This is a genomic window from Chelatococcus sp. KU-N122, assembly GCF_055391085.1.
Genome location: NZ_AP043981.1, coordinates 5,904,432 through 5,959,640, shown reverse-complemented (window position 1 = coordinate 5,959,640; position 55,209 = coordinate 5,904,432). Strand labels below are relative to the sequence as shown.

At 67.9% G+C, this 55,209-nt stretch carries 61 protein-coding genes (2 of these 61 running past the window's edge); 41 read left to right on the top strand and 20 right to left on the bottom strand.

Going from position 1 to position 55,209, the window contains the following annotated elements; translation table 11 throughout:
* From ACZ5PO_RS26895 to ACZ5PO_RS26765, 27 genes are all read left to right on the top strand, one after another.
* Positions 1 to 312 carry the 3' portion of a hypothetical protein gene (locus ACZ5PO_RS26895; RefSeq protein WP_464185160.1) on the top strand. It extends 252 nt beyond the left edge of the window, so the window shows 312 of its 564 coding nt (coding positions 253-564); the start codon falls outside the window, past its left edge; the stop codon is at positions 310 to 312.
* The gene (locus tag ACZ5PO_RS26890; protein WP_464185158.1) at positions 312 to 572 is read left to right on the top strand and encodes a hypothetical protein; all 261 of its coding nucleotides are present in this window, start codon (positions 312 to 314) and stop codon (positions 570 to 572) included. Before ACZ5PO_RS26895 ends, ACZ5PO_RS26890 begins: the two co-directional genes overlap by 1 nt.
* Positions 565 to 834, top strand: coding sequence for a hypothetical protein (locus ACZ5PO_RS26885; protein ID WP_464185157.1), 270 nt, complete (start codon positions 565 to 567; stop codon positions 832 to 834). The genes ACZ5PO_RS26890 and ACZ5PO_RS26885 overlap by 8 nt, the downstream gene beginning before the upstream one ends.
* A complete protein-coding gene (locus ACZ5PO_RS26880; protein WP_464185155.1) occupies positions 821 to 1,246 on the top strand; it encodes a hypothetical protein in 426 nt (141 codons plus the stop codon). The genes ACZ5PO_RS26885 and ACZ5PO_RS26880 overlap by 14 nt, the downstream gene beginning before the upstream one ends.
* On the top strand, positions 1,243 to 1,446 hold the full coding sequence (locus tag ACZ5PO_RS26875; protein ID WP_464185153.1) for a hypothetical protein: 204 nt from the start codon (positions 1,243 to 1,245) through the stop codon (positions 1,444 to 1,446). The genes ACZ5PO_RS26880 and ACZ5PO_RS26875 overlap by 4 nt, the downstream gene beginning before the upstream one ends.
* A gap of 6 nt (positions 1,447 to 1,452) precedes the next feature.
* On the top strand, positions 1,453 to 2,382 hold the full coding sequence (locus ACZ5PO_RS26870; RefSeq protein ID WP_464185152.1) for a hypothetical protein: 930 nt from the start codon (positions 1,453 to 1,455) through the stop codon (positions 2,380 to 2,382).
* An 11-nt stretch (positions 2,383 to 2,393) separates the two neighbouring features.
* A complete protein-coding gene (locus ACZ5PO_RS26865) occupies positions 2,394 to 3,974 on the top strand; it encodes a recombinase RecT (RefSeq protein WP_464185150.1) in 1,581 nt (526 codons plus the stop codon).
* Positions 3,975 to 3,977: 3 nt separating this feature from the next.
* A complete protein-coding gene (locus ACZ5PO_RS26860) occupies positions 3,978 to 4,421 on the top strand; it encodes a hypothetical protein (protein WP_464185148.1) in 444 nt (147 codons plus the stop codon).
* Positions 4,418 to 4,834, top strand: coding sequence for a hypothetical protein (locus tag ACZ5PO_RS26855; protein WP_464185146.1), 417 nt, complete (start codon positions 4,418 to 4,420; stop codon positions 4,832 to 4,834). Before ACZ5PO_RS26860 ends, ACZ5PO_RS26855 begins: the two co-directional genes overlap by 4 nt.
* A 5-nt stretch (positions 4,835 to 4,839) precedes the next feature.
* Positions 4,840 to 5,220, top strand: a complete 381-nt coding sequence (locus ACZ5PO_RS26850) for a hypothetical protein (protein WP_464185144.1) — start codon at positions 4,840 to 4,842, stop codon at positions 5,218 to 5,220.
* A 2-nt stretch (positions 5,221 to 5,222) separates the two neighbouring features.
* Positions 5,223 to 5,789 carry a J domain-containing protein gene (locus ACZ5PO_RS26845; RefSeq protein WP_464185142.1) on the top strand — a complete coding sequence of 189 codons (567 nt, stop codon included), beginning with the start codon at positions 5,223 to 5,225 and terminating at the stop codon, positions 5,787 to 5,789.
* Between the two features lie 197 nt (positions 5,790 to 5,986).
* Complete coding sequence (locus tag ACZ5PO_RS26840; RefSeq protein WP_464185141.1) at positions 5,987 to 6,499, top strand: hypothetical protein; 513 nt, start codon at positions 5,987 to 5,989, stop codon at positions 6,497 to 6,499.
* A gap of 2 nt (positions 6,500 to 6,501) precedes the next feature.
* Positions 6,502 to 6,915, top strand: coding sequence for a thermonuclease family protein (locus tag ACZ5PO_RS26835; RefSeq protein WP_464185140.1), 414 nt, complete (start codon positions 6,502 to 6,504; stop codon positions 6,913 to 6,915).
* 29 nt (positions 6,916 to 6,944) lie between these two features.
* Positions 6,945 to 7,760, top strand: coding sequence for a hypothetical protein (locus ACZ5PO_RS26830; protein ID WP_464185139.1), 816 nt, complete (start codon positions 6,945 to 6,947; stop codon positions 7,758 to 7,760).
* On the top strand, positions 7,753 to 8,016 hold the full coding sequence (locus ACZ5PO_RS26825; protein WP_464185137.1) for a hypothetical protein: 264 nt from the start codon (positions 7,753 to 7,755) through the stop codon (positions 8,014 to 8,016). Before ACZ5PO_RS26830 ends, ACZ5PO_RS26825 begins: the two co-directional genes overlap by 8 nt.
* On the top strand, positions 8,013 to 8,627 hold the full coding sequence (locus ACZ5PO_RS26820) for a hypothetical protein (RefSeq protein ID WP_464185136.1): 615 nt from the start codon (positions 8,013 to 8,015) through the stop codon (positions 8,625 to 8,627). Before ACZ5PO_RS26825 ends, ACZ5PO_RS26820 begins: the two co-directional genes overlap by 4 nt.
* Complete coding sequence (locus ACZ5PO_RS26815; RefSeq protein ID WP_464185134.1) at positions 8,617 to 9,621, top strand: hypothetical protein; 1,005 nt, start codon at positions 8,617 to 8,619, stop codon at positions 9,619 to 9,621. The genes ACZ5PO_RS26820 and ACZ5PO_RS26815 overlap by 11 nt, the downstream gene beginning before the upstream one ends.
* A gap of 381 nt (positions 9,622 to 10,002) precedes the next feature.
* Positions 10,003 to 10,317, top strand: a complete 315-nt coding sequence (locus ACZ5PO_RS26810; protein ID WP_464185133.1) for a hypothetical protein — start codon at positions 10,003 to 10,005, stop codon at positions 10,315 to 10,317.
* A 4-nt stretch (positions 10,318 to 10,321) separates the two neighbouring features.
* Positions 10,322 to 10,594, top strand: coding sequence for a hypothetical protein (locus ACZ5PO_RS26805; protein WP_464185132.1), 273 nt, complete (start codon positions 10,322 to 10,324; stop codon positions 10,592 to 10,594).
* The gene (locus tag ACZ5PO_RS26800; RefSeq protein ID WP_464185131.1) at positions 10,591 to 10,851 is read left to right on the top strand and encodes a hypothetical protein; all 261 of its coding nucleotides are present in this window, start codon (positions 10,591 to 10,593) and stop codon (positions 10,849 to 10,851) included. The genes ACZ5PO_RS26805 and ACZ5PO_RS26800 overlap by 4 nt, the downstream gene beginning before the upstream one ends.
* Positions 10,852 to 11,079: 228 nt before the next feature.
* Positions 11,080 to 11,358, top strand: coding sequence for a hypothetical protein (locus ACZ5PO_RS26795; protein WP_464185130.1), 279 nt, complete (start codon positions 11,080 to 11,082; stop codon positions 11,356 to 11,358).
* Complete coding sequence (locus tag ACZ5PO_RS26790) at positions 11,319 to 11,663, top strand: hypothetical protein (protein WP_464185129.1); 345 nt, start codon at positions 11,319 to 11,321, stop codon at positions 11,661 to 11,663. Before ACZ5PO_RS26795 ends, ACZ5PO_RS26790 begins: the two co-directional genes overlap by 40 nt.
* Complete coding sequence (locus ACZ5PO_RS26785) at positions 11,663 to 11,938, top strand: hypothetical protein (RefSeq protein WP_464185128.1); 276 nt, start codon at positions 11,663 to 11,665, stop codon at positions 11,936 to 11,938. The genes ACZ5PO_RS26790 and ACZ5PO_RS26785 overlap by 1 nt, the downstream gene beginning before the upstream one ends.
* A complete protein-coding gene (locus tag ACZ5PO_RS26780; RefSeq protein ID WP_464185127.1) occupies positions 11,931 to 12,329 on the top strand; it encodes a DUF2493 domain-containing protein in 399 nt (132 codons plus the stop codon). The genes ACZ5PO_RS26785 and ACZ5PO_RS26780 overlap by 8 nt, the downstream gene beginning before the upstream one ends.
* A complete protein-coding gene (locus ACZ5PO_RS26775; protein WP_464185126.1) occupies positions 12,322 to 12,657 on the top strand; it encodes a hypothetical protein in 336 nt (111 codons plus the stop codon). Before ACZ5PO_RS26780 ends, ACZ5PO_RS26775 begins: the two co-directional genes overlap by 8 nt.
* Positions 12,650 to 13,936: a site-specific integrase gene (locus ACZ5PO_RS26770; RefSeq protein ID WP_464185125.1), complete on the top strand. Its 1,287-nt coding sequence runs from the start codon at positions 12,650 to 12,652 to the stop codon at positions 13,934 to 13,936. Before ACZ5PO_RS26775 ends, ACZ5PO_RS26770 begins: the two co-directional genes overlap by 8 nt.
* Before the next feature lie 573 nt (positions 13,937 to 14,509).
* Positions 14,510 to 15,442: a ribose-phosphate pyrophosphokinase gene (locus tag ACZ5PO_RS26765; protein WP_464185124.1), complete on the top strand. Its 933-nt coding sequence runs from the start codon at positions 14,510 to 14,512 to the stop codon at positions 15,440 to 15,442.
* A 212-nt stretch (positions 15,443 to 15,654) separates the two neighbouring features.
* On the opposite strand, the gene ACZ5PO_RS26760 is transcribed toward ACZ5PO_RS26765, so the two are convergent.
* Complete coding sequence (locus tag ACZ5PO_RS26760) at positions 15,655 to 15,957, bottom strand: hypothetical protein (RefSeq protein WP_464185123.1); 303 nt, start codon at positions 15,955 to 15,957, stop codon at positions 15,655 to 15,657.
* Between ACZ5PO_RS26760 and ACZ5PO_RS26755 the strand changes: the two genes are divergently transcribed.
* Both ACZ5PO_RS26755 and ACZ5PO_RS26750 read left to right on the top strand, forming a co-directional pair.
* Entirely contained in the window at positions 15,956 to 18,202 is a 2,247-nt protein-coding gene (locus ACZ5PO_RS26755) for a CaiB/BaiF CoA-transferase family protein (protein ID WP_464185121.1), read from the top strand. The genes ACZ5PO_RS26760 and ACZ5PO_RS26755 overlap by 2 nt on opposite strands.
* Positions 18,203 to 18,340: 138 nt before the next feature.
* Positions 18,341 to 19,996: an acetolactate synthase large subunit gene (locus tag ACZ5PO_RS26750; protein ID WP_464185120.1), complete on the top strand. Its 1,656-nt coding sequence runs from the start codon at positions 18,341 to 18,343 to the stop codon at positions 19,994 to 19,996.
* A gap of 85 nt (positions 19,997 to 20,081) precedes the next feature.
* Here the strand turns inward: ACZ5PO_RS26750 and ACZ5PO_RS26745 are convergent, their stop codons facing one another.
* The 5 genes from ACZ5PO_RS26745 to ACZ5PO_RS26725 are packed head-to-tail and all read right to left on the bottom strand — an operon-like array spanning position 20,082 to position 26,541.
* The gene (locus tag ACZ5PO_RS26745; RefSeq protein ID WP_464185118.1) at positions 20,082 to 21,458 is read right to left on the bottom strand and encodes a C69 family dipeptidase; all 1,377 of its coding nucleotides are present in this window, start codon (positions 21,456 to 21,458) and stop codon (positions 20,082 to 20,084) included.
* 19 nt (positions 21,459 to 21,477) lie between these two features.
* Positions 21,478 to 23,139, bottom strand: coding sequence for a dipeptide ABC transporter ATP-binding protein (locus tag ACZ5PO_RS26740; protein WP_464185117.1), 1,662 nt, complete (start codon positions 23,137 to 23,139; stop codon positions 21,478 to 21,480).
* Entirely contained in the window at positions 23,136 to 24,008 is an 873-nt protein-coding gene (locus ACZ5PO_RS26735; RefSeq protein ID WP_464185115.1) for an ABC transporter permease, read from the bottom strand. Before ACZ5PO_RS26735 ends, ACZ5PO_RS26740 begins: the two co-directional genes overlap by 4 nt.
* Positions 24,009 to 24,034: 26 nt before the next feature.
* Positions 24,035 to 24,991 carry an ABC transporter permease gene (locus tag ACZ5PO_RS26730; RefSeq protein ID WP_464185113.1) on the bottom strand — a complete coding sequence of 319 codons (957 nt, stop codon included), beginning with the start codon at positions 24,989 to 24,991 and terminating at the stop codon, positions 24,035 to 24,037.
* Positions 24,992 to 25,002: 11 nt separating this feature from the next.
* Positions 25,003 to 26,541 (bottom strand): ABC transporter substrate-binding protein, encoded by a 1,539-nt coding sequence (locus tag ACZ5PO_RS26725; protein WP_464185112.1) that lies wholly within the window; start codon positions 26,539 to 26,541, stop codon positions 25,003 to 25,005.
* 404 nt (positions 26,542 to 26,945) lie between these two features.
* Between ACZ5PO_RS26725 and ACZ5PO_RS26720 the strand changes: the two genes are divergently transcribed.
* The 8 genes from ACZ5PO_RS26720 (at position 26,946) to ACZ5PO_RS26685 (ending at position 36,909) form a co-directional block, all read left to right on the top strand.
* Complete coding sequence (locus ACZ5PO_RS26720; RefSeq protein WP_464185111.1) at positions 26,946 to 27,746, top strand: crotonase/enoyl-CoA hydratase family protein; 801 nt, start codon at positions 26,946 to 26,948, stop codon at positions 27,744 to 27,746.
* Between the two features lie 206 nt (positions 27,747 to 27,952).
* Complete coding sequence (locus ACZ5PO_RS26715) at positions 27,953 to 29,386, top strand: NAD-dependent succinate-semialdehyde dehydrogenase (protein ID WP_464185110.1); 1,434 nt, start codon at positions 27,953 to 27,955, stop codon at positions 29,384 to 29,386.
* 253 nt (positions 29,387 to 29,639) lie between these two features.
* Entirely contained in the window at positions 29,640 to 29,906 is a 267-nt protein-coding gene (locus ACZ5PO_RS26710; RefSeq protein ID WP_464185108.1) for a hypothetical protein, read from the top strand.
* A 2-nt stretch (positions 29,907 to 29,908) separates the two neighbouring features.
* Positions 29,909 to 30,799, top strand: a complete 891-nt coding sequence (locus tag ACZ5PO_RS26705; RefSeq protein WP_464185107.1) for a dihydrodipicolinate synthase family protein — start codon at positions 29,909 to 29,911, stop codon at positions 30,797 to 30,799.
* 304 nt (positions 30,800 to 31,103) lie between these two features.
* Positions 31,104 to 33,395 (top strand): TonB-dependent receptor domain-containing protein, encoded by a 2,292-nt coding sequence (locus ACZ5PO_RS26700; RefSeq protein WP_464185106.1) that lies wholly within the window; start codon positions 31,104 to 31,106, stop codon positions 33,393 to 33,395.
* Between the two features lie 33 nt (positions 33,396 to 33,428).
* Positions 33,429 to 34,283 carry a ChuX/HutX family heme-like substrate-binding protein gene (locus ACZ5PO_RS26695; protein ID WP_464185105.1) on the top strand — a complete coding sequence of 285 codons (855 nt, stop codon included), beginning with the start codon at positions 33,429 to 33,431 and terminating at the stop codon, positions 34,281 to 34,283.
* A gap of 11 nt (positions 34,284 to 34,294) precedes the next feature.
* Entirely contained in the window at positions 34,295 to 35,170 is an 876-nt protein-coding gene (locus ACZ5PO_RS26690) for a ChaN family lipoprotein (RefSeq protein WP_464185104.1), read from the top strand.
* On the top strand, positions 35,167 to 36,909 hold the full coding sequence (locus ACZ5PO_RS26685; protein WP_464185102.1) for an ABC transporter ATP-binding protein/permease: 1,743 nt from the start codon (positions 35,167 to 35,169) through the stop codon (positions 36,907 to 36,909). The genes ACZ5PO_RS26690 and ACZ5PO_RS26685 overlap by 4 nt, the downstream gene beginning before the upstream one ends.
* A gap of 22 nt (positions 36,910 to 36,931) precedes the next feature.
* Here ACZ5PO_RS26685 and ACZ5PO_RS26680 read toward each other — a convergent pair whose 3' ends face one another.
* Together ACZ5PO_RS26680 and ACZ5PO_RS26675 are read right to left on the bottom strand one after the other, a co-directional pair.
* Positions 36,932 to 37,666, bottom strand: coding sequence for a DUF3750 domain-containing protein (locus ACZ5PO_RS26680; RefSeq protein WP_464185100.1), 735 nt, complete (start codon positions 37,664 to 37,666; stop codon positions 36,932 to 36,934).
* Positions 37,667 to 37,765: 99 nt separating this feature from the next.
* Entirely contained in the window at positions 37,766 to 38,716 is a 951-nt protein-coding gene (locus tag ACZ5PO_RS26675; RefSeq protein WP_464185098.1) for a cation diffusion facilitator family transporter, read from the bottom strand.
* Between the two features lie 205 nt (positions 38,717 to 38,921).
* Between ACZ5PO_RS26675 and ACZ5PO_RS26670 the strand changes: the two genes are divergently transcribed.
* A complete protein-coding gene (locus ACZ5PO_RS26670) occupies positions 38,922 to 39,725 on the top strand; it encodes an enoyl-CoA hydratase-related protein (RefSeq protein WP_464185096.1) in 804 nt (267 codons plus the stop codon).
* Positions 39,722 to 40,504 (top strand): enoyl-CoA hydratase/isomerase family protein, encoded by a 783-nt coding sequence (locus ACZ5PO_RS26665; protein WP_464185095.1) that lies wholly within the window; start codon positions 39,722 to 39,724, stop codon positions 40,502 to 40,504. Before ACZ5PO_RS26670 ends, ACZ5PO_RS26665 begins: the two co-directional genes overlap by 4 nt.
* Before the next feature lie 36 nt (positions 40,505 to 40,540).
* On the opposite strand, the gene ACZ5PO_RS26660 is transcribed toward ACZ5PO_RS26665, so the two are convergent.
* From ACZ5PO_RS26660 to ACZ5PO_RS26630, 7 genes are all read right to left on the bottom strand, one after another.
* A complete protein-coding gene (locus ACZ5PO_RS26660; RefSeq protein ID WP_464185094.1) occupies positions 40,541 to 40,885 on the bottom strand; it encodes a cupin domain-containing protein in 345 nt (114 codons plus the stop codon).
* Positions 40,886 to 40,921: 36 nt separating this feature from the next.
* Positions 40,922 to 42,643: a ubiquinone-dependent pyruvate dehydrogenase gene (poxB, locus tag ACZ5PO_RS26655; protein ID WP_464185093.1), complete on the bottom strand. Its 1,722-nt coding sequence runs from the start codon at positions 42,641 to 42,643 to the stop codon at positions 40,922 to 40,924.
* 152 nt (positions 42,644 to 42,795) lie between these two features.
* On the bottom strand, positions 42,796 to 43,656 hold the full coding sequence (locus tag ACZ5PO_RS26650) for a methyltransferase, TIGR04325 family (protein WP_464185091.1): 861 nt from the start codon (positions 43,654 to 43,656) through the stop codon (positions 42,796 to 42,798).
* A 244-nt stretch (positions 43,657 to 43,900) separates the two neighbouring features.
* On the bottom strand, positions 43,901 to 44,254 hold the full coding sequence (locus tag ACZ5PO_RS26645; RefSeq protein ID WP_464185090.1) for a hypothetical protein: 354 nt from the start codon (positions 44,252 to 44,254) through the stop codon (positions 43,901 to 43,903).
* A gap of 242 nt (positions 44,255 to 44,496) precedes the next feature.
* Positions 44,497 to 45,408: a DMT family transporter gene (locus tag ACZ5PO_RS26640; RefSeq protein ID WP_464185089.1), complete on the bottom strand. Its 912-nt coding sequence runs from the start codon at positions 45,406 to 45,408 to the stop codon at positions 44,497 to 44,499.
* Between the two features lie 12 nt (positions 45,409 to 45,420).
* Positions 45,421 to 45,792 (bottom strand): EthD domain-containing protein, encoded by a 372-nt coding sequence (locus ACZ5PO_RS26635; protein ID WP_464185088.1) that lies wholly within the window; start codon positions 45,790 to 45,792, stop codon positions 45,421 to 45,423.
* 89 nt (positions 45,793 to 45,881) lie between these two features.
* Complete coding sequence (locus tag ACZ5PO_RS26630) at positions 45,882 to 47,129, bottom strand: ABC transporter substrate-binding protein (RefSeq protein WP_464185086.1); 1,248 nt, start codon at positions 47,127 to 47,129, stop codon at positions 45,882 to 45,884.
* A 264-nt stretch (positions 47,130 to 47,393) separates the two neighbouring features.
* On the opposite strand from ACZ5PO_RS26630, the gene ACZ5PO_RS26625 reads away from it, so the two are divergent.
* The gene (locus ACZ5PO_RS26625) at positions 47,394 to 47,612 is read left to right on the top strand and encodes a hypothetical protein (protein ID WP_464185085.1); all 219 of its coding nucleotides are present in this window, start codon (positions 47,394 to 47,396) and stop codon (positions 47,610 to 47,612) included.
* Between the two features lie 150 nt (positions 47,613 to 47,762).
* Positions 47,763 to 49,256: an MFS transporter gene (locus ACZ5PO_RS26620; RefSeq protein ID WP_464185084.1), complete on the top strand. Its 1,494-nt coding sequence runs from the start codon at positions 47,763 to 47,765 to the stop codon at positions 49,254 to 49,256.
* Positions 49,257 to 49,285: 29 nt separating this feature from the next.
* Here ACZ5PO_RS26620 and ACZ5PO_RS26615 read toward each other — a convergent pair whose 3' ends face one another.
* The 5 genes from ACZ5PO_RS26615 to ACZ5PO_RS26595 all read right to left on the bottom strand — a co-directional run.
* Complete coding sequence (locus ACZ5PO_RS26615) at positions 49,286 to 50,428, bottom strand: ABC transporter substrate-binding protein (RefSeq protein ID WP_464185083.1); 1,143 nt, start codon at positions 50,426 to 50,428, stop codon at positions 49,286 to 49,288.
* A gap of 1 nt (position 50,429) precedes the next feature.
* A complete protein-coding gene (locus ACZ5PO_RS26610; RefSeq protein ID WP_464185081.1) occupies positions 50,430 to 51,341 on the bottom strand; it encodes a siderophore-interacting protein in 912 nt (303 codons plus the stop codon).
* 11 nt (positions 51,342 to 51,352) lie between these two features.
* Complete coding sequence (locus ACZ5PO_RS26605) at positions 51,353 to 52,276, bottom strand: alpha/beta hydrolase (protein ID WP_464185079.1); 924 nt, start codon at positions 52,274 to 52,276, stop codon at positions 51,353 to 51,355.
* A gap of 23 nt (positions 52,277 to 52,299) precedes the next feature.
* Positions 52,300 to 54,528, bottom strand: a complete 2,229-nt coding sequence (locus ACZ5PO_RS26600; RefSeq protein ID WP_464185078.1) for a TonB-dependent siderophore receptor — start codon at positions 54,526 to 54,528, stop codon at positions 52,300 to 52,302.
* A 216-nt stretch (positions 54,529 to 54,744) separates the two neighbouring features.
* Positions 54,745 to 55,209: the 3' portion of an oxidoreductase gene (locus ACZ5PO_RS26595; protein WP_464185077.1), read on the bottom strand. The gene runs 402 nt beyond the window's last position; the window shows 465 of its 867 coding nt (coding positions 403-867); the start codon falls outside the window, past its right edge — the gene reads right to left on this strand; the stop codon is at positions 54,745 to 54,747.

Genomic DNA, 55,209 nt, shown 5'->3' with positions numbered 1-55,209 from the left:
CTTGAGAACGCGACCGCGCAGCGGTGCGCCGAGGCTCTCTGGAGCGGCGAGTACGAGGTCATTGACCACGCGACCGGCCATCGGCTGCAGCACGTCGCGCACGTCCTCCGCTGCCAGGCCGCCGCCGGCACCGCCGCGGTCGCCGATGCCGAAATCGCCGAGATCCTGAGCGGCATCTCCCGTGAAGAGCAGGCCACGCCCAAGACGCAGGCCTTCGATTGGATCGAGGCCCACGGCTGCGAGGTCTACGCGGACGATGAATACCGGTCGGAGCGCAACGACAGCGCCCGCGAGACGGCGAGGGCCGCGTGATGGCTGAGATCGACAACGGCGGCCCGGCCTTTCCGCTGAACGAGCGTCACGATGGCGGAGACCACTACTACAGCCATCCCGGTATGGCGCTCCGGGACTGGTTCGCCGGACAGGCACTCGCCGGGCTCCTGGCGAGCTCTGAAGAACTGCCGAAGGATTGGACGTTCGCGCAGTTCAAGCAGCACTTAGCCGAAATCTCATATGGCTACTCCGACGCGATGCTCGCCGCCCGCAAGCATGAGGGCCGCGCCGATGGCTGACACCCTCCCCGCCAGCGTCGTCGAGGACATCCTCGCCGCCATCGCCCGCGAGCAGACCGAGTGCCAGCGGCGCGCCGACGAGGCCGCCGATCGCGTGGCCGCGGCGCGGGCTGCCGGCGACCGCGATGCGGCCGAGCGTGAGACGATCGAGGCCTATCGCCAACTGGGTGGGTCCGCCGCTCTGCGCCAAGCCATGCGCTCGGCCAGGGCCATCCGCAACATCGCCATCCGCGAACAGGAGAGCCAACATGCAGCCGCGTGACCTCCCCCGCGTGCCGCGGTTCGAGTTCGGCGCGACGCCGCAGGAGATGGCCAGGAAGCTGGTCATTGCCGATGCTGACCTCGACGACATGGACGACGTGCAACGCGTGCTCTGGCGCGAGGGGTACGTCGTGCCGGACGAGGCCATCGTCGAGGCCGTCGCCATCGCCCGCGCCACCAAGGCAAGCGAGGGCAGCCTGTTCGGTATCGTGATGGCCGCGATCGTAGGCGTCATCCTCTTCACCGTCGCCATGCTGTTCGTCGGGCCGGCCCAGGCCGCCAGCCACAGCGTGGCCTACGAGGTGGCTCGCATCTACGCGCGGCTGGCCGCCGTCGCCTTCGGCGTCGTGCTCCTCCTCGCACTGGTCATTGACCAGATCGTGCGCCGCGGCGGCAGGAGGAGCGCGTCGTGACCAGCGGTCTCCGGCCATCGGGCGCCATCAGCCTGGGCGACGCGGCGCGGACGGTCGTCGAGCACGTCCTGATCGAGCTTCGCGAGGCCATCCGGCGCGAGCCGACCAACCAGACCCTGCGCAATCGGCTCGCCGAGTTCGAACGGATCGCCACTGAGCGTCTCGACGACCAGACCCAGGCAGCCAAGGCCGCGGAGTAGCAAGCCATGAACGCACCCGTGAAAATCGACAAGCATGCTGTCTGGCGGGCCCTTCTTGAGAAGGAAGAATCTCCGCCGCGCGATAGCGAATTCACGTCCGGCTTTTGGAAGCAGCCCTCGCCGAAGGGGCACGCCACGCCCATTGCGACCATCGTCAGCGACGAGGATCCAGAAGAAAAGCGCGTTGCCATCGGCACTGGTGAAATTGGCCGCGACATAATCTCGGTTTTCGATCAGGGCGAGTTTCTGGCCTTCATGTCGGACATCTGGCATCGGCTCGAGCCGGTGACCTACGAGGCGTATCTGACGGCATACGAGACCGGAGAATGGCCAGACCTGACGCCGGGCGCGCGCAAGAGCAACAACCCGCCGGAGGGCTTCGATGCGATCGTCGCCGAGATAGAAGAGCTGCTGCGCGATGCCGAGAAGCTGATCAAGGCCGGCCCGGCGAAGAGCCAAGCGGATGCAGACCGGGCGTCGAACCTCAAGACGAAGCTGCAGGACCTCAGCAAGCAAGCCTACGACGCGAAGCGCGCCGAGAAGAAGCCGCACGAGGACGAGGCCAAGGCCGTCGAGAACAAGTGGACCCCCTGGGTCGACAAGGCGAAGCTACGCGCCGACGCGCTCACACGTGAAGTCAGCGGGCCGTACCTGATTGAGCAGAAGCGGCTTGCGGACGCCGAGGCGAAGAAGCTCGCAGAGGAGACCGGCGCGAAGGTCACTGTGAAGGTCGCTGCAGGCGCCAAAGGTCGGCGCACCAGCGTGACCACGGTCTGGTCAGCGAAGATCGTCGATTTCGACGCCGCGCTCGCGGCGCTCAAGAGCCATCCCAACGTCGTCGCCTGCATCCAGGCCATCGCCGATGCCGGGGCGCGCTCGGCCGCCCGGACGCCGATCCCTGGCGTCGAATTCACTCCCCGCGAAGCCGCCCGCTGAGGTCCGCCGTCATGAACGCCATCGTCAAGAGCCCTGTGGAAGCCTTCGTCGGCCAGGTCCTGCCGCCCGAGCGCGCCGAAGCGATGTTCCGCGGGCTCCCCTCGCACATCAAGCCGGAGCGGTTCGAGCGGAACCTCATCAATGCGGTCATGGCCAACCCCGACCTGCTGAAGTCGGACCATCGGCTGGTCTATCGGGAGGTGTCAAAGGCCGCGGCACTCGGCTTGCTGCTCGATCCGCAACTCGGCGAGGCCTACCTGATCCTCGCCTGGAACGGCAAAAACAAGCGCCTCGAGCCTCAGCTCCGCGTCGGCTACAAGGGCCTGATCAAGCTGGCTCGCCAAACCGGCGAGATCGCCAACATCTATGCGCACGAGGTCTGTCGGCACGACCACCTTGAGTGCACGCTCGGCGACGACAAGCGCCTGATCCACAAGCCGGACCTGTTCGGCGAGCGCGGGCCCATCGTCGGCTATTACGCGGTCGTCAAATACGACAGCGGCGAGAAGGACTTCGAGCCGATGTCGGTCGAGCAGATCCACCGGATCCGCGACCGGTCCGACGGCTGGAAGGCCTTCAAGGACGGCAAGATCAAGTCGACCCCATGGTCGACCGATGAAGAGGAGATGGCGAAGAAGACGGTCCTGCGCAGGCTTGTGAAGCGCGTGCCGCAGAGCCCGGAGCTGGCCGACGCCATCAGGATCGAGGATGCGGCAGAACAGGTCGTGGACGCGCCGCGCGCCCAGGGCGCTGGCGTGCGCCTGGTGCCGCCGCCCGCGCCGAAGGCGATCACCACCGCCGTCGTCGATGATCTCAGCGATCCCAATGCGATCGAAGCCGAGGTTGGGGCGGATGAGCCGGCGAATGACGACGGCACGTCGTCGGATGAGCAGGGCGTGGAGGCCGCGGCCGTGGACTGGAAGGCGACGCTTCAAGCCCTGAAGCTGGAGTTCGACCACGCGGACTGCGTGGAGGAAGCCGAGCACATCCGGGATATATTCTTTTCTGAGCACGGCGAGACGTTGTCGGCCGACGAGCGCGACGCTGCGCTGCAGCTCTACGACGAGGCGCTGAAGCGCTTCGAGAAGCCGGCCGCCGCCGCGGCCGCAGATGATGCTGGGCGCAAGGCTGTCGACGACTTCGTTGCCGCGCTCGGCGCCAGCGCCTCTGAAGCGGCAGTCCAGAAGCTGCGCGCCACTTTCGTCGCCGGTCCCTACAAGATCCTGTCCGACGAACAGCGCCAGGGGGCCGAGCAGGCCTTGCAGGCGAGGATTGATCAGCTCGTCGCCGAGGTGACGCAGAAGAAGTCCGAGCACGCCGTCACCGCGGATGCGGCGAAGGCCGCCGCCTCGCCGGTTACGACGCAGGAAGCCGCGGCACCAGCCGGACCGCCAAGCGACGATCCCAAGACCATCGCCGAATACGAGGCACTGCTGAAGCACAAGCTCGAGACCGAGACCGATCCCGACGCGCTGAAGAAGTGGTGGTTCGGCAGCTCGCAGCTTCGCCAGTCCCTCGAAATGCCGGATGCGAAGCGGAAGAGCTGGCGCGATGTGGTCTTCCAGCGCCTGAGCGCGCTGCGGGGCGAATGAGCCATGTCGCGCCGATCCGACGCCCCGACGACGATCCTGACGGTCACCAGGTCAGGCTATGAGCCGGCATCGCCGTACGACGCGGAGATGCACGCCCGCTACCGCGTTGGCAGCGAGGTCGAGGCGCGGCTCAGCGAGCCCAAGTCGCCCAGCCAACTCCGGCTCTACTGGTGGGCGCTCGGAAAGGTCGTCCCGAACCAGGACCGCTTCTCGAATGCCCGGGGCATATCGAACGCGATCCTGATGGAGCTCGGCTACGTCGAGTCCATGTCGCTGCTGGGCGGCGGCATGCACTTCTTCCCGCAGTCGATCGCCGAGATGGAGCACCCGACCTTCAACGCCTTCTTCGACCAGGCGATGGGGCTGATCGCGGAGGAGGTGATCCCTGGGCTGGAGATCGAGCCGCTGCTGAAGCAGGGCCGCGTGCAGGTCGGGAGGTGGTCATGATCAGGACCTCGCCCGCGCCGAAGCGCAAGCGGCCGCCGCTGCTGGTCCAACTGCACGCGGCGCTCCGCCAGCTCGGCCTAGAGCCAGACGAGTGCGAGCTCGATCACGACCCGGCGCTGGGCACGCGCGAGGTCCGCGCCGACGGCACCGATTGGGACCCTCCCCAGCACGACGAGCGCTATCTCGTTTGGCGCCCAAAGCGCGACCACGACGCCAAGACCTTCGGCCCGGGCGGCGAGAAGCGCATCACCACCGCCGGCGGCGACATCCACCGGATCGCGAAGCTCCGGCGCCTGACCGCCGAGCAGGAAGAGCACCGCCGCCGGATGATCGCCAAAGAGCCCGGCGCTGCGCGGCCGCGGTCCGCTCGCTGGCAATCCCGCCCCTTCCCCAAGCGCAAGCAGAAAGGCTGAATCCCATGGACGAGCAGATTTCGCCGGTGACAGCGGCGACGGAGACCAACGGCTGGGAATGGGCGGTCGTCGAGATCTTCGGGCACCGCCGCCACGCTGGCCGGACCAGAGAGGAAGAGCGCTTCGGCGCCAAGATGTTGCGCGTCGATATTCCCGTCGACGGCGACCCGGCCAAGGGCTGGCAGACCCACTACTACGGCGGCGCCAGCATCTTCTCGTTCACGCTCACCGATGAGCAGAGCGTGATGCGCGTCAACAAGCCCTACGAGCCCCCGGCCCGCAGGGTGCTGCCGTCGCCGGACCATATCGCCGCCGACACGGGCCTCAGCGATGAGGATCTCTTCGAGGACGCCATCGGCGACCACGACGACGACGGGCCGTTCTGACAATGACGACCGCCTTACCGCTCGCCTGGCCAGCCAGCATCCCGCGCGCGAAGACCCGGGAGGCTGGCGCGTTCAGGACGTCGCTCGCCGGCGCCCTCGACAATGTCGAGACCAGCCTACGCGCCTTCAGCCGTGACAGCGGCAAGTCGGTGTCGAACATCGTCCTGTCGTCGAACGTCTCGCTCGGCGTGCAGAAGCCGGCTGACCCGGGCGTCGCTGTCTGGTTCGTCTGGGACGGCATCCAGATCTGCATCCCGGTCGACCGCTACCAGACGCCGGCCAGCAACCTGCAGGCCATCCACCATGTGCTTGAGGCGCGCCGAACCGAGCTGCGCCACGGCACCCTCGCGCTGGTGCGAGCCAGCTTCCAGGGCTTCGTTGCGCTCCCGCCGCCCCCGCACTGGTCGGAGACGCTCGGCATCGGCCGAGACGCTACCAAGGCCCAGATCGAGTCTGCCTACCGCGCCCGCGCCAAGGCCTCCCATCCCGACGCCGGCGGCAGCGCTGACGCCATGGCTGCGCTCAACGCGGCGCGCGAGCAAGCTTTGAAGGAGATCGGCAATGCGTGAGATCGTGGTCGATTCCTTCGCCGGCGGGGGCGGCACGTCTGAGGGGATCAAGCAGGCGCTTGGCTATGACCCGGACATCGGCATCAATCATGACGAGCTCGCGCTCGCGATGCACCGGATCAATCACCCCGGCACCCGGCACCTGGTCGAAGACGTCTGGTGTCGAAGATCGACGGGCACGGGAGCGACCCGACCCGGTGAATACGATCACGGCCGGCGGCGGCTTGGCGGTCGTCGCCCCGCATCTCATGACGATGCGCAACGCGGACAAGCCGTTCCGCGTGGTTGCCGCCGGCGGACTCGGTGCGCGCCGGGGCATCTGCTGGCGCGTCCCGGCGATCGGAGCCGCGCAAGTTGAGCATGTGCGCCGCGACGACGCCCTGCTGGCTGAGGCAGCAGCCGGCCGGACCGGACGGCCTCCGACTGCGGATCGCCGTGCGTCCTACGTCATCACCGACATCGGCATGCGCATGCTGACGCCGCGCGAGCGGTTCAGCGCCCAGAGCTTCAGGCCGGACTACATCATCGACCGCGGCATCCGCGAGGACGGCAGCGTCGTGATGCTCACCGCGGAGCAGCAGGGCCGCATGTGCGGCAACAGCGTCTGCCCGGTGATGGCCCAGGCGCTGGTCGCCGCCAACTACCGGCCTCGCGAGGTCGCGCCGCGCCGCGCGGCCGCCGATCTCCCCCTCCTCACCGCAGCAGGATGACCATGATCCGCGCCGCCCTCCTCTGCCTCGCCCTCGCCGTCACCCCGGCAGCCGCGGAGACTGTCGTCGACGGCAGCCGAATCGTCATCGTCGATGGCGACACGGTCAGCCTGCCCGGCGGCGAGCGCATCCGCCTGCTCGACATCGACACGCCGGAGACGTTCCGGAGCCGCTGCGAAGACGAGCTCGCCGTCGGATTGCTGGCGAAAGAACGGCTCCGCGAGCTGTTGTCAGGCCCCGTCGACGTCGAGCGCCACGGGCACGACCGGTACCGCCGGACGCTGGCGCGGCTCTACGTCGGCGGCCGCGATGTCGGGTCGGTGCTGCTGAGCGAGGAACTCGCCGTCCGCTGGCGGCCCGGGCGCGCCGCCTGGGAGCAGCGGCTGGCGCACTGGTGCCCGAGGGGGACGCGATGAGAGACCTGCCAATCCTGTTCAGCGGGCCGATGGTCAGCGCCCTGCTCGACGGCCGCAAGACGCAGACGCGGCGCGTTCTGACGTCGGCGCGGGTCTTCGCGACGCCGGAGCGGCCGGCGTGGACCCTCAAAGGAGACGACCTCACCAGAGCGCTCCAGAATGCTTCTCGCTGGCGCAGCTTGGGAGGCGACGGTTGGTATTGGGAGGCCGACGCATTCCCCTGGCAGGCTCCAGCCGAGCGAACCGGGTGGATGGCTCACCTGTCGTATGCCACCGGTCAGCGCCTGTGGGTCCGCGAGGCTATTTGCGCCATCGAGGACTGGGACGCATACGACTATCACATCGAATATCTGGCCGACGGAGCCAAGGTCAAAGTAGCAGATCACGGCGACGTCGACTCCGACGCTTACGGAAACTGGTGGACCGTTAACGCCTACCGATCAAGCGACCCGGATCTGGCCGGCGGCAAGGACGTTCCGTCGATCCACATGCCCCGCTGGGCCTCCCGCCTGACGCTCACCGTCACCGACGTGCGCGTGCAGCGGCTCCAGGACATCAGCGAGGAGGATGCGATCGCCGAGGGAGTCGTCCGCCAGAACGTGGTCATTGGGGCGCATTGCTCACCCGGGCGCCATACCGAAATCACCGCTGACCGACATTGGCACGGCATGGGCGATGACGATGAGGATGGCCACGAGTTCGCCAGCGACGCGTTCGCGGCCCTCTGGGACGTCATCAACGGCCCCGGTTCCTGGGACGCCAACCCCTGGGTCGTAGCGACAACCTTCGAGGTCCACCGCACGAACATCGACGCCCTGCCGGCGCGGGAGGCTGCCTGTGGCTGATCCCCAAATCGCGCTTCGCGATGAGATCCTCGACGTGGTGCGACGTAGCGGCGTCATCGGCCCGCGTCTCGGCGAGGTCAACGCCGCAGTCGCCTGCATGGGCGCCGCCGCCGTCTGCATCGCGCTCCTGCACGAGTCGAACCGCGCACAGGTCGTCGAATACATCGTCGAGTCCCTGCCGCTGACCGTCGAGCGCCGTGCCGCCGAGATCCAATCGGGCGCCTTCGACGAACATATGGATAGGAGGCGCAATTGACCCCATCCCAAGCCAAAGAGCTACGCGCACGGGAGGGGATTACCGCGGGCGACCTCCGATCGCTGATAGACGCGCTCGGCGACGTCGCCACCGATGACATCGCATGGTCCGAAGGAATCACGCCGCCGGCGAGCGCCGAGGAATTCGCGCTCGAGGCCATCTTCGTGATCTGCAACTCGGGCATGACAAACACCATCGCGCGCCAGATCTACGAGCGCGTCTCAGCCGCGCTACGGAGCGGCCAGCCCGCGGCCGCCAAGTTCGGCCACGTCGGCAAGGTCGCGGCCATCGAGACGATCTGGCGTGACCGCGAGCAGCTCTTCGGGGCCTACCTGGCGGCGTCCGACAAGGTCGCCTGGTGCGAGACGCTGCCGTGGATCGGCGGAATCACGAAGTACCACCTGGCCAAGAATTTCGGGGCCGACGTCGCCAAGCCGGATGTGCATCTCCAGCGCCTCGCCGACCGAGAAGGCGTGACCGCGCAGCAGCTCTGCGAGCGGCTGGCCGCGGCGACAGGGTACCGGGTCGCGACCGTCGACCTGATCCTCTGGCGCGCATGCGCGAACGGCATCCTGAACTCTCGCACCGGGGAGATGTTGCATGTCGCCTGACCCAACCACCACCCGCCAGCTACGCGCTCGCGTACCTCACGGTTCAGACGGTCGGAACACGTTCATCATCTTTGCCGAAGCGGTAGAGCGCCGCGCCGAAACCTCCCGCACCCCCGCGGCGTCGTCGTGGCTGATACCCACGGCGAGCGTCGATTACATCTCGCACCTGATCTGCACAGAGGTCGCCGAACTACCCGACAGGACATCGCCCGACGGCTGGCCCGACGCAATGATTGTCACGGCGGACGAATTGCGCCGGATCGTCATCGGCGCCCTCGTGTCCGCCCCACCCGCCCCCGGCCACACCGACCTCATGATCTCTCCAGAGGGGATAGATGAGGCGCTGGCGTCTGTCCCGCCTGCTGCCGCTCCGGGTGAGCCGGTGCCCATAGGGTGGATCTCTCCGGCCCAAATGCAGTGGCTCGCCTCTCACTTGGGCTACGCCACCATTTACAATCGATCCACCAAGGGCGCTTGGCCCGTCGATGATGCCGCCATACCCCTCTACACCGCCCCGCCCGACCTCGCGGCGCGGCTCGCGGAGGTGACTGAGCAGCGCGACCTCCTGAAGGCTGAACGCGACTTCTGGCAACAAGCAGCCGCCCGTGATGAAGCCAAGATTGCGGAGGCGGAGCGGGAGTGCAACGCAGCGCGCGCTGATTGCGATCATTGGTCCCGCGACTATGACGAGCGTGGACGCGTGCTGGCAGCCGAACAGACTATGCGCCAAGCCGCCGAAGCCAAGCTAGCGGAAGCGGAGCGCGTCATCAGAGGGCAGATCGACACCATCGCAGCGACGGGTGCCACCAACGATGCGCTGCGGGAGCGCGTGCGGGGACTTGAGGAGAAGCTGGGCGAAGAGACCGCCATCGTTACGCGGATTTGGGAAATCCTCGGGAACCCCACTTACGAGGAACTGGCCGGACGGAGCATCTACGACCTAATCGACAGCCTGAAAGCCGATGCCGAGCTAAACGATGGAGCGGCATCATGACCGCGCCTCTGTGCCCGTGGTGCGGGGCCTACAGCCCGCAACAATGCGAGCTTGAAGAGGATATGGGCGTCTGCTCGTGGGATGAGAGCGGAGAATACGAGAGTGCCTGCGAAGAACCCTCCCGCGCCGCCCTGTCCGCAGCCGCAGGCAGCCCCGAGCCAAACGGAGACTAGCAATGACCAAGAAGTGCCCACGCTGTGGCTCGACATCTCCGCATCTGCACCCGGCAACAGCCTTCGAAGGCGAGGTAGAGGTGTGCACACACGACTTCCACCTTACGCCAACACCGCAGAACACCTCAGCATACATCAATGCGGTTCACGCGAAGCGAACCAGGCAGGCCGCAGACAGCCCCGCCGCCGAGAGCGAGGGAGGGGTGTCGTGAGCCGGGTGAAGCAACGCCTTTCCGATCTGCTAACCAAGGCCCTCAGAGAGGCAGGATACAGCGTCGCGAAGGTTGATCCGAAAGATCTTACCGAAGCAAAGGGTTGGCACCGCACCAGTCGTCACTGGAGCAACGAGGCATTACGCTGGGAAGCATTCATCCCTCTATCCGGTAGTCAGGTGTCCGTGCGCGTCAGCTCGTTCGCGACAATGACCGATATTGCCAAGAGCGGCGGCGTTCGGATCAGCCGAGACGGCAATATGCACGTATGGGCAGACACCGCCACCCCCACCAGCGCAGACGGGAGGTGACGGGATGCCACAAGCAACCGAGCAACAGCGAGCAGAGATGCGGCGGCGCTTCGGCGATATCGACGACGGGCCGCCGATCCGCTTCCTGCGTGATGCCGGATACGTGCTCAGGTCTGATTTCTACTGGTCGCCGAAGCCAGGCGTGGCGGACGAGAAGGACATGACAGAGGACGAATGGTCGTGCCTCGCGTTCCTGATGGATGAATGGGACTACGGCGGCCTCTGGATTGAGCATCGCGACCGTCGTGCCACCAGACTCGAAGGATTCGAGCCATGACACCTGATCATCGCGCTGTGCTGAAAGCGCTGTCGAGCGAAGGCGACGACTATCCATACCTCAAATTCGAAGTTATCTCCGAGAGAACAGGGCTCAATGTCCAGACGGTGAGGCGCGTAGCGCGCGACCTGAGGCGAGAAGAACTCGCGGACTTTGGCAGGGGCTTGTGCACCGACGAAGGCGCCTTCTACGGATCTGGCTACCGCATCACACCCGCCGGCCGCCGCGCCCTCTCCGACAGCGCAGGGAGGGGGTGATGCGTATCGCAAAAGCCAAGCCATGCCCATTCTGCAAGTCAACGGACAACTTCGTCGAGTGCATGGATTTCGGATCGTTCGCTGTCGTCTGCAACGACTGCGGGGCTCGCGGGCCTGACGCGGATGGCGATGAATGTGACCCAGATGCCGAGAGCTCCGAAGGACGTCGCAATGCGACCAACGCATGGAACTATCGGCGCCGCCGCGCCCTCGACCAGGGAGGCGACCGTGGAGCGTGAAGGCATCCCGGCCCGGCGCGCCGTCGAGATTGCTGCTTCAAACGGCGGCACCATCATGGTGAACACGCTCCGGAACTGGGGCGCAGACCGCATGACGCGCGCTTGTCGCCGAGCGAAGAAAAAGGGCTGGCTGCGCCCGGCCGGTGGCAAGCCCGATCGTTTCAGGTTCGAGGTGACCGACGCCGGACGCGAGATGCTGAAGAGCATCGACCAGGGAGCGCGGACAGGATGGAAACGCGTGAAGAAGCCGATCTTTCGCGCCTGCTGAAGGTCCTGCGCGACACGGATTGCATCGAAGACGATCCGTGGTTGGCGGCCAAGGCAATGCGGCAGGCTGCCGACACGATCGAAGCCCTCCGCACCGCCAAGGCCGAAACCGTACGGCGCGCGGTGGATGCCGAGCGCGAGGCATGCGCCGTCATGGCCGAGCAAGAAGCCGCCAAGCGCCGAGACTATGGCGCCTCGCTCCATCATGACGTGCTGCAACAGCGCGAGTTCGCATCGGCTGTCGACATGCGCATATTCGCCACGCAAATCCGTGCCCGCGCCCGCCAAGAGACAGGAGGGGCGTGATGGTCAGCTTTGACAATTGGATCGAGCAACTGCGCGAAGACGTGATCCAGGGCGAGTACGGCTACGAGCCCGGCGAGTTCACGGTCTACCCGCCGCTGTGGATCGGGCTCTATGACGATGGTCTTACGCCAGCTCAGGCGTTTCGGCGGGCGCTCGATGCACACGCCGATGACCGCCGGGAAGAGGACGCACAGCGCGCTGAAAACTGGGAGCGCATCAAGCGTGAGGATGCCGAGGCGGTCCGGCGCTGGCGCGAGGCACATCCCCATGCCTAGGCCCCTCCCCGACAGGGCGGAGGTGGAGCGCGGGCCGCTGCGCGTGCTCGTCTGCGGCGGCCGCCACTACGCCAAGGTCCACGAGGTCTATGGCGCGCTCGACGATGTCCTCGCCCAGGCCGGGCCGACCATGCATCTCATCAGCGGCGGTGCTGGTGGTGCTGACACGCACGCACAACGCTGGGCGACGGCCCGCTGCGTCGCCCACACCACCTATCCGGCCGAGTGGGACAGACTCGGCCGCGCCGCCGGCCCGATCCGCAATCAGCGCATGCTCGACGATGGCAAGCCGGATCTGGTGCTCGCCTTTCCTGGCGGCGCCGGAACGGCCGACATGGTGCGCCGAGCCAGGGCCGCCGGCGTTCCCGTGCGCGAGGCCGGCAATGGCTAGGCCCTCCCCCGCCCAGCCGCCGCGAGCGCCCGCGGTCCGGTTCGCTGTGGATCCTGGGGACATCCCGGCCGAAAAGGCGGCTCGCCGGCTGCACCTGACGGCAACCGAGTTCCGCGACGCGCTGCCGAAGTTGCTCGCCCGCGGCTTCCCGGCGCCCGACCCGACCACCGGCATGTTCGACCTCGAGGCGATCGATCGCTGGCGCCACGCACGGCACCTCCGCCTTTTCCCCGAGTTGACGGCGGCTCAGCCGGTCGGCGAAGCTCCACCCGAGAAGAGCATGGTGGAGCTGCTGCGTGAGGCCCAGGAGCGGAAGCGGCGTGGTTGACCTGCCCGTCCATACTAAGCGGCGCACGAAGCCAAACGGGCGCTCCTACATCCACTACGAGCGGCACCGCGGCACGCCGCGCGCATGGCCCCGCATCAGCCTTCCCAGCGACCCGGCGACGTCGGAGTTTTGGCGCCGCTATGAGCAGTGCTCGCGGCTGGAGGCCGAACGTGCTGGGACGTCGTGGTCATTTTGGCTCGTAGTGGGCACCGCGCGCGTCCCTGTCGACGCCGCCCCGAAGGATGCCGCAGCATTCTGGGCTGCGATCGACAAGGCCGAAGCGTCCGGCGCCCGCGCGGCCGCAGCCGACGGCAAGACCTTCTCCGGCTTGATCGAAGCCTACAAGGCCCACGACGCATTCAAGAAGCTCGCCGACAGCACGCGGACGGAATATGCCCGATACCTCGACCTCATTGCCGAGGCCTGGGGCCATAAGCCGGTCCGGGATCTGACCACAGCCGAAGCGCAGGGCGGCATCGACCTATTCCAGGATCGGCCCGCCGCTGGGCGCATGTTTCGCGCGGTGCTGTCGCGCGCGATCGACTGGGGCATACCCCGCGAGTTCAGCGATCGGAACGTTGTCGAGAAGACAGAAAAGGTCGGCGGCGACAGCGACCCATACACGCCGTGGCCAGATTGGGCGTTCGAGCTCTGGTTCGAGCACGCCCGGCTGGCGCTCCACCTGCCGGTCTATTCGGCGCTCTACACCGGGCAGCGTCAGGTCGATGTTATAGGCATGCGACGCCCGCGATTCGACGCGACGGCCACCGAACTGATTGCCCGAAAGACCGGCGCGACGGTATGGGTGCCGATCCACTCGGAATACCGGCAGATCCTCGCTGCAGTTCGGGCTGACCATACGATGCTCCATCTGCGCGAAGATGGTGAGGCTTGGACGCAAGCCGCCTTCAAGACGTCCTGGCAGCGCGAGATGACGTTCGGCCGCCCCGGCGAGAAGGCAACACCGGAAGCCAAGGCCAGGGCTGCCCAGGACGCCGCCGACAATCCGGCGAAGACCACCGCGATGACGCGGCTGCGGGACGAGGGAATCGTGTTCCACGGCCTGCGCAAGAACGCCGTGATCATGCTGCTAGAGGCCGGCTGCACGACGGCCGAGGTCGCCCATCTGGTCGAGATGAGCGAGAAGATGGTCAACCATTATGCCCGCGACGTGAACGCGCGGCGGCTGGCCACCAGCGCCATGAAGAAGCTCGAGGCCGGCTGGGCGGAGGCGCGGTCCGCCCTGTTTGGGCTCGCTCGAAACAGGCTCATTGGATGACTGAAAGCGGTTGCCAAACCCCATGTTTTCGCGCCCTTTTTCGCGTGATCGCCCATGACCGATTGGCAACCGCGAGCGCTGAATTTGCTCGATTTTTTGCCAGGACTACATTTTTTGTAATCAGGGGGTCGGGGGTTCGAATCCCTCAGCCGGCACCAGTTAAGGTTCTTGTTTATTTTCAATCACTTGTGCCTTCACTAGAGTCCTGTGGGGAGCACTTGGTCAACATTGTTGACCTTGTTGACCGAGTGCTCCGCCAGCGTTGCCGTCTTCTTGCGCCCCCTGTCACGGTGCCAGGCAACCATGCGGGCCAGGTTCGCGAGTGCTGCTCGATGGTCTGCGCTTCGGTCATCAGCACGGAGACCAGTTTGGCGGCACTCAAGACGGCCTCTCCGGCGGGATCACCGCCGAACCTGTAGCCATTGCGGGTCGCCAACTGATTCTGGACGCGGCTCAAGGCCGAGGCGATCGAACGGGCGGCAGGGTTGTGAGGAACGTCTAGATGGCTCTGCGGCGGCGAATATGTACGGTGACACCGGCCGGGTGAGACCTCCGGGTCTAAGGAGCCGTCGCATGATCATCGTCGCGTGCAACAGCAACCGCTCTCTCGCCGAGAGCATAGCGGCCGAGTTGAACATTCCCCTTGCGCGCGCCTCTATTCGGAGGTTCGCCGACAATGAGGTGTTCGTCGAGATCCAAGAAAATGTGCGCGGGCAGGACGTGTTCGTCATCCAATCGACGAGCTATCCCGCAAACGACAACCTCATGGAGCTTCTGATCACCCTCGACGCGCTCAAGCGGTCAAGCGCCAGAAGGATCACTGCCGTGATGCCCTATTTCGGATACGGACGACAGGATCGAAAGACGGGTAGCAGGACCCCCATATCGGCCAAGCTGGTCGCGAACTTGATCACCGCCGCGGGTGCCAATCGTGTTCTTACACTGGATCTCCACGCGGACCAGATTCAAGGTTTCTTCGACATTCCGCTCGACAATCTCTATGCCGCTCCCCTCTTCGCGCGGGCGATCAAGGAAAAGTACGCAGATTGTCGTCCGCTCATCGTCTCGCCCGACATTGGAGGCGTCATTCGAGCCCGTGAGCTGGCGAGCAGGCTGCGGTGCGAGCTAGCTATCGTCGATAAGCGCCGAGAAGGACCCGGCGTTTCCGAAGTCATGAACGTGATCGGAGACGTCCGCGGCCAGCACTGCATACTGGTCGACGATATCGCAGACTCGGGGGGGACGTTGTGCAACGCTGCCGCTGCGCTCCGCGAAAACGGAGCCGAGACGGTGCAGGTTTACGTCACGCATGGTGTTCTATCGGGCCGAGCGCTGGAGCGGATCGGTGGGAGCTCGATCGACCTCATGACCACGACGGACAGCATTCAATCGACCGCAGCCTTTCGCGAAAGCCCGAACATGGCTCAGATGTCCGTTGCTCCGCTCATGGCAGAAGCCATTAGGCGGATCAGCGAAGAGCGCTCCGTGTCGTCCCTGTTCGCCTGATGCGTCCTGCGACACGCAGCACGTCAACAATGTTCATCATCAAAGAATAGCGCGCGCCGCTCGGGATGCGCTCGCTAGCTCGTCGCGGCGCAGCTCGGCCTCGTAGTGCGCCAGAGTCGCTTGGCGGGTCGACAGGCGATCATTCCGCCGCTGTGGCTTCTCCTCATGCACCCGAGCGACGACGTCCGCCCTCGCCTCGCCTAGCTGCCGAATCATGCGATCGACGAGGGCTTGGCGGTAGCTGCGCCGTGGCTCTGGCCGTCCGCGCAGTAGAAAGCCCCGGCGGCTTCCCGAGCGCCGGAGACACCAAGCGCAGGCCGCGCTGTCGACAGCAAAGTGGTGAAACAGCCTCCGCCCACTTTTCGCAACTGCAAAATATTCCGCAGATTTTCCGGCGCGTCCGCTTCGCCCGCAGTTGCGTTCGCGGCATACGCGATGGTCGCCTGCCGGTATTGATCGGACTTCGTGATCTGCCAGTCTCGCCACATAACCTTGTACGGGGGGACCTCATTCATGTCTGAGCCGCTGTCGGATCTCATCGTCCTCGAAGTTTCGGGCGATGTCGCCACCCGCTACTGCGGCAAGCTGTTTGCAGAGCACGGCGCACGGGTGGTCAGCGCCTACGCGCCGGACAATGCCCGTGCCGGTTTCGGTGGTGCCGCGTCGGCGGCCTACGGGGCCTGGCTCGACAGCCGCAAGGAGGTCGCGGACGGCGTGCCCGTCGCGATCGAGGCCGACCTCGTCATCGCAGGCCAGACACCCGCGGAGATCGCCAGGGCGCAGGCGATCGTCGCCGGCATGAAGCGGCAGCCGCTGCTGCTGGCGTTGACCTGGTTCGGCGAGACCGGCCCCTATGCCGGATGGCACGGCAGCGACGGCGTGATCCAGGCCATGAGCGGCCTCGCCTATTCCTTTGGGCCGGTCGACGGGCCGCCGACCCTGCCGCAAGGCCATGCGCCGCAGATCGTCGCCGGCGCCACCGCCTATATCGCGACCCTGGCGGCCCTGATCGGCCGCCGCCAGGGCCGCGCGGCTGCGCGGGTCGACGTGTCGATACTGGAAGCCTACATCTGCCTGACGGAAAACAGCGGGCCGGGCTTCGCCCATGACGCGGTGACGGCGATCCGGCGCGGCATCAACCGCTTCAGCCCCACCTATCCGCAGACGATCTACCGCGCCAGCGACGGCTGGATCGGCGTCACGGCGTTGACGCCGCAGCAGTGGCAGGCCCTGTGCGACATGATCGGCCTAGCGGCCGTCGGCCGCGATCCCGCCTATGCCACGACCGACCAGCGCATGGCGGCGGCCGACGAGGTGGACGCCCTGCTGGCGCCGGCGCTGCTGAACTACACGTCTGAGCACCTGCTGCTGGAGGGGCAGCGGCGGCGGGTGCCGATGGGGCCGGTGCCGACCATGGCCGAGCTGCTGCGGACGCCGCACTGGCGTGAGCGCAACAGCTTTGCCACGTTCAACGGCACCGTCCCAGCCTTCGAAGGGCCCGCCGCGCCGTTCCGCCTGCGCTCGCGCGGCGTTCCGGGCGCGCCCACGCCGCGACAGCCGGCGACGGATGGCGCCGGCCCGCTCGCGGGCGTGCGCATCCTCGATCTGTCCATGGGCTGGTCCGGCCCCCTGTGCGGCCGCCACTACGCCGATCTCGGCGCCGACGTGATCAAGGTGGAGGGCTGCGGCCATCCGGATTGGTGGCGCGGCTGGAACGGACCGGAGGGCGGCGAGCCGCCGCCCTACGAGATCCGGCCGAACTTCAATGCCATGAACCGCAACAAGCGCGGCATCACCCTCGACCTGCGCAGCCCCCGCGGATGGGAGATCCTGCGGCAGTTGGCCAGGGAGGCCGATCTGCTGATCGAGAACTACGCTCCCGGCGTGCTGGACCGGCTGGGCCTCTCCGCGGACGAACTGGCGCGCGTCAATCCGGATCTCGTCTACGTCTCGATGGGCGCCTTCGGCAGCTCCGGGCCGTGGTCGGGCTTTCGCGCCTACGGCTCGACCACGGAGCAGGCCTCGGGGTTCTGCTTCGTCAACGGCGCGGCGGACTGGGCCCCCTGCTTGCAGCACATCGCCTACGGCGATCCGATCGCCGGCATCTATGCCGCCATCGGCTCGCTGACGGCGCTCTATGGCCGGCCGGCGACCGGCGGCACCACCGTCGACCTGTCGCAGGTGGAAAGCCTGTTCCAGCTCGCCGCCGACGCCATCGTGGCGCAGTCGGTGACCGGCCAGCCGCCCGCGCGGATCGGCAGCCGCCGCGCCGGCACCTTCTGGCGAGGCTGTCTGCCCTGCGCCGGCGCGGACGCCTGGGTCGCGGTCGACATCGTCGACGGCGAAGAGCTGGGCGCCGTCCTGCGCAGGCTGGGCCTGACCCCGCCCGCCGCACGCGACGCCGACGCCCTCGCGGCGCTGCTCGGGACGTGGGCGGCGCAGCGGTCGCCGACGGCCGCAGCGGAGGCGCTGCAAGCGGCCGGCATTCCCGCCGGAGCCGTCGTTCCCGCGCACACCCTCCTCGATGATCCCCATCTGCTCGCCGCCGGCTACTGGCGGCGGCTGGAGCGCCGCTATGTGGGCGAGCACATCGTCCCCAAGCCGCCCTTCGCCATCGACGGCCTCTCGCCACCGCCGCGCCGGCCGGCGCCGACGCTCGGCGAGCACACGGACGAGGTGCTGCGCGAAACCCTCGGCCTGGGCGAGACGGAGATCCAGTCGCTCGCACGCGCCGGCGCCGTCAGCATGAGGGCGAGCTGACCGGACCGCGGAGTGGATCCAGAAGCGCAGCGGCCGGCTCGGGGGGCATCGGCGACCACAATCACGCCGGCCTTCGATGGGCATGATATGCATCGTCCATCCGTCGGATCGACGCGCCCGCCGTGGCTGGAGCGAACCATGACCAAAGGCTCTGATCTTCTCGTTGCCGCGCTCGAGAACGAGGGCGTCGAGCGGATCTTCGGTATTCCCGGCGAGGAAAACCTCGACGTGGTCGAATCGTTGCGCCGGTCGAAGATCGAACTCGTCCTCACGCGGCACGAGCAGGCGGCAGCCTTCATGGCGGCGACGCAAGGCCGGTTGACGGGACATCCCGGCGTGTGCCTGTCGACTCTGGGCCCCAGCGCGCTCAATTTCACGACCGGCGCGGCCTATGCTCACCTCGGCGCCATGCCGATGCTGATGATCACCGGCCAGAAGGCGATCAAGAGCGCGCGGCAGGCGCGCTTCCAGATCGTGGACATCGTCGGCGCCATGCGGCCGCTGACCAAGATGACCCGGCAGATCGTCTCCGCCGCCTCCATCCCGACGATCGTCCGCGACGCCTTCCGTCTGGCGGTGGACGAGCGCCCGGGTCCCGTTCACCTGGAGCTGCCCGAGGACATCGCCGCCGAGGCGGCGGACGCCGCCCTCGTGCCGCCCCACCCGATCGATCGGCCGGTGCCCGCGCCGGCCGCCGTGGACCGCATCGCCGCAATGATCGCGGCGGCGGCCTGCCCGCTCGTCATGATCGGCGCCGCCGGCAACCGGCCGCGCCTGGTCGGCCCGCTCTCCGATTTCGTGCACCGGATGGGCATCCCGTTCTTCAACACGCAGATGGGCAAGGGCGCCGTCACCGGCAGCTCCGACCTCTACCTCGGCACCGCGGCGCTCAGCGAGCGCGACTACGTGCACGAGGCGATCGATCGCGCCGACCTGATCATCGCCATCGGCCACGACACGGTGGAGAAGCCGCCGTTCCTGATGGGCGGCGTCCTCGGCGGCCGCAAGGTCATCCACATCGGCTACGGGTCCGCCAACGTCGAAGAGGTGTTCTACCCCGACGCCGAGCTCGTCGGCGATATCGGTGCCAGCGTCGCGGCGCTGGCCGATCGCCTGGGCGGCACGCTGACACCCGACCGCGGCATGCTCGCGCTACGCCAGCAGATCCTCGCCCACATCAACGACCGGTCCACGGCCGACGGCTTCCCCGTGACGCCGCAACGGCTCGTGCACGACGTGCGCGCCGTCATGCCGGACGACGGCATCGTCTGTCTCGACAACGGCATGTACAAGATCTGGTTCGCGCGCAATTACCGCACCCACACCGCCAACACGCTGCTGCTCGACAACGCCCTGGCGACGATGGGCGCGGGGCTGCCCTCGGCCATCGCGGCGAAGCTCATCCATCGCGACCGCCGCGTGCTCGCCGTGTGCGGCGACGGCGGCTTCATGATGAACAGCCAGGAGCTCGAGACCGCGGTACGGCTGCGGCTCGACCTCGTCGTGCTGATCATCGACGATTCCGCCTTCGGCATGATCCGCTGGAAGCAGGCGGTGGAGCGCTTCGCCGATTTCGGCATGACCTTCGGCAATCCGGACTTCGTCGCCTATGCCAACGCCTACGGGGCGCACGGGCACCGGATCGGCGCCACGGCGGAGCTCGTACCGACGCTCGAGGCCTGCTTCGCCGCCGGCGGCGTGCATCTGGTGGCCGTGCCGATCGACTACAGCGAGAACACGCGCGTGCTGGTCGACGAGCTCGGCAACCGCGCAGCCGCCGTGGATACCCCGTAGGCTTCGAAAAACGCCGGGATGCGCCCGCTCGGCGCCGAGCGGGCGCGCCGATCGTCGAGCGAAGCATCGGTGGATAGGCGTTGGATCAGGCGACGCGGGCCAGCGATCGGGCCGTATCGGGCATATCCGCATTCACGACGTCGAGATGGTCGCCGCGCGGATCGTCGGGGCGTGGCGGGAGGGCGCCGGACATCAGATCCTCGACCGCCCCGCGGATCACCCGCCCGGCGGCCTCCTGCCGGAGGACGTAGCCCCCGGTCAGCTCCTGCCGGAGCGCGGCCGGCGCATCGGCCGGCAAGGCGGCCACGGCGTGGACGGCCTCCCGCTCCAGACGCTGGTACACCGCACGGGCGATGCCGGCATAGAGCCCATAGTCGCGCTCGATGAGACGCTGCAGCCGCTCCTGCGCCCACCAGGCATCCGGCGCGCCGGGCTCGGGCTGCCGATAGGCGGCCGGAATGCCGGTGTCGAGCCAGACGGGCACGAAGGCCGAGAGGCAGGGCGAGGCGAGCGAGGCCCAATAGAGGATCGGCTGGCCCGGCTCCGCAGAGGGCGGCAGCTCCGCCACCATGGACGCGGCCGTCTCGAAGCCGGCCGCCGAGCGCGCGTGCATGCACAGATGGCTCTCGCCCTCGGCACCGGGCCGCCAGTCGGGATCCGCGTCGGCGGGACTATGGCTGCGCAGGATGTCGAACATGTCCTGAAGCGTGATCGCGCCACGCCCGGCGAGCCTCTCCATGCCGGCCTGCGACAGGCGGAAGCGGCTCTGGCACGCCGGCAGCGACGGCAGGTCCCGATCGGCGTAGGCGGCGGCGAAATCGAAAGGCGCGCCCGAGGCCGGATCATGCCAGCCCTGCTGCGCCGCGAAGGCGATGGCGTGGTCCGAAATGCGGTCGTAGTCGGCGCCGATCGAATAGACATTGGAGATGGACGCCCAGCCCTCGATGCGCTTTGCCACCCAATGCTTGCCGGCCGTCTGCACGATCCAGCCGCCGGCGCCGTCGGCAATGATGAAGCTGTTGTGATAGAGCATGGTCCGGCCCGCCGAGGCGTTGCCGGACTGTCCATAGGTCTCGAGAAGCTGGGTCAGGACGGCGAGGCCCTCGTCGGCATTGGCCGCCCGCTCCAGCGTCAGCCGCAGCAGGTCCATGCCGAGAAGGCCGGGCTCGGCGCTCGCGGCGAGGCGCGACCAGACGGCCTCGTTGCCGATGGCCAATCCTTTCTCGTTGATCCCATGCTCGAAGCCCCACATCCACCAGGGACGCGAGCCGATGACGGCATAGGTATGGGGGACCTGCGGGATCGATACATATGTGCAGGCGACCGACGATTCGGGCGCGTGATCGGCGGCGGGAGCCTCTGTGAGATACTGGGCCTCGTTCGGCTCGCGGTCGGAATTCTTGGCGAGCATCACCCGCCCGGAGGCTGTGACGCAGCCGAGCGCAATCATCGTGTCGCACATGGTCGTCCAGGCTCCTCGGTCAGGATGGCGCGCGCCTTTGGAGGCTGCGCTCGATGGTGGGGATCGCGGCGATCAAACGGCGCGTATAGGCCTCGGCCGGACGGGCGATGATCTCTTCCGCGGGGCCGCTCTCCACGAAGCGGCCGGCCTTCATCACGCTGATGCGGTCGGCGAGCCGGCGCAGCACCGAAAAGTCATGCGAGACGACCACATAGCTGAGGCCCTGCTCGCGGCGGAGGCCTTCGAGCACGGCAAGCACCTGCGCCCGGATCGACACGTCGAGCGCCGAGACGGGCTCGTCGAGAAGGAGCAGGACCGGCTTCAGGACGAGCGCCCGTGCCACCGCCGCGCGCTGACGCTGGCCGCCGGAGAGCTGTTGCGGTCGCCGGTCGAGGAACTCCATCGGCAGGCGGACGCCCTCCATGGCGAGGCGGATGCGCTCGTCCCACTCGCCCCGATCGATGCCGTGGATATCGAGCGGCTCGGCGAGGATGTCGCGCAGCCGCCGGCCCGCGGGCAGAGACGTATAGGGATTCTGGAAGACGATCTGCGCCCGCCGGCGGAAGGCCTTCATTACGGACGAACGCGCGCCCGTCACCGGCTCGCCGAGGAAGCGGACGCTGCCCTCCGTCGCCGGATAGAGGGCGGCGATGGCGCGCAGAAGGACGCTCTTGCCCGCCCCGCTCTCACCGACGATGCCGATCGCCTCGTTCGCCCCGAGCGTGAAGGAGACATCGGCCACGGCCGGACGTGCCTCCGCTCCGGGAAAGGCGACCGTCAGCCCGTCGACGGAGAGGAGCGGCGGCACGGCGGGTCGGACCGGCTCCGCCGCGCGCGCCACTGGTCGGGCCGGCACGGCGGCGAAATTCGGCACCGCGCTGATCAGCTCGACCGTATAGGGCGCCTGCGGCCGGGTGAGCACCGCCTCCATGCTGTCCTGTTCGATGATGCGGCCGCCGTACATCACCATGATTCGGTCGGAGATCTCGCTGATCACGCCCATGTCATGGCTGATGAAGAGAATCGTGGTGCCGAAATCGCGCTGCACCTTCCGCAGCGCCGCCACGATCTGCTCCTGGACGGTCACATCGAGGCTGGTCGTCGGCTCGTCGGCGAGGATGAGGTCGGGCCCCGCCACCATGGCGAGGCCGATCATCACACGCTGGATGAGGCCGCCCGACAGCGCGAAGGGTCGGGCGGCGAGGATCGCATCGGCATCGACGAGGCCCACAGCCTGAAGCGCGTCGCGGGCGCGCGCGAGCGCGGCCCTGCGGGAGACGCGCTCATGCGCCTTCAAGGCCTCGACGAACTGGTCCGCGACCGTCGCGACGGGCGAGAGCGAAGAGGCGGGGTTCTGGAAGATCATGGCGATGCGCCGTCCGCGCACCGCCCGCATCCGCTTCTCGGACAGCCCGGCCAGTTCCTCGCCCTTGAAGCGGATCGAGCCGGCCGTGATCCGGCCGGGCTCATCCACGATCCCGAGGATGGAACGGACCAGGACGCTCTTGCCCGAGCCGCTCTCGCCGACGATCCCGAGGCTCGTGCCGGCCTCCAAATCGAAGCTGGCGCCGTCGACGGCCCGCACGACGCCGCCGTTCCGGAGCGGGAACTCCGTCACGAGGCCCCGCACCGCGAGCAGCGGCTCCTTCATGCCCGTTCCGTCGGCGTCCTTGCCATTCATCGCCGCGCCGTCTCCCCCGCTCTCTGGCGCAGCGCCATGGCGATCATGTTCAGGCCGGCGATGATGACGAGGATCGCGAGACCCGGCATGGCGGTGATCCACCACGCGGTGGCGATATAGTTCTTGCCGTCGGCCATGATCGAGCCGAGCGAGGGCGTGCCCGGCGGCACGCCGATGGCGATGAAGGTGAGCGTCGCCTCGTAGATGATCATCGCAGCGAGATCGAGGATGGAGAGGACCAGCGTCGGCACGATGATGGCGCGGGCGAGATAGCGGATCAGGATACGGCCGTGGCTCGCCCCCAGCGCAATCGCCGCCTGCACGTGATCGGCGTTCCGCTCGATCTGGGTCGTGGAGCGGATGACCCGCGCATAGGTCGGCCATGCGGCAAGGGACAGGACGATCGTCAGCGACAGATAGCCGGGCGTCGCCACCGCGAGGATGGCGACGGCGAGCACGATGAAGGGCAGCGCCATCTGCACGTCCGTGAGCCGCATCAGGACCGTGTCGACCCAGCCGCCGAAATAGCCGGCGACGAGGCCGACCACGAGGCCGAGCACCAGCGCCAGTCCCACCGCCGAAAGGCTGATCGCGAAGGAGATGCGAAGCGCGGCGGCAACGCGCAGCAGGACATCACGGCCGAGCTGATCGGTTCCCATCAGGTGCCAGCCGGTCAGCGGCGGACGCAGCGCTTCGGGAAAGCTGATCCGCGTTCCGCCACCGGGAACCAGCTCCGGCCCGAACGCCGCGAGCAGGATCGCCGCGATGACGATGACAAGGCCGGCGACGAGCATCGGCGAGGCAAAGAGCTCGGCGAGCAGACTGTCGCGCCGGGTCGGCACCGCCGTATCGAGGGGCGGTAGGCTCACGGGCAAGGCGCCCTCTTGAGGCCTATTCACAGCGCCTCCTCCCGCCCGCTCGCCGCCAGGCCCGCCCTGCGCGTCGTCGCGAGACGTCCATCGATGAGGCCGTAGGACAGGTCGATGAGGAGATTGATGACGAGGAAGACGAGTGACGTGACGAGGACGATCAGCTGCAGGAGCGGATAGTCGCGCCGGAGCACCGCGTTCAGCGTCAGAAGGCCAAGCCCGGGAAAATTGAAGATATACTCGATGACCACCGCCCCGCCGAGCAGATAGCCGAGCTGCACGCCGATGACGGTCATCAGTGGCACGGCCGAGAGGCGCAGGCCGTGGACGAGCACGGTGCGCAGTGGCGAGAGGCCTCTCGCGCGCATCGCCGTCGCCATGTCCGAACGGAGGATCTCCACGAGCGAGTTGCGCAGCACCTGCGTCAGGATTGCGATGAGCGAGACCGACAGCGTGAAGGCCGGAAGCACCAGCGAGATCGGCCCGACAAAGCCGACCGTCGGGAAGAGGCCTGTCCCGACCGCCACCAGCGACAGCATCAGCAGCGCGAGCCAGAAATTCGGGGCGGACTGGAAGATGAGGCAAACGCCGAGGACCGCGCGGTCGATCGGCTGATCGGCCCGCATCGCCGAGACGATCCCGGCCGGAAGGGCGACGGCGATGGCGATGGCGATCGCCGATGCCGCGAGCGCGGCGGTATAGGGCACGGCGCCGAGAACGAGATCGATAGCCCTGCCCTGGAAGAAATAGGACTGGCCGAAATCCCCCCGGACGATGTCGTGAAGGAAGGCGGCGTACTGGTGCCACAAAGGCAAGTCGAGACCGAGCTTAGCCCGGATATCGGCCTTGGCCGCCGCCGTGGCCGTGGGCGCGATGACGCTGACCGGATCGCCCGGCACGAGGCGCAGGACGAAGAAGATCAGCGTGACGACGCCGGCAAGGACCAGAACAGCCTGACCCGTGCGCTTCAGGACATAAGCCATGGCCCGACGCTTCAGGCCAGGCTCGCCTCGTTGATATGGGCGTAGGCGGTGGACGGCACCTTGAAATTCTTGAGCGCCTTCACCTGGCCGGTGACGAGCTGGCTCGCGAACATCGGGAACTCGTAGAGCTCGGTCTCCAGCGTCGGCAGGACGGCGTCGTGGAAGTATTTCGCCCGCTCAGCCGGGTCGAGCATGGCGCTCTCCTTCTCGAGAACCTCGACGTTCTTCTCGCTCTTGACCTGGGTGACGAGCGCCGTGCGGAAGAGCGAGGCAAGCATGACCTCGGGGTCACGCGAGGCGATGAACCAGCCGTGATCGAAGAGATCGCCCGCCTTCGGGTCGAAGAGGAGTTGGTTGTACTTGGCGACCTCCAGCGTCTGCAGATTGACCTTGATGCCGATATCGCTGAGGTTCTGGACGATGAACTGGCCGTATTCGCGCGTCTTCGGATAGAAGCCGACGGAGACGTAGTAGGTCAGCTCCCGCAGGCCCCGGCCGCCCGGGAAGCCAGCCTCGGCGAGCAACGCCTTCGCCTTTTCCGGATCATACTTGGGAAAGGTTGCGCTCGGCCCCGAAAAGCTCTGCGCGGCGGTCAAGAAGGACGTGTTGGCCTGGCCGCTGTCGAGCAGGATGTATCGGACGATCGACGGCACGTCGATCGCATGGGCGATCGCCTGACGGAGCTTCTGATTGTCCATCGGCGCATTGGCGACGCGGAAGGTCAGCCACTTCGATTCGACCGTGTTCACGCGCTGGACGGAAAGGCTCGCAGCCGCCTCGATCGTCGCGACCTGATCGGGCTCGACCCGGTCGATGATCTGTGCCTGGCCGGACTGGAGCGCGGCGAGGCGCGTCTGGCTGTCGCCGACGAAGCGGAAGACATAGTCCTTGATCTTGGCCTTCTCGCCCCAATAGCCGTCATAGGCCGTCAATTTGACGCCGGCTTCCTCATTCTCGTAGGAGACCCATTGATAGGGGCCGGTGCCGACGAATTTCTCGTCGAGCTTGCCGGCTTCGATGATGTGAGCCGGTGAAATGACCGGGCCGCCGCAGGCGAGAAGCGCCAGCATCGCCGCATAGGGCTTCCCGGTGTCGATCCGCACCGTCAGGTCGTCGACGACCGTGCAGGTGAACGGGTTCGGGAAGAAGAACGAACCGGCCCGAGGCGGTGTCGAGCCGTATTCGATGGTCGCCTTGACGTCCTTGGCGGTGAATTTGGTGCCGTCGTGGAAGGCCACACCGTCGCGAAGCTTGAACTCCCAGACCGTCGGCTGGGGATTACTCCAGGAGAGCGCCAGGCCGGGGATGAAATTGCCGGCCTCGTCCGTATGGACCAGAAGATCATAGGCGGCGGCCTGCAGGCGGAGCTGCGACAGGAGCGTGTGATTATAAGGGTTCCATTTGCCGAGAAGGTTCTCGGCCGACAGGAAGGTCACGCTTCCCAGCGGCGCGGCTCCTTCCGCAAGGGCCGGACGCAGCGAGAGGAACGACATGCCGGTCGCGGCGGCCCCGAGCCCCATCGCGCCACGGAGCACACCGCGACGGGTCAACGAAGATCCTGCCATGTCCGCCGCGGATGGTGGATTGCGATCGGCCGCGTCAGTCATCATCGTTCCCCAATCGTTGCCGGTCGTCCGGATGGCGCGGACGGTAGGGTCGAACGATCGATGGCGGCAACCGCGACGCAGGCAATTTGCAGAAACCGCAAAGGATATCGGAACGTAGGACAAAAGGAGGTGACACCCTGGTGCAAGGCGATCAGCGCCCGCCGCAGACAGTTTTCGGGCCGCGTTGAACGCGCGCTCGTCGGCCGCCCCGGCTGAACCCGTCGCGATCGAGGCGAGGCTCGGGGCGCGTGCGCAGTGCTCCGGTCGGGTCCGACCGGATTGGGCATCCCCTCCCGGGGATCATGCTCTATAGATCGTGTGGACCGAAGCGAGACGGGGTTGATCGAATGACTGACAGCGTGAAGTACGAGCAGGACGGCGGCGTCGTCACCCTGACCTTGAACGAACCGGAAACCCGCAATGCGCTCTCGCCGGCGATCGTCGATGCGATCGAGGCCCATTGCGCCCGCATCAACAAGGACATGTCGGTCAGCTGCGTGATCGTCACGGGCGCCGGCGACAGCTTCTCGTCCGGCGGCAACGTCAAGGAGATGCGCGACCGCAGCGGCAGCATGTTCGGCGGCATTCCGGCCGACGTCCGCCGCGGCTACCAGCACGGCATCCAGCGCATCCCGCTCGCCATGTACAATCTGGAGGTGCCGGCGATCGCCGCCGTCAACGGCTTTGCCATCGGCGCCGGCTGCGACCTCACCTTGATGTGCGACATCCGCATCGCCGCCGAGGACGCCCAGTTCGCCGAGAGTTTCATGCGCGTGGGCCTGGTCTCCGGCGACGGCGGCGCCTGGTTCCTGCCGCGCGTCGTCGGGCTGTCCCGCGCCTACGAGATGACGTTCACGGGCAACTTCATCAAGGCCGAGCAGGCGCTCGCCTGGGGGCTCGCCTCCTACGTGGTGCCCAAGGAGAGCCTGCTGGACGAGGCGAGGAAGATGGCCCGCCAGATCGCCGCGCAGCCGCCCCACTCGATCCGCCTGTGCAAGAAGCTGGTGCGCGATTCGGCCGCGATCAGCCTGCCGACCCACCTCGAGATCGCATCGGGCATGCAGGCTCTGGCCCAGCACACGGCCGACCAGCACGAAGCCGTGTCGGCGTTCCTCGACAAGCGCAAGCCGGTCTTCAAGGGCGCCTGATCGCTGTCGTGCCGAAGGGGGTGGCCGGGTCCAACGCGGCCACCTATCTGCGCAAGATCGCTATATACCGATCTATATGACGTTGGAGCCCGCCCGGACCGCCCATGGTCATCCCCGGCTGCTCCAAGCTCTTGAATCTGGAGCGCTTCGCGGTCGGGTGAGGCCCGACGGCCGAGTGCTCCCGGGACGAGGAAAGGAAGGCGTTCATGTATCCTGACGTTCAGCTCTACATCGACGGCACCTGGCGCGACGCCGAGGGCGGCCGCCGCATCCCGGTGCTCAATCCCGCCACCGAAGAGGAGATCGGCACCGTCGCGCACGCCTCGCGCGGCGACCTCGACCAGGCGCTCGCCGCCACGGTGCGGGGCTTCGCCACCTGGAGCCGGACGTCGGCCTACGAGCGCGCCAAGATCATGCGCAAGGCGGCCGAGCTGTTGCGCGAGCGCGCGGCCACGATCGCGCCGCTGCTCACCCAGGAACAGGGCAAGCCCCTCGCCGAGGCGCTGGGCGAGACGAACGCCGCCGCCGACGTCATCGACTGGTTCGCCGAGGAGGCGCGCCGCGCCTACGGTCGCGTCATCCCGGCGCGGTCGGCCGGCGTCTACCAGCTCGTGGTCAAGGAGCCGGTCGGCCCGGTGGCCGCCTTCACCCCGTGGAACTTCCCCATCAACCAGGTGGTGCGCAAGCTCTCCGCAGCCCTGGCGGCCGGCTGCTCGATCATCGTCAAGGCGCCGGAGGAGACCCCCGCGGCACCGGCCGAGCTGATCCGCGCCTTCGTCGATGCGGGCGTGCCCGCCGGCGTCGTCGCCCTGGTCTACGGCAGCCCGGCCGAGATCAGCGAGTACCTGATCCCCCACCCGGCCATCCGCAAGGTCACCTTCACGGGCTCCACCGCCGTGGGCAAGCAGTTGGCGGCGCTCGCCGGGGCGCACATGAAGCGCGTCACCATGGAGCTCGGCGGCCACGCGCCGGCCATCGTCTTCGACGACGCCGACGTCGATCTCGCCGCCGCCCAGCTCGCCGGGTCGAAGTTCCGCAACGCCGGCCAGGTCTGCGTGTCGCCGACCCGCTTCCTGGTGCAGGAGAAGGTGTTCGACCAGTTCGTCGACCGCTTCGTCGCCGCCGCCCGCAAGGTCAAGGTGGGCAACGGCCTGGAGGCCGACACCACCATGGGGCCGCTCGCCAACGGGCGCCGCATTCCCGCCATGGAAGGCCTGCTGGCCGACGGCCGCAAGCACGGCGCCGAGGTTCGCACCGGCGGCAGCCGCATCGGCAACAAGGGCTATTTCTTCGAGCCGACCGTGGTCACCGGCGTCGACCGCTCCATGCGCATGATGAACGAGGAGCCCTTCGGCCCGCTCGCCATGGTGCTGCCGTTCAGCGACTTCGACGAGGTGGTGACGGAGGCGAACCGCCTGCCCTACGGCCTAGCGTCCTATGCCTACACCCGCTCGGCCAAGACGGCGAACGCCATCGCCGCGTCCGTCGAGACCGGCATGATGACGATCAACCACCTCGGCCTGGCGCTGCCCGAGGTGCCGTTCGGCGGCGTCAAGGACTCCGGCTACGGCTCGGAAGGCGGCTCGGAGGCAATCGAGGCCTACCTGAACCCCAAGTTCGTGTCGCAGGCGGGGCTGTAAGCACCACCACCACAGGGATGCCGCGCTCGGCCGCCACGCCGAGCCGGTAGCGGCTCCGCGCGGAGCAGGCGAAGGCACGGTAGGAGCGCCGGACCTTCCGCCGGCGCGCGGACGACTCTGTGCCAGACCGTTTACGGAATCTTCATATCGTCGCCGCTCTTCGCCGCTCGAACCTTTAGGGCTTCGTCGATACCTCGAAGCGGCAGGTGCACGCGCCATCGCGCCGCCCCTGCCGCTGCTGTGCGAGGATCCGTTGACGAAGGCCAATGGCGAACGCTCGTTTGACGTCATCAAGCGGGCCGCATTCAAGCTGACGTTCTTCCTGGTGGCGGCGAGCCTGCAGGTTCCGCTGGGGCTCGGCTTCACCGCTCCCCTCGCCATCATGGCATTCGGGACGTCGGTGTTGTCCACGTTCATCGGCACCTGGCTGGGTGAACGCATCGACGCGCCGCACTACACCTCCTTCGACGAGAGCGTCTGGTTTTTCATTCTCGGCTATGCCGTGCACCGCTTCCTCTGAACATGACGCTTTCGGGATCCATCGCCGCGCTCGCCACCCCGTTCGCCGATGACGGCATCGACGAACGGGCCTTCGCCGATCTGGTGGACTGGCAGATCAGGCAGGGAACCACCGGCGTGGCCGTCGCCACGGCGGCCGGTGAATATCCGACGCTGCGGGCGGGTGAATACGCCCGTCTCGTCGCCGTCGCGGCCGAGTGCGCCGCAGGGCGCGTGCCGGTCCTGGCCGGCATCGCGTCTCCCGCCACGGACAAGGCGATCGCCCAGGCACGGCTGGCGCGCTCCGCCGGCGCCGCTGCGCTCGTGGTGACGACGCCGCCCTACAACCGGCCGTCGCAGCGCGGCCTGCTCCAACACATCGCGGCGGTCGCCGCCGCCGTCGATCTCCCCGTGATCGTTCACAACGACCCGGAGCGCACGCGGGTCGATCTGGCGCCGGAGACGGCGGAGCAACTGCACGGGATCGGCGGCGTCACGGGCTACATCGAAGGCGCGCCGGGGCTGCCGCGGGCGCTGGCGGCCCTCCACCTGCTCGGCGACGGGCTGCGCATCTTCACGACCGATGAAGCCGCCGGGCTCCCCTTCCTGCTGGCGGGCGGGTCCGGGCTGTTCTCGACGGTGGCCAACGTCACGCCGCATCTCTGCGCCGGCCTGTTCTCGGCGTGCCTGCTCGGCGATTGCGCGACGGCGGTCGACATTCAGCGCCGCCTCTCGGTTCTCAGCCAGGCCATCGACGGGGATGCCGATCCCGCCGCGCTGAAGTACGCGCTGTTCCTGATCCGGGAGCGCTTCAGCCCCAAGCCGCGCCTGCCGCTGGTCGAGGCATCGTGCGCCACCGAGCGAAGGATCGCGGCCGCCCTCGAGCGCCTTCGCGAGGACGTGGAGTACAGCTGACAGCGTCGCACGACTGGAGCCGCAAAATGCTGCGGCGCCCGCCGTCGAGTCGAGGTGGCCCGCAGCTTACCCACCTGGCGATGCCATTCGCCACTTCAGCAACCTGCAGTCAATCTACCATTTACAATTATTCTAGTTTTTATTCGAAGATACGCCCACCGTCACCTCTGACTCTTCAATATAAATCGACATACGCTTGAATGTATCAATTCTAAATTTAAAACAATTTTCACAGTACACTTGACTGTGCGCCGACTCTTGTATGAGTCCGTCAAATTACGGCAACAATACAGGGGATCTGGCGGTGAATTACGCGAAGCGCTCGGCCTTAGGCATCGGCGTGTTGGCACTGGCGTTCGGCGCAGCGGATACGCGCGCCGAAGAGACGGACCCGCGGCGCCCGGCTGCGCCCGTCACGGCGACCGCGCCGCCGCCCCAGCCGAGCGCGCCGGGCGAGATCGAGCTCGACACCATCTCGGTCACCGCCACCCGGCAGCCGACGCAGATCCTCGACGTGCCCGGCACCGTCACCGTGACAACCCGCAAGCAGCTCGACGAGCACATCGTTCGCGACAACCAGGAGCTGGTGCGCTACCAGCCCGGCATCACCGTCGACCGCCAGACCTCGGGCACCGACCCGTTCGGCAATCTGGGCAGCTTCACCATCCGCGGTGTCGGCGGCAACCGCGTGCAGATCCAGGTCGACGGCACCCGCATCCAGGAGCGCATCACCGACGGCAACCGCAATTTCACCGACTTCCCCGGGGTCAAGGCGGTGGAGATCGTGCGTGGCCCGGGCTCGGTGCTGTGGGGCGCCGACGCGCTCGGCGGCATCGTGGCCTACCGCACGCTGGACCCGAGCGACCTGCTGCTGGGCACCGGCAAGCCGTTCGCCGGGCGCGTCGAGACCTCGTTCGACACCTTCGACAACTCCTTCAGCAAGACCGCCATGGCGGCGGCGCAGTTCACGCCCGAGCTGCAAGGCATCGTCGTCGTCAACCAGAAGAGCTTCAACGAAGGCGATCTCGGCAAGGCGCGCGCCAACGGCGGTATCTGGGGATGTCCCCGCGTGGCCGATGCGATCCGCTGCGACAAGCTCAATCCGCTCGACGGCAACGTCTGGAACATGCTGACGAAGCTCGTCTACACCCCGTCCGCCGACCACGAGCTGAAGCTCACCGGCGAGCTCTTCAGCTCCAACAGCGACATCGTCCAGCTCTATGATTTCGGCCGCCAGAGGAACGGCTCCTACAACGCCGAGTATCCGCGCAATCAGGAGCAGACCCGCAAGCGGCTGTCGTTCGCCCACAATTGGAACGTCGGCTCGAGCTTCCTCGACAACGTGCGCTGGCAGGTCGCCTATTCGCCGCAGCGGCGCGCGCTGAACAGCGACCGCTGGCAGACCAACACCAGCCGGCAGAACATCCACACCAACGACATCCTCGACTACACCGAGGAGTTCCTGCAGGCCGACGTGCAGCTGTCGTCGCACTTCGACCTGGCCGGCGCCCGGCACAACCTGACCTACGGCTTCCAGGGCGACACGACGGATACCGACTACTTCCGGCAAAGCATCGTGGACAACCTGACGCGCAAGACGACCACCGTCACGCGGGCCGGCGGCTTCAACTTCGCCAATTCGACGACGACGCGCGCCGACCTCTACCTGCAGGACGAGATCCGCATGTTCAACGACCGGCTGATCGTCACGCCGGGCGTGCGCTGGGCCAACTACAACATCGATCCCAGGCCCGACAGCGACTACGTCGTCGTGCCGGGGCGGGCGCCGCGGGAGCTGGAATCGAGCCGCGTGATCCCGCAGGTCGGCGCCATCTATAAGCTGACCGACGTGTACTCGCTCTATGCCCGCTATGCCGAGGGCTTCAAGATGCCGACGGCGCAGCAGCTCTACTCGTCGCTGCCGGTCCCCGGCCAGACGATCATCCCCAACCCGAACTTGAAGCCCGAGACGGTGCGGTCCTACGAAGGCGGCGTGCGCGGCAACTTCGGCAACGCCTGGTTCTCAGTGGGCGCATTCTATGCGGATTACACCGATTTCATCCAGAACTTCTACGAAATAGAGCCCGACGTCTATACGTATCGCAATCTGACGTCGGTGAAGATCTGGGGCATCGAGGCCTTCGGCGAGTACATCATCAACGAGAACTGGGCGGTGAACGCGGCGCTCTCCTACCAGTACGGCAAGCAGCAGTATGAAGCGGGCGAGCGCTACGTGCCCTACGACGGCGCGGCCCCGCTCAACGGCGTCGTCGGCGTCAAGTGGATGAAGCCGGAGTGGGGCCTGGAGGTCGAGGTGCTGGGAACGGCGGCCCAAGGCGTGACGCGCGTGAGCTCGCCGACGCTGTTCAAGCCGGCCTCCTACGCGACGCTCGACTCGTTCGTGAACTGGAAGATCAACGACACCTTCACCGTGCGCGCCGGCGTCCTCAACATCTTCGATGCCCGCTACTTCAAGGGCCCGCTGGCGCTTCTGTACGACCGGACACCAGCGGAATCGGTGCGCATCAGCAATCCGCTGGAGCTGCAGACCGCGCCCGGCCGCACTTTCAAGATCAGCGCCGTGGCCAACTTCTAGTAGCTATGCACAAAGCTTTGTTTCTTGTGATGGATGGCCGGGTCAAGCCCGGCCATGACGCTGTTGGAATGGAAAGACCTTTACCTCCAACGCCTTGGCCGGGCTCGACCCGGCCATCCATCCACTCCGCTCCATTCAGTTCATAGGGCCCAGATCGTGACCGAAACCACGTCCTCCTCGCTCCGCTCGACGGTGGCGGCCGAACCTGCGGAGGTGCTGGCGCGCCTGCCGAAGATGGGGCCGGTCATGCTGACCGTCCGCCATGGCGGCGCCACCCACGAGCGCATCGGCCCGGTCGACGAGGTGACGCGCGACGGCGGCGTCGTCACGTGCCGGGGCGCCTGCCACGACGCCCGCATCGGCGCCGCCGCCATTGCCTCCGTGGTCGTCGACCGCAGCGGCCGCATGCGCGACATGGCGCTGCCGCGCCTCGACTTTCACGACGCCGACGGTTCCATCGTCTTCAGCGTCATCGGCATGGCCGGCCTCGCGCCGTTCGATGCCGGCATCGGCGATCTGGCGCTGGGCGAGCCCCTGCCCGAACAGCCGCGCCCGGTACCCGAGCGAGCCGAAGTGGCCGAGGACGATCCCGGCATCGGCCCCTTCGCGGCGGCCGTGGCGAGCGGCGGGCCGGTGACCATCGAGATGGTGCGCCCCGGCCTGATCCAGGCGTGGTGCGGCACGGTCGAGACGGTGAAGCCGTCGATGGGCTTCATCAACGTCATGCGGCAGGACTTCCATCTGCACCTCAAGGGCGGTGCCGTCGCCCGTTGGCGTAAAGAGGAGTCGGGAGGCGAGACCATCCTCGCCGCGCAAAATATAGCCGGCGAACTATTAGGGCTCCGCATCCACGCTGCGATCCACGTCCTGGCGGCGTTCTCGGCATGAGCGACGCCGGCATGCCAGCCACGACGATCCCGCATCCGCGCGCCACCTGGCTCGATCCGACCGCGGGCGCGCTACGCCCGCAAGCGGACATCCTGCGCGACATGGCCGCCCAGCAGGTGGTGCTGCTGGGGGAGACCCACGACATCGCCGAGATCCATCGCTGGCAGATGCATGTAACGGCCTTCCTGCACGTGCTGCGGCCGCGGATGGCGGTCGGCTTCGAGATGTTCCCGCGGCGCCTGCAGCCGGTGCTGGACCGATGGGTCGCCGGCGAGCTCGATACGGCCGACTTCCTCGTGCAGTCGGAATGGGACACGGTCTGGGGCTTTCCGCCCGAGATCTACCTGCCGCTGTTCCACTTCTGCCGGCAGCAGGGCGTGCGCATGCTGGCCCTCAATTGCCATCGGCCGCTGGTGACGCGCGTCGGTGTCGAAGGCTGGGACGCCATCCCGGAGGAGGACCGCGACGGCCTGACCCCGGCCGCCCCGGCGACAGCCGCCTATCGCCGCTACCTGTTCGGCCTGGGCGGCGCCGTGCCGGCGCGCTTCGGCACAGGGCCGGACGATCCGGCGTTCGCGCGCTTCTGGCGGGCGCAGCAGTGCTGGGACCGGGCCTTTGCCTGCAACATCGCGCGAGCGCTCGCGACGGATCCATCGCTGCTGGTCGTCGGCATCATCGGCCGAGGCCATCTCGAGTTCGGCCACGGCACGCCCTACCAGCTCGCCGATCTCGGCATCGCCAAGGTTGGCGTGCTGCTGCCGAACGACCGGGCCACGGTCGAGCCGGAGCAGGTCCGCGGCATCGCCGACGCGCTGTTCAGGATCGACAGCCCCGAGCCGCCGGCGGTGCGGCGCAAGCGCGACCTGCCCGCCGCGGCAGCCCCATGAAGGCGCTCGCCGCGCGCCTCTGGCGTCTGTTCGTGCTCTGCGTCAAGGGGCCGGGCGGACGCCTCGGCCTCGTCTATTTCGCCGCGATCCTGGCGCTCAACATCCTGGGCATCCAGATCACGCTGCGGCTGATCGCCTGGAACGCCGACTTCTACAACGCGCTGCAGAAGCTGGACGCCCGCGAAGCCGTGCGCCAGATGGGCATCTTCGCCGTCATCGTCGGCGTCAACTCGGCGCAGTTTCTGCTCGCCAGCTACATCCGCAAGCTGTTGCAGATCCGCTGGCGGCACGCGCTGACCAGCGTGATGCTCGACCGCTGGCTTGCCGACAAGGCGTTCTGGCACCTGAACTATGACGATGCCGCCACCGTCGACAACCCGGACCAGCGCATTGCCGAGGATTGCCGGCTCTACGTCAACCTGCTCACCGGCGAGGCCTTGGAGCTGATCGCCACGCTGGTGGGGCTCTTCTCCTACGTCGCGCTGCTCTGGCAGCTGTCGTCGTTCCCACTGGCCTTCAGCCTGTTCGGCATGCCGGTCGAGATCCCGCGCTACATGGTCTGGGCGGCGCCCATCTACGTCGCCCTGTCGAGCGGGGTCACGCACCTTCTCGGCGCGCGGCTGATGCGCCTCACCGTCGACCAGCAGCATCGCGAGGCGGACTTCCGCTTTGCGCTGACCCGCCTGCGGCAATCCACCGAAGCCGTCGGCCTGGCTGACGGCGAGGCGGTCGAGCGCGGCATCCTCGACCGCCGCTTCGGCGGCATCGTCGCCAACTGGCGGCGGCTGATCAACCAGGAGCTGCTGCTCGGCTGCTTCACCCGCCCCTACATGGCGACGGTGTTGCGGATCCCGACCTTCCTGGCGCTGCCTGCCTATCTCGCCGGGCAGGTCACGCTCGGTGGCCTCATGCAGCTCGGCTCCGCCTTCCAGAACGTGGTGACGTCGCTGTCGTGGTTCATCTTTTCCTACCGCGACCTGGCCGAGCTGGCGGCCGCCAGTCGCCGCCTCGACGGCTTCCTCGATCGCATCGAGGCGATCAGGGGCCGGACACCTACGATCGAGCGGCGACCGTCCGCCGACGGCGCATTGCGCCTGTCCGGCCTGACGTTGCACGACCCGGCAGGGCGCGAGCTGGCGAAGGCGCCCCCGCTCGTCGTCGTCGGCAAGGGCCAGGCGGTATGGCTGCGTGGCCCCTCCGGGGCAGGCAAATCCACCACGCTCAAGGCCGTCGCCGGCCTCTGGCGCACCGGCGGCGGCACCATCGAGATGCCGGGCGGCTCGCGCATGTTCCTGCCCCAGCAGCCCTATATGCCGCTGGCCGACCTCCGCGCCGCCGTGCTCTATCCGCGCCCGGCCGAGGGCGCGACCCTGGCCGATGCAGAGCGCCTGCTGGCGTGCGTCGGCCTTGCCCCGCGCGCCAGCCCGATCGCCACGCCTGGCGACGATCCGGAGCAGCAGCTGCGCGGCCTGTCCGGCGGCGAGCAGCAGCGCGTGGCGCTGGCCCGTGTGCTGGCGAACCGTCCGGACTGGGTGTTCATGGACGAGGCGACCAGCGCCCTCGACCAGGCGGCGGAGGAGCAGTTGCTGGCGCTGCTGCGCCGCGAGCTGCCGCACACGACCTTCGTCGTCGTGGCGCACCGGGAGCCCCGCGGCCTCGGGCCGCTCGCGTTCGTGGACTTCGTCGTGATGCCGGCCGCCGCCGGCCGTGAGCAGGCGATGGCGGCTCGCGCAGGCTGACGCGGCGAAGAGCGCCCTGCCCTCAGCTGAAGCCGAGCCGGCCGATGCTCGGCAGCTTGATCGCCGGCCGCCGCACGTCGACGCCGGCCACGGCGCCGAGCAGGTTCAGCTCCAGCCCCTCGACCCAACCGAGCGTCAGCCCGAGATAGCCGCCCAGGCTGACGCGCACGCCGGTGCCGGACGGCGTCAGCCCGATATGCCGGCCGTCGTAGGGGAAATCCTTGCCGATGGCCGTCGGCGGCAGGCTCGCCTGCATCTCCGGCACCGCGCTCATCACCGCGGCGACGAAGGTGTTGGAGTTGGGCCCGGGCCACACCCGGTAGTCGCCCGGGTTGCGATAGGGGTAGCCGGCGATGACGGAGCGGATCGTGGCGATCATGCGTTGGGCAGCCTCGCCGTCCGCCGCGAACACCAGCTCCGGTTCGTTGCCGAACCAGCGGCCGTCCGGAGCGAAGCGATCGACCCAGATCGGCGTGCCCCAGGCCGTGTAATCGAAGCGCTGGTAAGCCGGGGCGCCCTGCTCCTTCACCACGATCCAGCTGTGGGTGGCGAGGATGCCGCGCCAGCTCACCGTACGCGCCGAGAAGATGCGGACGGCGGCGGCGGGGTGCAGCGACGCCGGCGCCAACAACCCCGTGCTGGAGCGGTCGGCGGTGCGCCAATCGGCGATCTTGTTGGTGCGAAGATAGATGGCGGCCGAGACAGCCACCGGCACGATGTAGAGGGCGAGGAACGCAGCGAGAGCGAGCTTGATCAACGGTCCATCCGGGGCACGAGGCCGCCGAGATGTAGGTTGCGCGCGGCCGCGTTGCGAGCAGCCGAGCCGCGCGATGGAGCGACGAGCGGCCCGGCGCCGTCAGCCGGCGGCCTTCGCCGCCTTCCGCAGCGCCGCCCAGCGGCCGCTGGTCTGCGGCTTGACGAACAGCGCGATGATGTCGGGCTGCTCGCGCCGCAAGCGGCTCTCGATGCGCTCGACGCAGGCCTCGATCTCCGGTGCCGTCAGCCGATCCTCGAATTCCACGCTGAGCGCGCAGAGGATCTGGTCGGGTGACAGATGCACGGTCACCACGCCGTTGGCGTGCTGCACCGCCGGATCGCTGCCGGCGATGGCGAGGATGGCCGCCTGGACGTCGGGGAAGGCCGGCTCGCCGATCAGCAGGGCCTTGCTCTCGCGCGCCAGCATGACCGCCGTCGTGGCCAGGATGGCGGCGATGCCGAGGGACGCCACCCCGTCGAGCTCGGGGATGCCGAGGAGATGGGCGGCGGAAATGCCGACGCAGGCGACGGCCAGCCCGAGCAGCGCGGCGCTGTCCTCGAACAGCACGGTGAACGTCGTCGGATCCTTGCTGCGGCGAAAGGCATCGAAATAGCTGAATCGACCCTTCTCGGCCTGGAACTGGCGCAGCGCCACCCGCCAGGTCATGGCCTCGAAGACGAAGGACAGGCCGAGCACGACATAGGTCACCGCGATGTTCTGCACCGGCTCGGGCCGCATGATGTGCGCCACGCCCTCGTAGAAGGCGACGCCCGCGCCTACCGCAAACACCAGCAAGGCGACGATGAAGCTCCAGAAGTAGAGCTCGCGCCCATAGCCCAGCGGATGCACGTTGTCCGGCGGGCGCGTTGCGCGCCGCAGCCCGTGCAGCAGCAGCAGCTCGTTGCCGGTGTCGACCAGCGAATGCACGCCCTCGCTCAGCATGGCCGAGCTGCCGGTGAAGCCGGCCGCAATGAATTTGACGACCGCCACGGCCAGATTGCCGAACAGCGCGGCGTAGATCGCCCGCCGCGATCCCGTATGCGCGGCCATGTCCCACCTCGCCTGCAACGGAGGCTATCGTACCGGATCGTCTCGCCGGTGCCACGCCGTTGCGAATGAGCACCAGCAGCGTCGGGGGCACCGCCGGCCGGCGCGATCATCCGTGACGCCCGCGCTTTGACAGGCGCGCCGCGGCACATGCTACCGTGGCGCAAACCGCGTTCGGCGAAGCGGCGCGGCAAATGGGGAGGAGACTGTGACCGGATTGGTCAGCTACGAGCGGCGGGGACCGCTGGGCCTCATTCGGCTGGAACGGCCGGACGCCCTCAACGCCCTGACGCACGATATGATCGCCGATGTAGAGGTGTTTGCCCGCGCGGCCGAGCGCGACGCCGACGTCATCGCCATCTGCGTCACCGGCGCGGGCCGCGGCTTCTGCGCCGGCCTCGACATCGGCGTGCTCGCGGCGCAGGCGGGCGAGGACGGGGTGCCGACGCTGGAGGAAGGCACGCCGCGCCCTGCCCTGTTCAGCTTCCTGCTCGACATCTCCAAGCCCGTGATCGCCGCCATCAACGGTGTCGGCGCCGGCGGCGGCTTCGTGCTGGCGATGATGTGCGATCTCCGCTTCATGGCCGAGGACGCCACGCTGACGACCGTGTTCTCGCGGCGCGGCCTGATCGCCGAGCACGGCACCTCGTGGCTGCTGCCGCGCATCGTCGGGCTCAGCCGCGCCCTCGACCTGCTGTGGAGCTCGCGGCGGATCGATGCGGCCGAAGCCTATCGTCTCGGTTTCGCCGATCGGGTGGTCCCCGCGGACCGGCTGCTGGATGCCGTCGAAGCCTACGTCTCTGAGCTGGCCGCCACCGTGTCGCCGCGGGCGCTCGCGGTGATGAAGGCGCAGGTGCACCGCGATGTCGGCCGCCCCTTCGCCGAATCCGTGGCCGAGACCCACCATCACATGATCGCGGCCCTGCGCAGCCCCGACGCGGCCGAGGGCGCCCGGTCGTTCGTCGAGCGACGGGCGCCGCGCTTCGCCACCTGGACGGGAGAAGACGAATGACTGTGGACCGCCAGACCGTCATCGTCGAGCGCAAGGATGCCGTCGCGACCGTCCGCCTCAACCGGCCGGAGCATCGCAACGGCATCACCGCGGCCATGATGACCGACCTCTACGGCGCGCTGCGCGAACTCGCCGACGACGAGGCCGTACGCGTCGTGGTGCTGCGCGGCGCCGGCGCCGACTTCTGTCCGGGCGCCGACATCAAGCACTACGCGTCGGGGGCAGCCGGCTCCGGGCGCAGCAACCCAAGAGAATTCGAGATCCCGGTGCTGCTGCACGAGATGCCGGCAGTGACCATCGCCGCCGTGAGCGGCGCGTGCGCCGGCGCCGGGCTCGGCTGGGCTTGTGCCTGCGACCTGCGTATCGCCTCGGAGACGGCGCGCTTCAACAGCGCCTTCCTCGATGTGGGCGTCGCCGGCGACATGGGCGGCCCGTGGACGCTGCAGCGCATCGTCGGCGCGGCCAAGGCACGCGAGCTCTACTTCCTGCCCGGCAAGTTCGATGCAGCCGAGGCGCTGCGCATTGGCCTCGTGGCGCGGGTGTCGCCGGCCGACAGGTTCGACGCCGACGTCACGGCGCTGGCCGAGCGGCTCGGACGGGCCGCACCGCTGGCCATTCGTGCGATGAAGGCGAACTTCCTGGCCGCCGAGGCCATGGGTTTCCGCGACTACATCGCCATGGAGACGGAGAAGCACGGCCGCCTGTTCCAGAGCGACGACACCAAGGAGGCGTTCCGCGCCTTCGTGGAAAAGCGGCCTGCTGTGTTCAAGGGCCGCTGACTGGACGCGGGCCGCCCGCCGCGGAGCGCGCCCTGCCTATGCGGACGGCACCGTGGCCGCCTGCGGCAACATCACCAGCCCGTCCGGCCGCTTCACCTCGATCTCGATGAAGGCGATCGGGTGCGGCGAGCCGTTCATCACGTCATGGCGGACGCCGGCTGGCCGCGCGTAGGCCTGACCGGCGGCCAGCGGAACCTCCGTGACCTTGCTGCCGTCGTGCATGCGCAGCGTGCCGGCAACGAGCATCACGACGAAGTAGGGCCAGCCATGCTCGTGCCAGCCGGTGACGGCGCCGGGCTCGAAGTCCCATCGGGTGATGCGCGTGACGCTGTCGTCCTGCTGGACGGTCGGAACGGCAGGCAGGTCGCAGACGAATGCCATGGAAGCTCCTTTGGTTCGGCCTCGGCGTGACGAGACTCAGCGGAACAGGGCGCTGCGGGCCAGCTCCACCAGCTCGTCGCCCCGCCCGTTGAGCAGCGCCCGCGCGGCGTAGAGGCTGAAGCCCTTGGCCTGCTCCGCCTTGATCGCCGGAGGCATGACCAGCTCCATCTTGTCGGTGACCACGTCGACCAACGCCGGCCCCGGCGCGGCGAACGCCTCCGCGAGGGCCGGCTTGAGGTCGGCTGGATCCTCGACGCGGATGCCGGTGATGCCGATGGCCCGCGCCATGGCGGCGAAATCCGGATTCTGGAGGTCGGTGCCGACGTTGAGGAAGCCCGCGGCCTTCATCTCCATGTCGACGAAGCCGAGCAGGCCGTTGTTGAAGATGACGATCTTCACCGGCAGATCGAGCTGGCGAAGCGAAATGACGTCGCCCATCAGCATGGTGAAGCCGCCATCGCCGCAGAGCGACACGATCTGCCGCCCGGGAAAGGCCGCCTGGGCGCCGAGCGCCTGCGGCATGGCGTTGGCCATCGAGCCGTGCAGCAGCGAGCCGATCAGCTTGCGGCCGCCTGCCATGCCGATGTAGCGCGCCGCCCAGACGGTGGTCTCGCCGACATCGACGGTGAACACCGCGTCGGACGCCGCGACCTCGTCGACCACCTTGGCCAGATACTGCGGGTGGATCGGGGTGCGGCCGGGCGTGCCCGTGGCGAGATCGTCGAGGCCCTTGCGGGCGGCGCGATAATGCGCCTGCGCCTTGTCCAGGAAGCGGCGGTCGGCACGCGGGCCGAGCTTGGGCAGCAGCGCCGCCAGCGTCGCCTTGACATCGCCGACCAGCCCGACGTCGAGCCGGGCGCGGCGTCCGAGGTTCTCGGGGCGGATATCGATCTGCGCCACCTTGGCCCCGGTCGGATAGAACTGCCGATACGGGAAATCGGTGCCGAGCATGATCAGCAGGTCCGCATCCAGCATGGCGTGGTAGCCGGATGCGAAGCCGATGAAGCCGGTCATGCCGACGTCGAACGAGTTGTCGTGCTCCAGGATGTCCTTGCCGCGCAGCGTGTGCACGATCGGCGCCTTCAGCGCGCCGGCCAGCGCCAGCACCTCGTCGCGGGCGCCGGCACAACCCGCCCCGCACAGGAGCGTGATGCGCTCGGCCGCGCCGACGAGCGCGACGAGACGGTCGAGCTCGCCGGCCGCGGGAACGACGACCGGCGGCGCGATCGGCGCCCACGGCCGTTGATGGCCCGCATCGGCCGGCTGGAGCGCCACGTCGCCGGGCAGCACGACGACGGCCACGCCCTGCTTCTGGATCGCCGTCCGCAGGGCGATGTCGAGCACCCGCGGGATCTGCGTGGGGCTCGAGACCAGCTCGCAGTAGTGGCTGCACTCGCGGAAGAGCTCGGTGGGATGGGTCTCCTGAAAATAGGACCCTCCGATCTCGGGGCTCGGAATGTGGGCGGCGATCGCCAGGACCGGGGTGCGCGTGCGATGGCAATCGTAGAGCCCGTTGATCAGGTGCAGGTTGCCGGGCCCGCAGCTGCCGGCGCAGACCGCCAGCTTGCCGGTGAGCTGCGCCTCGGCTCCGGCGGCGAACGCCGCCACCTCCTCGTGGCGCACATGCATCCAGCGCACCGGGGTGGTCCGCAGCGCGTCGGTGATGCCGTTGAGGGAATCCCCCACCACACCCCAGACCCGCTCGACGCCCGCGTCGGCGAACGTACGAGCGATCACATCGGCGACACGGACTGCCATGGCGAAGCTCCTTCGAGGCGATTGCCGCCGGCCAGTCTCCTATGTTCCCGGTCAAGGGTGAAGACATGATCGTGGAGCCCGCTTTTCGCGGGGAGCCGTCACAGTCGATCGAGCTGCACGGAGGGCGAGAGAGACGACAGTCGATCGGGTTCCTATCTGCGGTCGTGCTTGTCGCGCACGAAACAGAAGCCCTCGAGCTCCGTCATGGCCCGCTCGGGGTGGAAGGGGATGTCGATGGTCAGTTCCGGAACCACCCATCGGTCCAGCTCCCGATAGCCATGACGCTCGAAGTAATCGAGGAACTTTTGTCGATTGAAGAGCCGGTACGGCGAAGCCGACGACACGTAATTCTGCGCGGTCCACACATCGTCACCATCGATCAGCGGGACCTTGTTGATCAGGATGGCGTCATATGATCCACCGACGGCTTCCACAATGCCGGGGCCTCGTTCGCCGAGCGGATCCGGCATGTACTGCAGGCAGCCGAGGGCGAGCAGGATATCGGCGGGCGGCGCCGCCTCGAGGTCCGTCCCGAAGCTGATCTTGGACGACTTCAAGGCCTTATGGCGCTCGTCACCGCGCTTCACCACCTCCGGCATGTCGACGACGTGCCAGCGCGCCAGGCGGTCGAGCAAGCCATACCGCGTGCACAGCTCGTAAAACCCGCCCCCTGCGCCGCCGAGATCGGTGACCGCGCTGCGCGGGCGCAAGAGCTTGGTCAACCAGAGCATGACGGCGAACTGCGAGGTCTGGAGAACCTTGGGCGGCGGCTCGGAAGCGGCAGGCTTGTTCCTCTCGACCAGAACCTTCGCCAAAGCCGCGTCGTCCCAGCCGACCTTGCCGAAGCCGGCGACGAAGGCCTCCGCCTCGCCGCGGCTGCCGAATACGCCGTACAACAGGTTCATGCGTCGAGACCAGACCCTCTTGGCGTACAGTTCTGGAATCAAAGGCACATGCCGAAGCCATGCGCCGACAGGACTGTAGCATAGGAGCGTCTTGATCAGCTTGCTCATCAGATTAATCTCATATTCGTGCGATGCGGCCGAACAGGTCAGCCTGGATGAGACGGGCCGGATGGTGATACGCATCGTTCGCGCGACGCGATGATGTGCGCCCGAGCACGGCACTAGCGAAGTTCGGCCAAGGCGAAGGCGAGGTGGGAATAGGTCCGCACGTCCACGGGCGAGACAGCCGGCAAATGGACTGCATTCTCCGGCGCGATCCAGGCGTCTACGGGCCGAGATCCAGGGCCATGGCTCAGACGAAAAGCAGCTTCGGAGGACGATCGAGACCGTGGGCGGCGGCCGTTGGCGCGACCCGGCCTTCGGGCCAGCTCACGCGGCTGGACAGCGGCTGCGAGAGATCGATGGTTTGCGAAGGAAGCCCAAAGGCGACGTGCACATGGTCGCTCGGGTCGTCATGGTCGCTCATGGCAGCGTCGCCGGCGTGATCGCGGTCGCGGTCCTGCCCGTGATCATAGCCGACCTCACCTGAAAGGTCGGCTTGCTCCACGACCGAATGGCCCCCTGTGGGAAACGTCGGCAACGTCGATGGCGCGGCCAGCGCCAGAGCCAACGACAACGCGACGATAAAGCTGCGAAAGGCGAGCACGATTGCGAGGGCTTCTGCTGCGAGCGGGTAGCGGATCCTGGCCGTTCCCACTGGCTAAGACGCGGGAGCCTGACGAGAAGCTACCGCATGCGTCCGACCGAGCAATTCGTCCAATCGGGGGCCGCAGCGGCGCGGACGGCACGCGCTGCTCCCCCAAACGACGTAGAGCCGACGTCCGGCCAGAAGCTCGTCCAGGAGAGCGGCGCGCTCGCGCGGCTTGCCGCGCTGCGGCGACAGGAGGGCTAGCTGCGTAACGCCAAAGCGACACCCGAGAGCGTAAGCGCCAGCGCCACCGCGCCCCTGAGGCCGACCGGCTCGCCGATCATGAGGGCCGCGCTGAGCACGCCGATCAGCGGCACCACCAGCATGCCGATAGCAGCCGTCGCAGCGGGCAGATGCCGCAGCGTCGCGAACCACGCGAGATAGCAGACGCCCATGGCCACGAAGGTCATGTAGATCTGCGCGAGCCACCCGGTCGCGGTCATGGCGCCGATGCGCTCGTGCTCGAAGACCAGGCCGATGATCAGCATGGGCAGGCAGCCCAGCCCCACCTGCCAGGCAACCAGCGCGGTCGGGCCGATGGCCGGCGGCTTGCGATTGAGGACAGCGCCCAGCGCAAACAGGACGGCAGCGGCGAGCGCCAGGACTACGCCGAGAAGCTTGGCGCTGCCGACGCCGAGGTCGTCGCCGCCGAGCAGCACCATGAGGCCGGCAAGCCCCAAGGCGAGCGCCGTGATGCCGCGCAGCGTCGGACGTGTCCCCAGCACCGGCCAGGACAGCAGTGTCACCCAGATCGGCATCGTATAGCAGAGCAGCGCCCCCTCGCTGACGCTGAGCCATTGCATCGCAACCGACGGGAAGCCCATCCACGCGAACACGTTGGTGAACGCGCCGATCAGCAGTGGCACGGTCGCCGCTCGCGGCACGCGGAGCCGCTCGCCGCGCAGGTGCGCGACCGAAGCGAGCAGCAGGGCTGCCGTCAAGCCAGCGAGGCCGCGGGAGAACAGCGGCGGCCATTCGCGCAGCACCAGCTTCAGCATCGGCCAGTTCATGCCCCAGCCGACGGCCGTAACCGCCAGGCAGGCGATGCCGATCCACCTGCTGCGGCGAGACGCGGCGACGAAGCCGGCTCTCAGCCGGGGTGCCTCGTTCATGTCCGCGCCCCGCTAAGCCGAGCCGCCCACCACCTCGATGCCTCGACTCAGGAAGATCGGCGACCTGGCGAGGTCGATGAAGGTCTTTTCGTCGGCGAGCAGCTCGGCTCCGGCCTTGACCGACTCCGGGCTGCGATGGGTGAAATCCGCCATCGAGTCCCACCAGAGCTCGGCGACGCCGTCGAACTCCTCCGGTGCGCCGCGGGAGGTGCGCAGCCAAGGCGCCTCCGACTCGGCGACGGTGTGGCTCTGCACATAGGGCCGGATGCGCAGGATCTCGGCGCGCGCGCGAACTAGCGGCGCATGATGCTCACGCCAGTAGCGCTGGAATTCCTCGCGGCTCAGATGCGGCAGGCGCACGAGACAGAACGTCAGCTTGATCACGCACCTCTCCCATCAGGAGCACGACGCCACTTCAGGCGGCGGCGCGCCGCCTGATCGGGGGCCCGCTTAGCACACGGCGAACGGCTCAGTCAGTCCAGCGCGATCTGGTGACCCATGATCCAGTCGTCGTTCTCGTAGCGTGAGAGGGCGAAGGACTTGAGGGGCGCATAATCCTCCGGCGTCGTCGTGTAGGTCACCCCCGGCAGGTTGATCGGCGCCGTCATGCCGCGCAGGTCGGTGGCCTGCTTGAGCAGGTTGGCGCGGGTGAGGTCGTCCTTGCACTTGTCCAGGATCTGCACCATCAGCTTGGCCGTGGAATAGCCGGCGAAGCCGACGTTGTCGGTCGAGTCGACATTGGGCAGGTACTCGCGCAGCAGGCTCAGGTAGTCCTTGACCTCCGGGTCATCGGCCCATTTGGGGCTGCTGATGCTGCGGACCGAGCGTAGCGCCAGCACGCCGTTGGCGCTCTCCTGGCCGGCCGGACGCAGCAGCGAAATGGTGGCCGAGCCGCTGAGCAGATATTGGTCCGCGGCCCAGCCGATCTCGCGCGCCTTGCGCACGCTCTGCGAGACGAACTTGCCCACGGTGAGGTTGAGGAAGACATCGGCGCCCGAGGCGGCGAGCTTCACCACCTGCGAATCCGACGTCGGATCGGCAACCTCATACGTCGCCTCGGCGACGATCATGCCCTTGTGCTTGGGGCCGAGCTCGGCCTTGAACGCGGTCACATAATCGCGCCCGAGCTCGTCGACCTGATGCAGGATGGCGATCTTGGCCGCCGGCTTGCTGGCGATCAGGTGGCGGGCCAGCACCCGCGCCTCGGTGGCGTAGAGTGCCGAGCCCGGCGTCGTCCACGGGAACTCCTGCGGGTTGTTGAACCGGCTGGCGCCGCTGCCGACGAGCAGCTGCGGCACCCCGCGGGCGTTCATGTACTTCTGCACGGCCCCCTGCGGCGCCGTCCCGACCGAGGAGAACGTCGCCAGCACCTGCTCGCTTTCCACCAGGCGCCGCGTCGCCTCGACCGTCTTGGGCGGGCTGTAGCCGTCGTCGAGCGAGATCAGGGTGATCCTGCGGCCGTTGAGGCCGCCCTGCTTGTTGAGCCGCTCGAAGTAAGCGGCATGGACCCGGCCGACGACGCCGGCATAGGAGGCGGGACCGCTGTAGGGCACGGTCTGGCCGAGCTTGATCTCCGTATCGCTGGCCCCGGGGTCGTAGGTGCCGGCGGCCCGGGCCGGCCCGGCCCACGACAGCCCGATCATTAAAGCCGACGTGCAGATGGCCATGCACCAGCGCGGCGCGAGCGCCGGAACGTGCGATTCGGTGGCCGAACTCGCCATGTTTTCCTCCCGATTGGACGGAACGGCTTCGACCCGGCGCACTTCGCACGCCGCTGCCGCTCTCGCCCCACAGGTTAGGAGAACTATCGTCCGTGTCTAGCTCACGATCTTTGTCGGTCAAAATGAGTCGTTCCGACGATCGAGATCGCGTGGCGAAGTGAAAATGGACTATTCGAGCCAAGCTTCAGCACGACTGGCCGCATCGGAACATTCGACGCGCCACCCGGTTATTCCGCAACAGCTCGCTTTCGGGAGGGCTGAACCATGCGCTTGCTCCATCGCGGCTCCGACGGCGAGGCCTGGCTCCTGGTGAAGGAGCGCTCGGGCGACGTCCGCGTCGAGCACCGGACCCGACAGGGGTCGCAAGCCCGCCTGGAGCTCGGCGAGTTCCTGAGCCGGCACGAGGGGCCGGCGCGGCAAGAGCTGGTCCGGCTCATTGCCACGCTGGTCGACGAAAGCGCGGCAGGCCCGGACACCACCTGACAGCCTCCACACGGCGCCGACCGGAACGAGCGCCGGCGGGCCATGATCAGGCCGGCATGACGCAACGCCTGGAGCACTTCGCTAAGACATTGTTATGGTGGTTGACGTACGAACCTACGCCGAGGTGAATCGGCTTCGTACGGTAACCGCATGTCGACCACATTGAGCCGGCTGCTCGCCGAACCGGCCCCGCTCGCCTGGCTCGAGCGCCGCTCCTGGCATTCATGGCTCGTGGTCGGCCTCGTCTGCGTCGGGGCCTTCGTCGGCCAACTCGACGCCACGATCGTCCAACTCGCGCTGCCGACGCTCGGCCGAACCTTCGAGACGTCGCTTCAGCAGGTCAGCTGGGTCGCGTTGTCCTACCTGCTGGCGTTCGCCTCGTTCCTGCCCATCTTCGGGCGGCTCTGCGAGATCGTCGGCCGCAAGAGCCTCTACATCGCTGGCTACGCGCTGTTCATCGTCGCCAGCGCGCTGTGCGGCCTCGCGACCAGCTTCGAGCAGTTGCTGGCCTTCCGCCTCCTCCAGGGGGTCGGCGGCGCGCTGCTCGGCGCCAACAGCATATCGATCCTGGTGAAGACGATCCCGGCCGAGTCGCGGGGACGCGCGCTCGGCTATTTCGCCGCGGCACAGGCCATCGGCATGAGCGCGGGACCGGCGCTCGGCGGCCTCATCCTGGAGACGCTGGGTTGGCGCTGGATTTTCTGGGTCACCGTTCCCTTCGGCGCCGCGGCCGTGGTGGTCGGGTGGCTGGCCTTGCCGCGCACGACCGACGTCGACCAGAAGAAGCCGTTCGACTGGGGCGGCTCACTGCTGATCGGGCCGGCGCTGGTGCTGATCATCGCCATGCTGAACCATGCGTCGGCATGGGGACTAGGCTCGCCGCTCACGCTCGGCAGCCTCGCGGCAGCGTCGGTGCTGTTCTGGCTGCTCATACGCCACGAGCGGGCTTCTCCGTCGCCGCTCATCGATCCGCGCCTGTTCCGAAGCATGGCGTTTTGCTGTGGAGCGCTGGCGGTCGCCCTCGCCTACGCGCTGCTTTACGGGATCTTCTTCCTGATGTCCTTTGCGCTGGAGCACGGCTATGGCGAAAGCCCGGCGCACGCCGGATTCCGTCTCGCCATCGTTCCGATCGCGATCGGCCTCACCGCGCCGTTCAGCAGCGAAATCAAGAAGCGGCTCGGCAGCCGGCGGGTCGGTATGGCGGGAATGCTGCTGTGCCTGTGCTGCGTCGCGCTTCTGGTGCTCACGGTCGGGCAATCGCCGAACCACCGGCTTTTCGACACGGTGGCCTTCATACTGGCCGGTGTCGGGCTCGGCATGTTCATCGCACCCAATAACGATGCCACCATCGCCGCGGTGCCGGCCGAGCTGTCCGGCGCCGCCGGCTCGCTGCTCAACCTGATGCGCGTGCTCGGAACCAGCCTGGGCGTCGCCGCCGGCGCGACGACGCTGGCGTGGCGCCTGCACACCGCGGCCGGAGCCGATCGGGACTGGATCTCGGCGAACAGCGACAGCCTGCTCGCCGCGGTTCGCGGCAGCCTTCCCATCCTCGCGGTACTGGTGGTGGGTGCGGCGCTGGCCGCCCGCATCGCTGCGACCAACAATGCCGCCGCGACCAACAAAGCCGGACCCGCGCGGGGTTAGGGCGCCAGACGCTCCGACCAAGTCGGCGCTCAGGGCTGCACCGGCGCCGATACCCAGAACGTGCCGTCGAAGGGCACCTGCGCGAAGCGCTCGTTGATCTCCGCCAGCGACGCGGCCGGATCGACGTCGGCGAAGGACTCCGGATGCAGCCATTTGGCGATTGCCTCGACGGCGATGATGTTGATCGGCGTATCGTTGAAGGCGTGCCACAGCCCGAAGGCGCGGCCGCGCGCGACGGCGCCGAGGCTCGCGACCAGCGGTCTGGCGATGGTCGCCCGCAGCGATACGGCGGCCGTCGCCGGCGCGACGCCGGGCCCGAGGACGAAGCCCCCGCGGGCGGCCAGATGCGCGCCGCCGGTCGCGATATAGACGTCCGGCTGGCGCGACAGGATATATTCGGCGTTGAGCTGGCCGGTCGTCCCCGGCAGCACGTCGGCACCGATATTGTCACCGCCGGCGGCGGTGATGAATTCGTCGAAGGTGCCGCGGCCCGGCGAGAAGCAGCAGTCGCTGCCGCCGGCATGGACGTGCATGAAGACTGAGGGCCGGCGCGAGAGGTGGGCGACGCGCTCGTCGATGCGGCGGCGCCGCTGCTCCCAGAAGGCGATGAGCGCCTCCGCCTGGGCTTCGCGGCCGAGCACCTGCCCCAGGATGCGCAGGCTCGGAGCGGTGTCGCGCAGGGGATGGGCGAAGAAATCGACCACCACCACCGGAATGCCCGCCGCCTCGAATTGGCGGACCTGGTCGGCCGACGCGGCGGATTCGCCGCCCAGATAGGCGCTGGCGATGACCAGATCGGGCGCGGTCGCCAGCGCGCTCTCGATGGAGAAAGTCGCGGGCGAGCCCTGGCCGATGACCGGCACCTCCGCGAGCTTCGGATAGCGCTTCAGGTAGAGCGCGAAGGTCGCTGTATCCCTCTTGAAGTCGCCGCCGAAGCCGACGATCAGGCTCGCCGCATCCGGATGGAGCAGCGTCAGTGCCGGGAAATGGCGCCCTTGCGCCAGCAGGATGCGTTTGGGCGCTCGCGGAATGGTCACCGTTCGACCGGCGACGTCGGTCAGCGTCACCGTCTCGGCGGCGGACGCGGGCGCCACCATCAGCGTCAGGCACAGGGCGGCGGCGACCGCTCTCGCCCACCGGTTCCAGCGAGACGGTTGTCGGGCCGCAGCCATCTCACACGGTCCTTGACGACCGCCCGGCCGTCGGGGCGTGATCGTGGTCATGGTCGCCGTCTTGCCGTTCGTGCGCCACGGCATGGTAATCCTCGCCGCGGTCATGATCGTGCGCGTCGCTGTACTCGCCTTCGCTCATGCCGCGCTTCCAATAGCCGATGATCAGAAAGCGGCGCCTGTCGAGGCCGCGCTCGTCGCGGACGTAGGCCTTGATGGCCCGGGCCGCTCGGGACTCCGCCCCCACCCAGACGAATGGCGCACCGCGCGCCGGCCAGGGAGCCGAACGGACCGCGTCGATGAGCGCTCGGCTCTCGCCGGGAGCGGCGCCGTTCCGGTGCAGCCACGTGATGGGCAGGCCGGGCAGCGCCTGCAGCGCCTGTTCTTCGGCCCGGTCCGGCACCTCGATGAAGGCATGCCCGCGGGCGTCGGCCGGCAGCTCCTCCAGCGACCGTGTGATCGCCGGCAGCGCCGTATGATCGCCGGCGAAGAGATACCAGTCCGCGGCACCAAGGCCGAGGCCCCCGGGCCCACCGATGCCGATCGGATCGCCGGCTTGGGCGCGCTCGGCCCACGACGCGGCAATGCCGTGCGCGCCGTGCCGCACGAAATCCACGTCGAGCTCGCCGCGCGCGCGGTCGAGCCGCCGCACGGTGTAGGTTCGGACCACCGGGCGGCGCGCATCGGGCGGCCAGACCGCTTCGCCCCGGGGTCCGCGCATCGGCCAGCAGTCGTCCCTGACGCCGGCCGGTGGTATGATCAGTTTGATGATCGAGCCGTCCGCCATGCCGGCGATCTCCGGACCGCCGAGGGTCACGCGGCGCATGAGCGGTGTGACGTTGCGGGCACCGACCACCTGAAGCACGCGGTGGCCGCGGAAGCGCAGGCTCCAGGGCTGGGCGGACGGATCTGTCATGGGGATGCCGATCATTGCGGTTGATGGACGTCGCGGGCTCCCGCCGCAGCCGTCGCCTCGGCACAGCAGCTGGCAAAGCGCAGGGCCCGGCTCAGGGCCGCCGGAATCACCGACACATGGTTCTCGCCGGCGAAGCTCACGAAGGTCACCGGCAGGGCGCCGGATGCCGACAGGCGCTGCGCCAGAGCCCCCGCCTCCTCGACCATCCGGGCCGCGGCGATCCGTGACAGGTGCGGACTGGCCGGGGCCGCTGCCGGAAGCTGCGGCTGCTCGTCGGCGCCGACCGTGACCAGCAAGCGCGGTCTCGGCCCGATCTCCGCGGGGCGTTTGAGGAACCGCGCCTCGCCGGCAAGCACCGTGCGCTCGTGCCACCAGATCGACGGGCTCGCAGCCACGTAGGCCTGAAAAGCGCCGGGCCGGCTGAACAGCGTGTGGAGCACGAACAGCCCACCGTAGGAATGGCCGAACAGCGCCTGCCGCGACCGATCGACGGGATAGTCCCGTTCGATCTGCGGCTTGAGCTCGGTCTCGATGAACGCGAGGAAGGCGTCGGCGCCCCCGAAGCGTGCGTCCGCGGGCGCCCCGGCGGGCCGCGGCGTGTAGTCGAGGGCCCGCCGGTCGAGCGCCAAGGCCGCATCGCCCGGATAGCCGATCGCCACGATCAGCATGGGCTCGACGCCGGACACCTCGGAGCGCCACGATTGCAGCCGCATCGTCTCGACGGCGGTGCCGAAGACGGCATTGCCGTCGAGCACATAGAGCACCGGGTAGCCCTTCGGCGGCGCCGCGCCCTGTGGCCGGCCGACGAAGATCCGGTAGCTCAGACCCGAACGAGCCTCGATCTCGCGCACGTCGGATCCGGGGATCGTCGCCGGCCGTTCCATCGCCATCGCCATGCCGCTCCACATCGCCACGGTGAGACCGGCGGCCACCACCCGGCGCGACGTCCTCGTGCCGCTCACCATCTGTAGGACAGGGTGGCGAGCACGGTGCGGCGCAAGCCGAATGTGCAGCTCAGCGAGGTGCAGGCCGCGACGTATTGATTGTCGAGCAGGTTCTGGGCGTTCACCTGCAGCTTCAGGCCCTTGAGGGTGGGATTGGCCGCGGCGAAGTCGTAGCTCACCACCGCATCGACCAGGCCGTAGGCGGGGATGGCGGCCGGAATCCTGCCGATGGTGGGGACGGTGAAGAAGCCCGTCGCGTCACCGTTGCTGACCCCGACGTAGCGCACCCCGCCGCCGACGGAGAGGCCCAGCAGCGGACCGCCCTGGAACGCGTATTGCGCCCACACCGAGGCCGTCTGGCGCGGCGTGCCCACCGGCGGCTGGCCGATCTCGGCGGCGACATTGCTCTTTTCGACCCGCGCGTCGATGTAGGAATAGCCGGCGATCAGGTCCAAGCCTTCCGTAAGCGTGGCGCGGCCCTCGATCTCGATGCCGCGCGAGCGCACCTCGCCGGTCTGCACGGAGAATCCGGTGTTGACCGGGTCGGCCGTCAGCACGTTCTGCTGGGTCAGCTGGTACACCGACATCTGGACGAAGGCGTTCATGCCCGGCGGCTGGTACTTCACCCCCGCCTCGTACTGCTCGCCGGTGGTGGGCTCGAACGGGGTGCCGCCGAACCCGAGCGTGGTGACGGGGTCGAACGACGTCGAATAGCTGAGGTAGGGCGCCACACCGTTGTCGAAGAGGTAGAGCAGCGCCGCGCGGCCGGTGACGGCCCGGTCGTTGATCTTCGTGCTGGCGCCGGTGGCGCGGGTGACGATGTCCGATTTTGCCCAGTCGGAGCGGATGCCCGCCAAGAGGACGAACCGGTCCCACTTGATCTGGTCTTGCAGATAGATGCCGAGCTGGCTCGCCTCCTGATCGGTGTAGGCGGCCGCAGCCGGCGTGAAGGACTGGTAGTAGAGCGGCGCCAGCAGGCTGATCGGCTTGACGGTGCCGCCAAAGCCGATGCCGGCGCTGGAATCGCCGTACTGGTAGTCCAGGCCCAGCAGCACCTTGTGGCGCAGCTCTCCCGTGTTGAAGCGCGCTTCGACCTGGGTATCGGTGCTGAGGGCGGCCAGGTGCTCGCGCGAATAGGTGGCCCGCCGGGTGATGATCGATTGCCCCGGCATAGTCAGCGCTGCGGCGGCGATGGTCTTGAAATAGGTGTCCAAGTCCATGAAGCGGACGTTCTGGCGCACCGTGAACACGTCGTTGAAGTGATGCTCGAACTCGTAGCCGATCATCGCTTCCTTGCGGCTGAAGCCCTCGAAGATCGGATCGCCCGGGAAGAACTTGGTCGAGATCTTGCCGTTCTTGTTGGGAAGAATCGAGCCGACGGCAGGGATGAAGCCGTAGAAGCCCGTCTCCGGGTCGTTCTGGTATTTGGCCAGCACCGTGAACGTCGTGGCACCGTCCGGCTTCCAGGTGAAGGCAGGCGCGATATAAATGCGCTCGTCGCGCGTGTACTGCACCTGCGTGTCGCCGGCCCGCGTCAGGCCGGTCACCCGGTACAGGAGCGTCTTCTCGGGATTGACGGGGCCGCCGATGTCGAAGGCCGCCTCCTTCTCGCCGTAGCTGCCGACGCGGAACAGCACCTCGCCGAACGGGTCGGGCGGCGGCTTCTTGCTGATCATGTTGATGATGCCGGCCGGATTGCCTTGTCCGTAGAGGACCGACGCCGGGCCGCGCAGCACCTCGATGCGCGAAAGACCGTAAGGCTCGACCGTCGGGATGCCGTAGTTGATGGCCCGCTGCAGCTTCAGCCCGTCCAGGTAATTGATGTAGTTGGCGGCCGTCCCGCCGCCGCCGAAGCCGCGGACGAAGACGCTGTCGTAGCGGCCAGGCCGAGCCTCCGAGACGACGCCGGGGGTATAGCGCAGGGCCTGGCTGACGCTCTGCGCCGCCTGGTCCTCGATCTGCTGGCTGGGAACGACGCTGATGGACTGCGGCGTCTCGATCAGGGCGCTGTCGGTCTTGGTGCCGGTGGCGCTACGGCTGGCGACGTAGCCGTTGACCGGGCCGGTCGCCGTCTCGGCCGGCCGCCCGTCTCCAGCCCCCGCGCCGGCGCTGCCACCCTGCACGTCGATGGTCGGCAGGCTGACGCCCTGCGCCAGGGCACCTCCGGACAACAATGCTAGAACTGCTCCAATCGGCAGCGCCACCTTGTAGCGCAAATTCACCGTCACCCCAGTCGCGCTCATCGACCATCCAACTATTCGCAAGATCGATTGTCGCGCGGCGCGCGCCAAACACGATCAAGAAGCTAACAGAGCGGTCGTAGCGGAGCGAAATAAACGGATCAACGAACGTGACTTTCGTTTCACGTACTCATTCTTTCGATGAACTTTAGAATCTCTAGAAAAATCGGACGCCTTGCTGGTGACGGTGGGGAACGCTTGCCCCCGCCGTCGAATGATTCAGGCCCAGGAACCGGCGGGCGCGCCCGATACGTCATCCTCGGCAAAGTCGGTCGAGAGCGTGACGTCCTTCCAGGCGTCGTATTCGGCGCGGAGGCTCGCGAGCTTCTGGTCGACGAGCTTGCTCGCGTCCGACCCGAGCAGGAGGTGCGCTGGCGGATTGGCGCTGTTCACGAGCTTCACCACCGCGTCGCCGAGCTTCGCCGGATTGCCGAGCTGGTTGCCGCTCATCCGCAGCCGCCGCTCCCGGATGGGGTTCATCAGCGCGTCGTAGTCCTCGATTCCCCGCGGCGCGCGTGCCATGGATCGGCCGGCCCAATCGGTACGGAACGAGCCGGGCTCGACCGCCGTGACGTGGATGCCGAAATCCTTCACCTCCTTGCCGAGCGCTTCCGAGAGGCCTTCGAGCGCGAACTTGGAGCCGTGGTAGAAGCTCAGGCCCGGCAGGGTGATCAGGCCCCCCAT

Excerpts from the sequence above, each read along its gene's own strand:
- ACZ5PO_RS26845 (WP_464185142.1), top strand. The coding sequence starts at position 5,223 with ATGACGACCGCCTTACCGCTCGCCTGGCCAGCCAGCATCCCGCGCGCG.
- ACZ5PO_RS26815 (WP_464185134.1), top strand. The coding sequence starts at position 8,617 with ATGTCGCCTGACCCAACCACCACCCGCCAGCTACGCGCTCGCGTACCT.
- ACZ5PO_RS26860 (WP_464185148.1), top strand. The coding sequence starts at position 3,978 with ATGTCGCGCCGATCCGACGCCCCGACGACGATCCTGACGGTCACCAGG.
- ACZ5PO_RS26665 (WP_464185095.1), top strand. The coding sequence starts at position 39,722 with ATGACTGTGGACCGCCAGACCGTCATCGTCGAGCGCAAGGATGCCGTC.
- ACZ5PO_RS26800 (WP_464185131.1), top strand. The coding sequence starts at position 10,591 with ATGACACCTGATCATCGCGCTGTGCTGAAAGCGCTGTCGAGCGAAGGC.
- ACZ5PO_RS26685 (WP_464185102.1), top strand. The coding sequence starts at position 35,167 with ATGAAGGCGCTCGCCGCGCGCCTCTGGCGTCTGTTCGTGCTCTGCGTC.
- ACZ5PO_RS26885 (WP_464185157.1), top strand. The coding sequence starts at position 565 with ATGGCTGACACCCTCCCCGCCAGCGTCGTCGAGGACATCCTCGCCGCC.
- ACZ5PO_RS26765 (WP_464185124.1), top strand. The coding sequence starts at position 14,510 with ATGATCATCGTCGCGTGCAACAGCAACCGCTCTCTCGCCGAGAGCATA.
- ACZ5PO_RS26835 (WP_464185140.1), top strand. The coding sequence starts at position 6,502 with ATGATCCGCGCCGCCCTCCTCTGCCTCGCCCTCGCCGTCACCCCGGCA.
- ACZ5PO_RS26760 (WP_464185123.1), bottom strand. The coding sequence starts at position 15,957 with ATGAATGAGGTCCCCCCGTACAAGGTTATGTGGCGAGACTGGCAGATC.
- ACZ5PO_RS26650 (WP_464185091.1), bottom strand. The coding sequence starts at position 43,656 with ATGAGCAAGCTGATCAAGACGCTCCTATGCTACAGTCCTGTCGGCGCA.
- ACZ5PO_RS26660 (WP_464185094.1), bottom strand. The coding sequence starts at position 40,885 with ATGGCATTCGTCTGCGACCTGCCTGCCGTTCCGACCGTCCAGCAGGAC.
- ACZ5PO_RS26615 (WP_464185083.1), bottom strand. The coding sequence starts at position 50,428 with ATGGCTGCGGCCCGACAACCGTCTCGCTGGAACCGGTGGGCGAGAGCG.
- ACZ5PO_RS26870 (WP_464185152.1), top strand. The coding sequence starts at position 1,453 with ATGAACGCACCCGTGAAAATCGACAAGCATGCTGTCTGGCGGGCCCTT.
- ACZ5PO_RS26620 (WP_464185084.1), top strand. The coding sequence starts at position 47,763 with ATGTCGACCACATTGAGCCGGCTGCTCGCCGAACCGGCCCCGCTCGCC.
- ACZ5PO_RS26850 (WP_464185144.1), top strand. The coding sequence starts at position 4,840 with ATGGACGAGCAGATTTCGCCGGTGACAGCGGCGACGGAGACCAACGGC.
- ACZ5PO_RS26755 (WP_464185121.1), top strand. The coding sequence starts at position 15,956 with ATGTCTGAGCCGCTGTCGGATCTCATCGTCCTCGAAGTTTCGGGCGAT.
- ACZ5PO_RS26790 (WP_464185129.1), top strand. The coding sequence starts at position 11,319 with ATGGAAACGCGTGAAGAAGCCGATCTTTCGCGCCTGCTGAAGGTCCTG.
- ACZ5PO_RS26610 (WP_464185081.1), bottom strand. The coding sequence starts at position 51,341 with ATGACAGATCCGTCCGCCCAGCCCTGGAGCCTGCGCTTCCGCGGCCAC.
- ACZ5PO_RS26730 (WP_464185113.1), bottom strand. The coding sequence starts at position 24,991 with ATGGCTTATGTCCTGAAGCGCACGGGTCAGGCTGTTCTGGTCCTTGCC.
- ACZ5PO_RS26805 (WP_464185132.1), top strand. The coding sequence starts at position 10,322 with ATGCCACAAGCAACCGAGCAACAGCGAGCAGAGATGCGGCGGCGCTTC.
- ACZ5PO_RS26865 (WP_464185150.1), top strand. The coding sequence starts at position 2,394 with ATGAACGCCATCGTCAAGAGCCCTGTGGAAGCCTTCGTCGGCCAGGTC.
- ACZ5PO_RS26720 (WP_464185111.1), top strand. The coding sequence starts at position 26,946 with ATGACTGACAGCGTGAAGTACGAGCAGGACGGCGGCGTCGTCACCCTG.
- ACZ5PO_RS26830 (WP_464185139.1), top strand. The coding sequence starts at position 6,945 with ATGGTCAGCGCCCTGCTCGACGGCCGCAAGACGCAGACGCGGCGCGTT.
- ACZ5PO_RS26675 (WP_464185098.1), bottom strand. The coding sequence starts at position 38,716 with ATGGCCGCGCATACGGGATCGCGGCGGGCGATCTACGCCGCGCTGTTC.
- ACZ5PO_RS26745 (WP_464185118.1), bottom strand. The coding sequence starts at position 21,458 with ATGTGCGACACGATGATTGCGCTCGGCTGCGTCACAGCCTCCGGGCGG.
- ACZ5PO_RS26855 (WP_464185146.1), top strand. The coding sequence starts at position 4,418 with ATGATCAGGACCTCGCCCGCGCCGAAGCGCAAGCGGCCGCCGCTGCTG.
- ACZ5PO_RS26630 (WP_464185086.1), bottom strand. The coding sequence starts at position 47,129 with ATGGCGAGTTCGGCCACCGAATCGCACGTTCCGGCGCTCGCGCCGCGC.
- ACZ5PO_RS26880 (WP_464185155.1), top strand. The coding sequence starts at position 821 with ATGCAGCCGCGTGACCTCCCCCGCGTGCCGCGGTTCGAGTTCGGCGCG.
- ACZ5PO_RS26785 (WP_464185128.1), top strand. The coding sequence starts at position 11,663 with ATGGTCAGCTTTGACAATTGGATCGAGCAACTGCGCGAAGACGTGATC.
- ACZ5PO_RS26775 (WP_464185126.1), top strand. The coding sequence starts at position 12,322 with ATGGCTAGGCCCTCCCCCGCCCAGCCGCCGCGAGCGCCCGCGGTCCGG.
- ACZ5PO_RS26640 (WP_464185089.1), bottom strand. The coding sequence starts at position 45,408 with ATGAACGAGGCACCCCGGCTGAGAGCCGGCTTCGTCGCCGCGTCTCGC.
- ACZ5PO_RS26625 (WP_464185085.1), top strand. The coding sequence starts at position 47,394 with ATGCGCTTGCTCCATCGCGGCTCCGACGGCGAGGCCTGGCTCCTGGTG.
- ACZ5PO_RS26715 (WP_464185110.1), top strand. The coding sequence starts at position 27,953 with ATGTATCCTGACGTTCAGCTCTACATCGACGGCACCTGGCGCGACGCC.
- ACZ5PO_RS26740 (WP_464185117.1), bottom strand. The coding sequence starts at position 23,139 with ATGAATGGCAAGGACGCCGACGGAACGGGCATGAAGGAGCCGCTGCTC.
- ACZ5PO_RS26890 (WP_464185158.1), top strand. The coding sequence starts at position 312 with ATGGCTGAGATCGACAACGGCGGCCCGGCCTTTCCGCTGAACGAGCGT.
- poxB (WP_464185093.1), bottom strand. The coding sequence starts at position 42,643 with ATGGCAGTCCGTGTCGCCGATGTGATCGCTCGTACGTTCGCCGACGCG.
- ACZ5PO_RS26690 (WP_464185104.1), top strand. The coding sequence starts at position 34,295 with ATGCCAGCCACGACGATCCCGCATCCGCGCGCCACCTGGCTCGATCCG.
- ACZ5PO_RS26695 (WP_464185105.1), top strand. The coding sequence starts at position 33,429 with ATGGCCGGGTCAAGCCCGGCCATGACGCTGTTGGAATGGAAAGACCTT.
- ACZ5PO_RS26780 (WP_464185127.1), top strand. The coding sequence starts at position 11,931 with ATGCCTAGGCCCCTCCCCGACAGGGCGGAGGTGGAGCGCGGGCCGCTG.
- ACZ5PO_RS26705 (WP_464185107.1), top strand. The coding sequence starts at position 29,909 with ATGACGCTTTCGGGATCCATCGCCGCGCTCGCCACCCCGTTCGCCGAT.
- ACZ5PO_RS26600 (WP_464185078.1), bottom strand. The coding sequence starts at position 54,528 with ATGAGCGCGACTGGGGTGACGGTGAATTTGCGCTACAAGGTGGCGCTG.
- ACZ5PO_RS26750 (WP_464185120.1), top strand. The coding sequence starts at position 18,341 with ATGACCAAAGGCTCTGATCTTCTCGTTGCCGCGCTCGAGAACGAGGGC.